Raw genomic sequence first — 42,377 nt, 5'->3', positions numbered from 1 at the left:
GCTAAATATAATCTTTTCAATTTTCCTAACTTGAAAAGATTTGATGCCTTTTCACAATTCATATAGGATTGCTATATAATATGAAGTTATAAAAATATGGAAAATATAGATATTAGTATGTAGTATCCAGTTATCGAATAAAAGCAAGTTGATAAGTCGCCCCCATTAACTTTTGAATAGTACCGATTCTCTCAAAATGATGAAGAAGGAAGAAGCAAGTTCGGCGACAAAGCCGTGTAGGGAATTTAACGGCTCGAAGTTGAGGGAAGAAAAAAGATTTTGTCAACTTTCCCCCTCTCCTACTCTTCTCCTCCCGCAGCAGCTATTCAACCCAACGCACCCGAACAAAATGAGCTTCGCGTCCCCAGAAGTCGTGACTTACAGTAATATCAACAACACTCAAATTAAACGGAATAGCAGTTGTGACGTAACGCTGAGCCAGAGCTCCCACATCAGGAGCTAACTGAGCCGCAGCAGCCGCCGCTGCACCCAAACCTAAAAGTTGCAGAATGGGCCCCCGAGGCAGGGCTAAATTGATGCCAACAGCAAGTCCAGCCGTTAGCAGCATTGCCACCGACAAATTCGTGCCACAGCGGGGATGTACAGCTAAATCCCACTCTCCGCTGGCAATCCGCTGCAAAGCCTCGCGTACTGCCTGATGCAACTGTACAATGTTAACGTGGCCATAAAGATAAAACCCTTGGTCTGTGGACATCCCGCCCAATAACTCATTATCGGTTCTTGCTGTCGTCGCACCAATCGATTGGCCAAGTACCCAAACCGTAGCGTGTTCCAAAGCATGAACTTGTCGCAAAGCCAATATTTCCTTCAAGCCGGGCACAAAATTGAGTTGTCGCAACAAATCAGCATCTTGAGTCCGCTGCGGGGCAAAGTCGAAGGGAAACTGGCCAGTGCGGCCGGAAGCAGAAGCAGTAGTTGTCATATTAAAACGCCTCCATTAACTCCATTAAGTGGATATTTAACATTAGCAATTCGGTTGAGAAAAAGCCGATCATAAATTATCAATAGTTGTGAGTTTAAAATTTAGCAATGGCAGGTTGTGTGCAAAAATTATTAGCCTTCAACCTGCCCTTACTAACAGATAGCACTTATTCCCAATTTATTGCTCTAGTCGCTGGCCCTCACGGAATACTCCCGGAAGTCGCCGACCTCTGGTATCGATAATTGTACCCTTGCCGTGAGGCAATCCCTTGCGTAACTCTCCCTCATAGCGGATACCGTTGGAGAACGAACAGTTACCCCTACCATCAAGTTCTTGAGTATAGAACTGTCCCGAACACCGACTGCCGTCAGCGCGGGTGAACGCTCCCGTACCTAAAGGCTTGCCCCCTAAAAATTGACCCACAAAGCGATCGCCATTAGCAAAAATGAATTGCCCTTGTCCCGTGGGCACGCCTACTTTTTGATCGAGAGAAAACGACCCTATATAGCGATCGCCATTAGTAAAAATAGCTGTCCCGGAACTAACTTTGCCATCTCGGAATATGCCCTCCACGCGGGCGTCGTCCTTAAATATAAATTGTCCTCGACCATTTGGTTTGCCCAGACGGAACTGCCCCTCATAGCGATCGCCGTTGGAATATACGTATACCCCAGTGCCACTGGGCAAACCGTTAACGAACTGTCCGATGTAGCTATCACCGCTGTCATAATCGCACCTAACTCTACCTGTAGCGATAGCTGGCACGCAGCGACCGGTTTTAGCTTCTGTTCCTTGTGCCATTGAGGGCAAGGGATAAGTCGCGTAACTACCAATTCCCAACACTGATGCAACTAATAAAGCAATTCCACTGATCCAAGAACGGGAAATCATCAATCAACTTTCTCCTATGCGCTGTTAGATATTATCTTCTTCTGTCCTTTGTCTTTTGTCCCATTTGTTGTCAAAAGTTGGCTTAAAACCTCAATCCTTTATCCTTTACGAAACTCCGGGCTTGCCGTTGCGAAATACCCCCGGAAAGCGCCTACCGCTAGCATCGATCATCGTCCCGACACCGTGAGGCACTCCCTTTCGCAATTCTCCTTCATAGCGCGTACCGTTGGGAAAAGTGCAGGAGACACTAGCGTCAAGTTCTTGATTGAAAAACCTCCCGGAACAGCGAGTGCCGTCTACCCGCACCAATATCCCCGGGCCAAAGGGCGAACCTGCAAAAAATTGTCCTTCGTAGCGATCGCCATTAGTATAAAAAAATTGACCCCGCCCTGAGGGTTGGCTGCTAATGGCATCAGTCTGAACGTTCCTGACGACTGCGAACTCTCCGACGTAGCGCTCGCCGTTGGCAAAAACGACCGTCCCAGATCTCATTGTGCCGTCTTGGAACACGCCTGTGTAGCGGGCATCATCTTTAAAAATGAATGTCCCTCTACCATTTGGCACTCCCTTCCGAAAATTTCCTTCGTAGCGATCGCCATTAGCGTACACGTAGACTCCGCTGCCATCGGGCAGGCCGTTGACGAAATTTCCCTCGTAGTTATCGCCTCCCTCGTAATTGCATTTTACTCTTCCCGTAGGAGGGTTGCCTTGGCAGAAGGGAGAGCGTTTTCCTTCTTCTGGTTTTGGTTGAGCCATTGATGGCTGCGGATTCAAGAGATTAGTGGCGCTGCCGATACAAGAAGCAACTAATATCGCCATCCCTAATTTTTGAATTGAACCGAGCATGATCAATCTCCTTTAACTTCAATTACTAATAGGGATTTTCTAGAAGCTAATACTCAATGAAAAGTCCTCTCTTTTTTAATCCCTGTACTAATTTTACCTTCAGGTTCGAGATCTGCCCTAAATGCAAAAAGGCAAAAATTAGAGTTTTTGCCTTTAGCATTTTTCCTGCTTTACTGTCAATTTTCAGCGTCGCGCTGAGCTATTCGGATTTGGGAGACGGCTAATAACTGCATTGGCTGGTTGTGATTGGCGATTTGCGGGTTTTTCGCCAACACCTTTGGCTACCTCAACGCCGTTTTCCTCCAGAATCACGATCGGATCAGCTCCTTGCTTGAGATCGACCCGCTTCACCAACACTTGCCCGTTAGACAGTCGCTGCCCGACTTTGACATATCGACTGGTTGGTTCATTCGGTACTTTGACAATCACTTGCGTCTCGTTGCCGACTTTTACCACCCCGCTGACTTCAGTGCCTGTAGCGATGTCAGTAGAAGGCGGTGGCGGCGGTGCCGGAACTACTGGGATCACGGGAGGAGGCGGGGGATTTGGGTCAACCCACTGGGGCGGGCGCTTGTCTACTGGCAGTTCCGGCAGATCCGGCACTCCTATAGGCCTAGCTGCTATTGGCTGGGGCGGGCGCGGGGGACCCGCACGGCGAGGCTGGCGAGGCTGCGGATTCGGCGCACCTTGGGGTCTAACTGCTATTGGCCCAGTTGCAGGAGGACGGGTGCCAGTAACTCTTCTTGCCCTGGCATTGGGGTCTCTCCATTGGGGCGGGCGCTTGTCTACTGGCAGTTCCGGCAGATCCGGCACTCCTATGGGTCTAGCTGCAATGGGTTCGAGTCCCGGCGGGGATGTACGAGTACGACCTAACTGAGGAGGAGCGAGCCCCGGAACTTGGGGCGGCAAGCCAATTTGTCCCCCGGTGCCTCCGGGTAAGGAACCATTTGTGCCACCGCCACCTAACCGAGGAGGAGCGAACCCCGGAACTTGGGGCGGCAAGCCAATTTGTCCCCCCGTGCCTCCGGGTAAGGAACCATTTCTGGCACCGCCACCTAACTGAGGAGGAGTTCCCCTTGGAACTATGGGACGCGAGTCAATTTGCGCCCCCTCACCTCCGGGAAGTAAATCTCCCGATCGTGGATTTCGTAGTTGCTGAGTGCCCCCTCGACCGGCTGTGGGTGGCCTGGGGATAGTAACCGTCTGATTAGGCCTGTTAAGTGGGGGGGGAGCCAATAACTCGGGAAGCTCGGGTAGCACGGCTACTTGTCGCTGTGGCAGTTTGGGGAGTTCTGAGCTAATCCCACCCGCTCCGTTAGCTCCTGCAGGGATTTGTAATGCGATCGGCGGCAGCGGCCCAAAGGGGTCTAACTGAGAGGGATTCGCTGTCACAGGGCCTTGGGCCACCGGCTGAAGCGGAAGCGTTGGATTCCTGTCCTTTTTGTCGCCGATATTTGTTTGAGCCTGTCTCGCTCGTTCCTCTGGGTTGGTCGATCGAATTAACCCGGGAGGCTGGGCGGCTACTATTGGAGACTGGAAAGTCTGAGCTGCTGGGGTGGGGCTGGCAGAGGCGGCCGGAGACGGAGAGGCTGCACTGGGGCTGGGGCTGGGGCTGGGTGTGTTGCTGGCCTCGTCGCCACCGCATCCTCCGATCGAGAAAGCTAGTAGTCCTATAGTCGCAAAATATAAAAGTTTGTGCATTGCCGATCGCCCCTAACTGCTTAATTTCAAGATCTCCAACAAGGCTCTGCAATTACAGCCTGTTGCCGTTTATAAGTTTATCTGTGTTCGATGTTATGCGATCGCTTGAAAATTGCCAAGTTTTCCTCATGATCTCATCGGGCTCTTCGGGCGCTGGGTTTTCAGGAGCAAGTTAGGATATCAATGGCGGTCGTTGTGGGAAATATTGAATCAATCAAGGTATTTAGATCATGGCAAAAGTGATTCTCAAGCGAATTTGGCGATCGGGCTTTGTTTTTGCGACCGTTTTGGTGGGTGTGGGATCGGTGGGGGGCGAGGTGCATTCTGATTCACATCAGCCAGAAACCCAGGTGATGACATTGGTGCCCGATGTGAGTTCCCAGCCGCTCGTGAAGCGGAGCTATCCCGAAGGGAATCGCACTATAACGGGATCGGGATTCACAACTGGCAAATTGTACTCTCAGTTTTGGAACCCATCCAATCCTGGTGCCAAACCCCCAGCCACTCAACCGGCTAAGCCACGGGGGAATCCACAGGTATTTCAAGCTAAAATCAAGCGTCGCGCAGGCGGGACGCCGGTGATTGATGTGGTATTTAACGGCAACAAGACTTTTGAGATGATTCTCGATACCGGGGCGAGCGGCACTTTGATTTCTCAGCGGATGGCTACTGCACTGGGAGTCAGGCCGGTGCGTACCGTGAGAGCGGGGATCGCTGACGGTAGCGTTGTCGAGTTCCCGATCGGTCTGGTGCGATCAATCCGGGTTGGGGGTGCTGTGATCCAAAATGTCGAAGTGGCGATCGCCAAACAAATGCCAATAGGTCTGCTCGGTCACGATTTCTTTGGCAATTACGATGTCAAAATTAAAAAAGATGTTGTAGAATTTTATGTCCGCTAAAAGTGAGCCGATTCGGAAACGGATTTTTGCTCAACTCGTTTAAAGTTATTCCCAGCCCAGTCAAAGCTATTTAATCTATTCCTTGAGGCAGTAGTAAAAGTCCGCCATCTGTGGTACTCTTCTTAGTGTTTCAATAGCAACCTACCGTTGAACAATTCGTGAAAATGCGGCGGCAAAAGCAGGGTCGCTGTTGGTGAGATCGGTAACAGTCTCCGACTGTGCATTCACAGTACAGGGCAAGGCAATCAATTAAACCATTCCCAAAGCAGGTCGAAATTAGTTCCAAAAATGCTGTGGTTAAGGGAATTTTGGTGGGCTGTGTTCAGCCGGAGCCTAGAAAATATGTAAACTGATGAGCGGAAGATGTTCCGCAAAATCGGAAATCATGAAAATCGAGAAATTAATTATTGTAAATAAGGTATTCGCATGGCACAAGCGTCTGTATCTCCTGTAGTGCTGATTATTCTAGACGGCTGGGGTTATCGTGAAGAAAAAGACGGAAATGCGATCGCCGCGGCAAAAACACCCGTGATGGACAGTCTCTGGGCCGCTTATCCCAGAACTCTGATTCACACCTCGGGTCGGGCGGTAGGGCTGCCAGACGGGCAAATGGGTAACTCAGAGGTTGGTCACTTGAATCTGGGCGCGGGCCGCGTGGTTCCTCAAGAGTTGGTGCGGATCTCGGATGCAGTGGAAGATGGTTCTTTGCTCAACAACCGGGCGCTGGTTGAGCTTTGCCAGAAAGTCCGCGCCACGGGCGGCAAGTTGCACCTGACTGGTCTTTGTTCTGAAGGTGGCGTTCATTCCCATCTCAGTCATATTAAGGGTTTGCTGCTATTAGCAAAAGCACAGGGAATTTCTGAGGTTTGCATTCACGCGATTACAGACGGTCGTGATACTACTCCGAAAGAGGGTGTCGAAGCTCTAGGCAAGATTGAAAGTTATATCGCAGAGGTAGGGGTCGGTCGGATTGCGACCATCAGCGGCCGCTACTACGCGATGGATAGGGACAAGCGCTGGGATCGGGTGCAGCGCGCTTACGAGGTGATGACGACTGAGGGTGCTCCTGACGGTAGATCGGCTGTGGATGTGTTGCAGGGCTCCTATGCTGAAGGAGTGACGGACGAGTTTGCTGTTCCGACTCGGATTTCTCCGGGGGCGGTGGCATCCGGGGATGGGGTAATTTTCTTTAATTTTCGCCCGGACAGGGCGAGAGAATTGACTCAGGCTTTTGTGGCACCGGATTTTAAGGGGTTTGAACGGAAGTTAATTGAGTCCCTGGCGTTTGCGACTTTTACTCAGTACGACCCGAAACTATCGGTAATGGTGGCTTTTGAACCGCAGAATTTGAACAATATTCTGGGCGAGGTGATTTCTAAGCACGGTTTGCAGCAGTTGCGGACGGCGGAAACTGAAAAGTACGCTCATGTGACTTATTTTTTTAATGGGGGTCTGGAAGAGCCTTTTATCGGGGAACACCGGGAGTTGGTGCAGAGCCCGATGGTGGGGACTTACGATGAGGCGCCCCAGATGTCGGCGGACTTGGTGACGGATGGAGTGGTGACGGCTTTGGAAAAAGGCATCTATTCGTTTATGGTGATTAACTACGCTAACCCGGATATGGTTGGTCATACGGGGATGATGGATGCGACGATAATTGCGTGCGAAACTGTGGATAAATGTTTGGGGCGGCTGTTGAGCGCCATTAGTAAAGCTGGGGGAACGGCAATTATTATTGCTGACCACGGAAATGCTGAACAGATGTTTGACGAGGACGGGAATCCCTGGACGGCTCACACTACTAACCCAGTGCCGTTTATTCTGGTAGAGGGTGAAGGTCGGAAGATTCCGGGTCACGGAACGGATGTTCCTCTCAGGACGGATGGTTGTTTGGCGGATATTGCGCCCACGATTCTGGAGCTGTTGAGGTTGCCTCAGCCCCCGGAGATGACGGGACGATCTATGATTCGATCGGCTGAGTTTGAAGTTCGTGCCAATCGCACTCCGGTGCGGGTCCGATTGTAGTAGGGACAAAGGCGCCGTGCATTGGTGTCAACTTAAGCTGTCATCCGCCCAGTCCTCCCGCCCATCCGGTAGTCAGCCAGGGAATGAATTCCCTGTCTAATAGCGAAAGTCCTCTCAAGAGGACTAATGAGTTTAAAAATTCGGCGTTGCTGAATTGGGGTAGGAAATTTGTAGGGGCAATCCCCCCGTGGTTGCCCCAGCGCTGACAGGGTAAGCACTTAGAATTACCCCATCAGGCAAAATCATACTTGGATTCAGCAGTAGCAAAAATTCTTCTTTTCAGTCCTCTTAAGAGGACTTTCGCTTTGAGGCAGGGAATTCATTCCCTGCCGGACTGCGGGTTGGACGTTAAGTTGACACCAATGGGCTCTTGGAGTGTCTCTGCATAAATTGTGTGCGATCGACCGAATTTGATACGATAATAAATTACCGATTACTAATTACCAATTACTCCTGATTATGAATATTGTTTCTGTGTTACAAGTTATCTGGTCTTTGTCTGCTTTAGGACTTGTGATTTTTGTGTTGCTGCACAGTCCTAAAGGCGATGGTATTGGAGGGATTGGCGGACAAGCTCAATTGTTTACCAGCGCCAAGAGTGCAGAAACGAGTCTGAACCGGATTACTTGGGGTCTGTCTATTGTTTTTATGGGTTTGACTGTGATTTTGAGTGCTGGTTGGTTGGCGCCTAAGTTATAAGATTTGGATTTTTAACCGCAGATAGCTCACGGGCGAGACGCCCGTGCCACATAAATAAATTATTGTGGGGTGGGCTTCTAGCCCGCCCTAAAAATGAAATTTAAGTGCAGTCAGAAAAATGCGGTTGTGGAAAGTGACAGTAAAACCTCGATTGCTGTCTGGTTTGGGATTGGCTTTATGTTGTTTTAGCTTCATAATTTTTACTCAGGTTAATACTCCGGCGGCGACTCTTTCTTCTCTCCCAAGTAGTTTGCCGAATCCACAGGTTCACCCTTTGCCGCCAACGCTAGCGAATTGGCAAGATTCCACAAATAGTGGTGATTATTTTGACCAGGTTAAGCCACCAAATTTCGGTCATTTGTTGTGGTCTAAGTTTCCGATTCAGGTTTATGTTGATCGTCCAGTTGATGCTAATAAGTCTGAAGAATGGGTGGCGACTGTGTTGGATGTGGTGCGGGAATGGGGGGTTTATTTGCCTTTGGAAGTGGTGGATAGTTCGGAGGTGGCTGATATTAGGATTTTACGTCGGGCTCCGCCTTTGCGTCAAGGGATTTTGCGATCGCGCTCTGGAGAGGCTACCTATGAATTGTACGCCCGTCGGGATGGGGATAAAACTGTGTTATCTCATCGGTTTTCGGTTTATTTGAATCCGAATCAAGTGGGTAAGTATATTCCGGCGACGGCGCGGCACGAGTTGGGCCACGCTTTGGGAATTTGGGGTCACAGTTTGATGGAAACTGATGTGCTTTATTTTTCTCAGGTGAGAAATCCTCCGCCTATTTCAGCCAGGGATGTTAATACTTTGAAGCGGGTTTACGAACAGCAGACTCGGTTAGGGTGGGAATTTCAGAGACTCGGCGATTGATATCATTTCCGGTTACACCGGAATGATGTTGACGGTTGACGGTTGACTGTTCACGGCGTCAACAGTCAACAGTCAACCGTCAACAGTGAACTCGAATTTACTATTCCGATGCTAACGGATTTGATATGAAACTGCATCTCTCCAAATTTAGTTCGCTTACGCGGACTAAAAAAACATAATAGTTAATAGGAAATATCAGAAAAATGAAAGATGAATGTTTTGGGATTGTGCCGATTTTTGGAAAAGAAGCTGATGCTTTGTTTTTGTTGATTCAACATCAAGCGGGACATTGGGCGTTTCCGAAAGGTCACGCGAACCCCGGGGAATCTCCTGCGGAAACTGCAAGGCGGGAATTTGAGGAGGAAACAGGTATATCGGATTTTGAAATGCTGGATGAGCCGAGTTTTACGGAACACTATTCTTTTGTGAAAGATGGGGAGCCGATTGAAAAAACTGTCACTTATTTTTTAGGTTTTGTCAATTCGATGGAAGTTGTTTTGCAAGAGGAGGAAGTTCAAAATTCTGCTTGGCTTTCTTTTGATGAAGCTGTTAAACGGATTACTTTTGATGCAAACCGCCTCATGTTTGGGGAAGTTAAGGCATATTTGGATGGCAGAAATTTAAGAGTCGGCGGTTGAAAGCGAGGCTATACAAAGGAAGTCACTCTGTAAGAGACTAAGAAAATTGAGGCAGGATTTGGTATAAGTCAATATGGTTCAGTTAAGCCCGATCCCCCCTAGCCCCCCTTAATAAGGGGGGGACAAGAAGTTACTCAAAGTCCCCCTTCTTAAGGGGGATTTAGGGGGATCTCCGGGGAATAAACAGTTTTAACCCAAGCGTATTGGGGTATAAGTTCTGATTGAAAAACCCGGTAACTTTTGCGATACCGGGTTTATTAAGTGTCAGATTCTGTGGGCGAATCCTGCCGCCAATCTGAGGTTATTTGTTCGTTTTCTGAGCTTCGGCGTGGTGTTGCAAGCGAGAAAAAACGTTGTAGGCGTCGGGGCCGGGAGTATCGTGTTCGCCAGAGCCGTCCATGGGGCCGTCAATGGCTTTCCAAGCAGGAATCCCGCCTTTTAGTTCGGCTACCTTTTGAAAGCCTGCTGCGCGGAGAAGATTGGCCGCTTCGGCGGTTTGTTGGTCGTTTTCGCCGTAGATGTAGATATCGCGGATGGGTTCTAAACTCGATTGTGCTCTAGCGACTAATTCGTCCATTGGCATCATTACGGCGCCGGTAATGTGGCTTTTGGTGAAGCTTTCAAAATCACGAGCGTCGATGATTGTGAGTCCGGGTTCGCCCCAATCTAAACGGGCTTTGAGGTCGTGGCTAGATGCTTGAGCTTTTAAACCAGGAGGGGTGGGAGTCAAATCGGGAAGTTTTTCTTTGATGTCAGAAATCTGGTCGGGAATATTTTTCATGGGTAAAAGGTTGTTCAATGTTTTGATTGCCATTGCAATGTAACAAGAGGTTTAGGTTGAATTCGTCTTTCTAAAGGCTGAACCTGGCATTGAACTAAAGTCGCATTTAAGCTGGGTTGCAGGTGGTTGACTAAGGTTGGGATCGCTAGATTTGTTGAGTTTGCTAGAGGAAAGCGGGCTGTGCTTCAGATTGTTCGATCGCATTTGCTGTGGAGAATTTGAAGTGCGATCGCTCGTTAGATTACGTATTCTATCAAACGATTTCCTTTTAGTCAATCACAATTATTTTGAAATGAAATTGGCCGAAGTTGCGTACAGCCTCGCGCGGGATTTTACGGAAAAGTGGAGAGGTTTGGCAGCAAGATTTATGATAAAATTTGATACTAAGAACAAGTATTTAAAGGTCTGAATATGTCTGAGAAAGATGAAATTTCGGTGTCTAACACTTTGACACCGGAAGAGCAAGCGGTGTGGGATGCAAAGGCAAAAGTTCGGGTACTGCTGAATTTGTGGGATTTGGGCGGCGGCAGGATGAAGGTGAAAAAGGGGGATTTGACTAAGCGGATTGTGCGGACTAATGAGACGAGTCAGAGATATGTGGAAGTGCTCGGCGAGTTGCAGGCGACTGGGGCGATCGAGTATTCGCTGGTAAATCGGGTGACGCTGGTGGAATTGAGCGCTAAGGGGAAAGAAGTTTTAGCGGAAGGCTTGAAAAGTAAGGATTCTTTGTTTGAGTTTGATGGTTCTCAAATTGGTACTCGGCTGGGAAATTCTTTGTTGAAGTGGATTCGGCATCAGGATGGTGCCGCGAGTGTTGCTGTTGATAAGGGGAAAGCGGATGTAGGGACGATCGCATCCTATGACGATTTTAAGGCTGTGGCATTGGATGTGTATGACAGCTTGAACCGGGATTATAACTTAGACGATTTAGTGCCGATTTATCGGATGCGACGGGCGATCGGGGAAATGGTAGGGCGATCGGAGTTCAATGAGTGGCTGTTGGAAATGCAGGCTAATGACATTTTTCAGCTAATGGCAGGAGAAACGCAAGACATCACCCCAGATAAACGTGAAGACTCAATCACCATGCCTGGTGGTGCATTGCGTTACTACGCCAAGCGTTTGAATTCATAAAATTGCCCTCAATCTTTTTGTAGTTCGTTAACCTCACACGCGATCGCTATGAACAATATAGAAGTTTCTCCGATAGAAGCCCTCAATGCTGCAATCCAAAATCACAATCCATTTAGCAAAGCTGGAATTGTCAAAGAACAAGATATTTGGGGAAAAGGGTTTCCCGATATTCCCACTCTAAATGCTCATGCTTCCGATGCCATTCTTCAGGCAGTTGAAAAAGTACAGACAAGTCAATCCACTCAAGAAAAGGTGACTTCACTGGTATTAACTGCTAACCAGGGAGTGGGGAAAAGCCACATTTTAAGTCGCATCCGCCGCAGACTAGAAATCAATGGTGGTGCTTTGTTCGTTTATGCCAGTGTTAATAATTACACCGACTTAAACTTGATAAAATACCAATTTCAGCAAACTTTAGCTAACAGTTTGAGCCATACAGGCAGCCAAAGTGTCATGCAATGGCAGGAAATAGCGGCAGCAATGGCCAACGAAGGTTTCCAAGCTATCAATTCTGCTTCACAGAATCTTTCTCCTCAAGAACTGATAGATCGATTTGACAGAGTATGTGCTAGTTGGGCCGCTAAAAATAAGAATTTCATGAACACCCTGACTAAGCAAGTTCTCAAAACAAAATTAAAGGCAGATCCTTATATTGTTCGAGCTGTTTTATGGACGTTATCAGAAGCGGAAACACCTTTTGCTATCAAATGGTTATCTGGTGAAGAGTTAGATAAATCTAAAGCTGAGGAACTAGGATTGCCGGCTAATTCCGGCAAGACTAATCAGGACAGAGAAGCAGAATCTCTGAATAATGTCCAGCAAATTTTAAATTTGGTGAGTTACTACAGTCCTGTAATCATTTGTTTTGATGAAATAGATGTAAATACAAATTGTAGAGATGATGGGTTGACAACACCGCAGGTAATTGCCGATCTAGTTAAGCGTTTGTACGATACTCTCGAACACTCAGAACTCGGTCAAGGTTTGGTTATTATCACAGTAATGATGCCATATACGTGGACAGACACAGTTAACGTAATGTCTGGCGGTATACCCGATCGACTTTCAACATACACGCAGAAAAAACCAATCGATTTAAAATACTTGAATGGTGATTCTTTAGTTGATGTAGTCGGACTATGGTTGCAAGATTTTTATCAAGTCAGGAATTTAAACCCCCCTCATCCGCTCTATCCATTTGAGGAAAGCCAACTGAGAGAATATGGCAGAGGTAAGCCCACGGTACGGGAAGCTTTGAAATGGTGTGCCGAGAATTTTCTAGTTTTCATGCCTCCAATGCCTGAACTTCCAGAAGAGCCTATTGAGCGGTTTGAGTTTGCTTTAAAGAAGGAACTTGAGGCAGATATGGGAGAGGATATCGAAAATGATTCCACAATTGCTAAGGCTATTTACTTTGGCTTTGAAACGTTGAAAGGTCAGACGGTAGATAATGTAACAATTGATGATGTTACCGCAGAAATCAAACCCAAAATACCAAATGCAAATTGGATTAAGTTCAAGATAATGGGCACTGAAAATGGTAGAGCTATCAAGATTGGGGTTGCAGTCATCCAATATTCTCAATCTGAGTTAGTTGCTGGATTGAAGCGCTTAACTGATTATCAAAAATTTGATTTAACACGCGGTTGTTTAGTCCGTTCCCAATCAAAAATAGATAAAATCAAGAAAAATTCTAAAGCCTATAAGCTTCTAGAAGAACTCGTGTCAGTTGAAAAAGGCGGTGAGGTAGTGTATTTAATTGAAGAGCAAATAAAGCCGCTGCTGGCTCTCCGTGCTGTTTGTCAAAAATGCCGAGATTACAATTTAACAGAAGACCAGATTTTTGATTTCATAGATCAGAAGCAGCTCACTTTTGAGAATCTTTTATTGCGGGAAATTTTGAGCGATCCCTCCGGTGAAATGCCTGCGGTTGATGATGAAGATGAAAGCCTACTTTTAGAAGACATTTTCAACCCTCCCACCAATGATGATACAGATGATGGGGATCTAAGTGACCTATTTAGTTAACCATGAGCAAATTAATTTTGCTTCAAACAGCTCTGGCTTTACCAAATCCAGATATTGAAGCTTTAATCGAAGGACGAATGATTGCAGCTATGCCTCGGATGTTTCTAAATCCGGGGCGTACATTTGCTTTGTATCCAGCCGATAATTCTAATATGCCCTTGATGAAACCTAAGCAAATGAGCTTGTTTTCAGAGTCAGGGCAATTAGAACTCCCCCTGGTACTTTTAGATAAAGTTTCGATCAAAGCTTGGGCTAGGTGCGAATTGTGCCAAATGGTGAATGAACCTGAATCCTTAGAGGCTTTGTCGCGGTTAACAGTCTGGAAAACAGAGGCATTACAGCAAATTCTCCAGCAGCGTCCGTTTATTTTTGTAGCTTACCTGCGGGTTTATTTGCTACCTCAGCCGCTGGAAATGTCTGTGCATCCCAGCGGCAATTTTGTACCTTTGCCAAAGTCTCTAAATGTTACTGATTCAACACCAGTGTTGAGCGAATCTATCTTTGCTAAACGCCGTCAAAAGCTGGAAAAACTAGAGCCTCCTGAACATCCAGAATTGGAAGAGTTGCAAAGTGCATTAGTGCATTTATCCACCACCAACCCGAAAGCCAAACAACTAGAAGCAGAAATCAAAATGTTTCTAGGTTGGAGTAGCGATAAGCCTGTAAAACCAATCAAACCGGATTTATCTTGGATAAATACCATAGCAGCTTTGGGAAATCGCACCAAAGAACTAGATACAAACAAAAGCAACTATCAAGCAGGAACAGACTTTGAAATTGTAGTGCGCGATAGCCTTGAGTTTTTGGGATTTACCATAGATTATGCTCACAAAGGTGGTGCTGGTGGCTTAGATTTATTATGCTCCAAACCTTACCCCTTAGTGGGCGAGTGCAAAGCCGGTAAAAAAATCCCTAACGATACAGCAGTTCAATTGCTGAATTTAGGAACGCTACGGCTCCAAGATAAAGAAACCCTCGCCAAAGCAACTAAGTTGATTATTGGTCCTGGCGTTCCAACTCCTCAACTTATGGATGCAGCAAAAGTACACGGTATGGCAATTATGAACCCTGAGACGCTTGAAAAACTGGTTAAACTTCAAAGCACCTATCCTAACTCGGTGGACTTATTTAAACTGAAAGAATACTTAAAACCGGGACAATCTGATGATGAAGTTGCTAAATATATTGAGCAAGTTGAGCAAGAAATTAAAGTGCGATCGCACGTTCTTTTTATTCTGAAAAAGTATCACGAAAATTCTGGTTCTGAACAAGCAAGTGTGGATGCTCTTAGCGGTGCGTATTCAATGTCTAACCCACCCAAGAAGTTGTCCCGCGAAGAGTTGCACGAAATGTTAGTAGAACTTTCTTCTCCGCTGACAGGTTATGCAGGGCGAATTAAAGGCGAGAGTTTAGGGCGCGATCGCTTTTATTTCCTGCGCGACTTGCCGCTAGATGATTGAGATAGGTCAAGGGCGATTCCCTACGGGATAGCTTCGCCGCGCGTACTCGATCCAATTTCCTACACAGCATCAGGATCTATGCCCAATTCCCGCAACCTCGCAGCCAATCTTTCAGCAGTTTGCTATTATACTCAATTGTAATTTTAACACTCAAGACATCGATTACGAAAAGATCGATCGCCCTTATTGACTCTCCAATAAGCACACCCCGCAATAGTTTTAATATTTTTCCAAACACAAATTAAATATTTGGTTCTGTTTACCATTTGGGCGATCGCCTCAACAAGGCTGTAGCTGCCTCACTGTCGAGAGGTTTAGAGAAAAAGTATCCCTGACCGTACTCGCAGCCGATCGCCCGCATTTGAGCCAATTGGGTGGCGGTTTCGACCCCTTCTGCTACTACCTCCATCCCCAAGCTGCGGGCTAGCATGACGATCGCCCGCACAATTTCCAAATTTTCGCCCCTTTCCCCGATGCGGGTAACAAAAGAGCGATCGACCTTCAAAATATTAATCGGGAACTTGTGCAAATAACTCAGAGACGAATAACCAGTGCCGAAATCATCAATACACAGCCCGATACCCAAGTCTCTCAAATGCGAAAGCATCGCCGCCGCCGCTTCTCCATCCTCCATCACCACACTCTCAGTAATCTCCAACTTCAAACAGCGAGCGTCAACACCTGTTTCCAGCAAAACTTGCTTAATTTGCTCGATCGACTCGGGTTCCGCAAACTGCCTTCCGGAAAGATTTACTGCGACTGTCAGCGGCGAATTTCCCACAGATAAATTCAAACTTTGCCACTTAATAATTTGGCGACAGCTTTCGTTCAAAACCCACAAACCCAAAGGCGTAATTAACCCTGTTTCCTCCGCCATCGCAATAAATTCCATCGGGGAAACTAAACCCCTTTCCGGGTGCAGCCAGCGCACCAGTGCCTCAAATCCGATAACCGATCCGCTTTTTAAACAAACGATCGGCTGATAATAAACAGTAAAAGGACATTCCAATTTTAAAGTAGTCAATTGCGACTTAGGACGATCCAATCTGCGATCGATTTCACTCATCGGCGAGTTTTCCGCCACCGTCCCACAGGCGAAATTTACTATGGGATATTTGAAATTTAGTTCTTCAACCGACTCGCGCAAATCGTGTTCCAAGTGCATCAAAGCCACAGCCCGAGTGTGCATCGCACTGGTAAAAACTTCGTAGCGAGCTTTACCGAGAGCTTTAGCCCGGTACATCGCAATATCAGCATCGCGCAAAATATCTCCCGGCCACTGATATTTGTCGGTACTTAAGGCAATGCCGATGCTAGCAGTAATTAAAACTTTATTACCTTCCAAATAAAGCGGTCGTTCGATCGTTTTGAGAATTTCCTTTGCTTGGGCGATCGCCTCATCAACACCGTGAATTTCATCCAGCAAAATCACAAACTCATCTCCCCCCAGACGAGCCACCGTATCGCCCGGCCGCAAACAAGTCAAGAGACGGCGAGCCACAGCCACCAACAGCCGATCGCCCGTGCGGTGTCCCTGACTGTCATTAATCACCTTAAACCTGTCCAAATCCAGAAACAGCACCGCAAACTGATAGCTCGGATGCCGTTGGGCGCGGGCAAAAGCTTGCCCCAACCTGTCAGTCAACAAAGCACGGTTCGGCAACTCTGTCAGCGCATCGTGCAAAGCATCGTGCAACAATTGTTCTTCAGCCATCTTGCGCTCAGTCACGTCGTGACAGTTGACCACAATTCCCCGCACGGAAGGTTCGTTGAGCAAATTCGTCGCCACCGCTTCCAACACGCACCAGGAACCGTCCTTGTGCTGCACTCGGTATTCCGCCATTCCCTGGCTAACTCTCGGCATTTGCATGACACCTTTGAACACTTGATCCACTATCAGCAATTCGTCAGGGTGAATCAAGTCAAATATAGATCGGCCCAAGACTTCCGCCGTCGGGTAGCCCAAAATCCGCTCTAGGGAAGGAGATACATAGCGGCAAAAGCCTTTCTCGTCGAGAATCACAATAATGTCTCTAGCATTTTCAATCAACGATCGAAAGCGCTTCTCGCTTTGCCGCAGCTCTTGTTCGGTGCGCTTTTGGTCGGTAATATCGGTATTCATGTAAATCAGACCGACAATTTTCCCCGTGCGGTCTTTAATAGCATCGGCCCGCAGCAACACTTGCAAAGTTTTACCGCTTTTAGTGCGCTTGGTAATTTCACCAAACCAAGAATAACCCTGGGCGATCGTGTCGAGTACCTCCCGGGCGACTGCAGAGTCAGCAAAAACTGCCGATATACCTCCGGCTAGTTTACATTCCTCTGCGGTGTCCCATTCAAATAGCTGAGAAAACGCTTGATTTTGATAAATGTGAGTGCCGTTGGCATCGCTGATGCCGATCGCGTCACTCGAACTTTCCACCGCCTTGCGAGTCAGCACCAGAGCTTCTTCTGCCCGCTTGCGCTCGGTAATGTCAATCCCTACCAGACAAGCTGCTTTGCCGCGATCGTACTTTTGAGCCACAATCAAATAGTATCCCTCGGACTCTCCCCCGTCGGTTTGTAGCTTAACGTTGAGTTCTTTAACCGCTTCCGTAGCGTCGCCGGCAAAAAACTCCACGACAAAAGAGTTAAAATCCGAGCTAGCGCCCAGAAAACCAATATCTTGACCGACAAAAGCCGACGGCCGCAAACCATGCAGTTTGGCTAAGTGCTGGTTAACCCCCAAATATCGCAAATCCGAGCTAATCCAAGATACTGTTCCCGGAACTGCTTCCAAAATCGTTTGCAGTTGGTCGTTAGCTTGCTGCAATGCTTGCTGCACTTCACAGAGTGGTTCCGACAAGTCAGATTGAACTCCTACGAAGTGAGTCAAATTAGCGTTGTCGTCTCGCACGGGAGATAGCGATAATTTTGCCCAAAATGGAGTGCCGTCTTTGCGGTAATTTTTGATTGGTGTCTGGATTTCTAGACCTTGGCGCAAGGCGTCGCGGATCTTAGCTACAGTAGTTCGATCGGTATCCGGGCCTTGCAAAAATCGGCAATTACGCCCCAAGATTTCACGGGCGCAGTAACCCGTCATCCGTTCAAAGGCCGGATTGCAATAAATTATCGGACAGTCGGGTGCCTTGGCGTCAGCAATCACAATGCCGCTGCTAGTAGCAGCCAAGGCTCGATCGCGCAGCCACAGGGCTTCTGACGCAGTATGGCGATCGCCTACACCCCCCACTCCACCTAAATTAGAAATTGACTGGTTCTCCCGATCTCCCATCAGCCGAACTTTCAAGCAAACCTTTACAATTTCCGAATTGTTTCTTACTCTAACGTTTTTCACGACTCGCGCAACGTAAATTGTATCTCCGCATTTAAGTAAGCGGGATTTCACCTTAGTGGTTAGTTGTATTTTCTACCCTTGCTGTTGGGCATTTAAAAAAGCACGTCTTCACTTCCGCAGTGCAAAACCCTCAATTCTTCTCCCCCTCAATTCTTCTCCCCCTCAGACTCTCTCCCCCTCCGACTCTCTCCCCACGCCCTGGCAATCACGATCTGCAGCAGCTTATTTAGCAGGAGTTGCGGCTTGAGAACTCGGCGGCGCAATATTAATTAATGGCAAAGTTCCGCCTCCTCCCATTACTGTCGGAAACTGGCCGTCCCATTTTTCAATTGCTTGCTGCTGCAAAATTTCGGCTGTTAAAGTTTGTCGCTGCAAGCGTTGAGCTTCTGCTTGACCTTTAGCGCGGTTTATTTGGGCTTGAGCGTCTTGGGTTGCTTTTTTAACTGTAAATTCTGCCTGTTTAGCTTCTTGTTCTGCTATTTGTTTGGCTTCGATGGCTTTGCTAAATTCTGGAGAAAAGCCAAAATTTATTAACGAAACATCTCTGACAATGACCCCGTAAGGTTCCAAGCGCTTTTTAAGGCTGTTGTCTATTTCGTTTTTTAGTTCCGTGCGCTTAGTAATAATTTCTTCTGCGGTTTTTTTAGAAGTTGCTGCTTTGAGAACTTCAGAAATTGCGGGGCTCAGAATGCTGGTAACAATTTGTTCTTCGTCTCCCACTTGTTGGAAAACTTGATTTACTTTTGCAGGGTCAACATTCCAGTTGACTGCCAAATCTGTAGTAATGCTTTGCAAATCTTTGGATGCTGCATCTGCTTTTAAATCTGTTTTTTGTACCCGCACGCTGATAGTTTTTACAGAGGTGACGATCGGTAAAACCGGGTGGATGCCTTCATCTAAGATCGCGTCTTGAACTTTGCCGAAGCGCATCATGACGCCGCGTTCCCCTGCGCCGACGAGGGCAAAAGGTCTTAAAATTAAGGCGGCGATGATGAAGACGATGCCACCGACGATGTAGAGAGCTAGGTTGTACTGAACACTTTGCATGGTTTTCATATGTTGATTCACCTATGTTGTGTTACTTGATGTTAGTTTTCTATTCGATCTTATCTAAGATTATAACTTCATGTTAAGGGTGCAACAACTCATAAATTCATTGATTATTTTTCATAAAAGTCATATAGTTGCGAGGGTCTGGGAACCTCTTAGCTCGATGAGCGGGGATGAACAATGGCACTTGTATAGCAATCCTTGCAGGAGTCGTAAATTTTTACCCCACCCCAACCCTCCCCTTGGTAAGGGGAGGGAGTAAGAAATACACAAATGATGCGAGGATTGCTATAGCTGGGTGAGATTATTGATGAATAAATGTTTCAATCATCTTGACAAAGAGGATTTTTTTAGATAAAGCAGAAGTAAATAGATAGCTCGATCGCTCTGCGACAAGGGATAAAATGGCGATCGGAAAGAGAAAGCTTTCTAGAAAGCTAGAAAATCAGGATCGAATAGGTATTTTTTATAAATTTTGAGTAGAAGATTGGAGGTGCTTGCCACTAAAACCTTTGGGGGTTGGTTCAAGCACAAGCGAAAGATAGAATTTTACTCTCCGACCTACAGACTCTATTTGTAGAATTGGCATCGGCCCGCCTTGCTCAACCCACCTGAGTAGAAAAAAAGACTTCTTGGGCAAGCTAGGAATTTATAGCTACAAACGATAAAAATCTGAGTTTAAAAATGGCCGAAAATAAGTTAAGCTTAGATGAGAACGGTTGAAGAAAAATCAAAATGTTGCAGCGACACCCTTGGCCGCAGACAGTTGAAGAGGCGATCGCCATTCAAGAACAGCTTCGGTCAGAGGTAATTACCGCCAATCAACTGGAGACAGTTCGCTACGTCGCCGGTGTAGATGTCGGCTACGACAGTGTAAACGATGTATCGCGGGCCGCTGTAACAGTTCTGAGCTTTCCCGACTTACAGTTGCAGCAGCAAGCTGTGGTTCGCAGTCCTACAACTTTTCCTTATATTCCGGGTTTCCTGTCTTTTCGAGAAGTGCCGGCAGTTCTCGAAGCTTTGGAAAATATCAGTTTGAGACCAGACTTGATATTGTGCGACGGTCAAGGACTAGCCCACCCCCGCAGGTTCGGTCTTGCCTGCCATTTGGGGGTTTTGACAGGGATTGCCACGATCGGCGTTGCCAAAAATCGATTTATTGGAGAACATTCAGAAGTCGGACTCGACCGGGGCAGTTGGGAACCCTTGGTGCTGGAGGGATCGACGGTAGGAGCAGCGCTGAGGACGCAAACAGGGGTAAAACCGATTTATGTTTCGATAGGTCATAAGGTAAACTTGATAAGTGCGATCGAGTACGTCCTGCGCTGCGCCCCAAAATATCGCTTACCAGAAACAACTCGATCGGCAGACCAACTAACATCGGGATAAGTGGCAAGGGCCGAAGGCATCAAAAAAAAAGTAAAAAGACCAAAAAAGCATCCGTCTTTGGACTTTTAATTTTTGAGGTGGCGCCGCCCGATTCAAAAAATCCTCTGAGTCTACTGCCAATCAGCTTTCGCTTCCATCCTTCCAGCGAACTAAAGAATGACTATACCTGAGAAAGAGGTATAAAAGTTGGGGAGGTTTATAGAATGATTGAAAGACAGTAACCAGCTTAAAACATTGGCGGCTCTAACTATAGTGCCCGGGCGTGAACTATTTTTAGTTCACATTTGTAAATTATGAAAGAGTCATCCTGCGAGTTCAACCAAAAGCTTAGATTCGTCTGATGAGGTTTCATAATTTACCGTCGGATATCTCACCACTGACTGGGAGTAACCACGACAGTGGGAGGCGAAGGCGCGATCGAGCTAAAAAATCAGAAACAAACAAGGAGACAGTCATGGCTGAGAAAAGCAAACGCGGATTCGCTTCTATGGATGCAGAAAAACAGCGCGCAATTGCTAGCAAGGGCGGAAAAGCTGCACACGAGAAAGGAACTGCACACGAATTCACCCCTGAAGAAGCCAGACAAGCTGGTCAAAAAGGTGGGGAAGCTGTCAGCAGAAATCGCGAACACATGGCTCAAATTGGTCGCGAAGGCGGTCGGAAAAGCCGCAAGAGCGAAGCTTAAGTCTCTCAAGGCTGGCCCTGTAATGAAAGATTGCACAGTTGCAGCGTGAGAGATAGCACTAGGACAGTGAACGTTTGAGGAGGTGGGGCGATCGAAGTTACCAAGGTAGTTCGATCGCCCAACCTCCAAAATTTGTAACTAGCGCCCCCCAGCTTTGCAAATTTGAAAACCCCACAGCAATTAGTTTTTAGCAATCGCTGGCAAATCTTTAACGGCAATTTTTTAACAAAGCTGCACAGGGGTCAATAATTTTGCGGGAAAGAAAAGCTGGCAAGCGCGATTCAGTCTCTCAAAAAAAGCCAATACGAACACTAAAAGCCCCGAACTCAGGGCTTTTTTGTTTAGCGGCAGATAATATTTTCAGAACTTCGATCGAGTCGGCGTCAATAATTCTAATTAAGTTTTTTGGTGAGGAAGTCCGTCCTCAAAATAAATCAGCTAATATTTTTTTATATTTTTGAGTTAACTATAAAATCATGACAAACCAGCTAACTTTAGCATGGACAGAAGCTGGGGTGCGTCAAACTCAGACAATTGAAAACGGACAGCCGAGCAAAAGTCCGGGAACCGTGAGACTAGGGCGCGATCCGGCGAAGTGCGATATAGTATTTTCGCATCCCAGCGTATCGGGGCTGCACGTTGAAATATTTTTTAATCAGGAATTGCAGGAGTATGCAGTGCGGAATTTGCGGGAAAGCAATCCGCCGCTGGTAGACGGACAAATTCTCGTCCGAGGCGAAGCAAAATTGAACTCGGGAAGTCACATCCATTTAGGGCAAGTGCAAATCGAGGTGGTGAATGTGACGGAGGTGCAGGTAGCCGCGCCCCAGACAGTTTTGCTGTCTGGGCCTCCCGCACCTGGTAACTTTCAGCCGACGGGGCCTTCAAAATACGGTTTGCAGTGTCCCAAATGCAGCCGAATTTCGCCTTACGCGCAGTTGAATGCGGGGTGTCCGTGGTGCGGTACTTCTTTGGCGGCGGCGGCGAGTGTGATGATCTCTCCGTGAGAGTTTGAAAAAGGGAAAATCGGGCTATGCGCTAAACACTCTCAACTTCAAAAATCTTTTTTTGCAGAAAGCTCAAAGCCGACGGCTGATGTTTAAAAAATCATGAATTCTCAACCCTTGCGCCTGCGACTGACTTGGACAGATACAGCTACGGGGGATTGTCGATCCCCGATACTCGACTTACCCATCGCTTTGGGACGAATTTTTGAAGCTATGCCCGCCACAATCAACGGGAAACGAGTTTCTCGAATTGCCCTCAGCAGCAGTCAAGTTTCTCGCTTTCATGCAGTGATTGGCACCGAAGGCAACAGTATTTTACTTACTGACACGGGCAGCCGCAACGGTACTTTTGTCAACGGCGTTCGCCAAACCCGTTGCGTGCTGGCAAACGGGGATATGCTGCAAGTTGGGCCCTACGCGATCGGCATTTCTTTTGCTGTGAATTCCCCTGAAATGCCGTCGGTCAATTTTCACATTTTCTTTAACCCGCAGACCAATGGGCCAGATCCCGCGTTGGGGCAGCCAGTAATGTTGCAGCTTCCTCAAACAGGTAGTAGGGGAGAATTTCCGCCGATCGAATTTTTGCAAGCTTCTCAAGTGTCAATGCGATCGCTCGAATCTAGGAGACTCCCTGTGGCAGAAGTTGATTGGGCTGCTGTTGGCGGCGGTTTGGGAAGCTTTATTTGGGTGGATTTGCTGAGAATTTGCGGCGTGAAAACAGAGCGAATTGCGGTTTTGGGCATGGAAAAGCAGCCTTACGCCCGCTATCTGCGTCTGTGCCTGAATTCTCAAATTCCGCTGCGGGAACGCCTAAGATCGAATTCTGACTCTTGTCCAGACAACATTTGGGGGTGGCCTCCCTATGCTTTGCGGGAAGCTTGGCAGGAATTGCTCAAAGGGCGTTTGGGGATGTCGTTGAAGTTGATGTGGCAGGTGTTTGCTGAACCGACTTTTGCCGAAACTTATACGCCTCGCGCGGGTAATGTGTTTGATTCTATTGACAGGGAAGCCGATCGAATTGGGTGGAATCAGATGTTTCGCTACGGTAGAGTGCGGGGAATTCGCAAAACAGATGACGGCAGGTACGCGATCGCTTATTCTCGATCGGATGCGGATCACCGCGAGCACGCTTTTTTAATCGCCAAATACGTACACTTAGCCACCGGCTATCCCGCCATTCAATTTCTGCCCGACTTGCAAGCTTATCGCGAAAAAACCCAGGATTTTGAGTCGGTTGTCAACGCTTACGAAAGCCACGACGGCGTTTACGAAAAATTGGAGGCCAGCGGCGGCAGCGTGTTAATTAGAGGCCGGGGAATTGTGGCTTCGCGGGTGGTGCAGCGAATTTACGAAGCGCGACAGCGGAACCGCAACATTCAAGTATTGCATTTGATGCGATCGCCCAAACCTCAAGGTAACAAATTTAAACTCGCTCAGCGAAGAGTCGAAAATCACTACGAATTTCAACCTTTCAACTGGCCAAAAGCTTGCTGGGGCGGGGAACTCCGCGTACTTTTGGAACAAGCCGCCCCCCAATTGCGGCCGCAGTTGCTCACCGACTGGGGTGGAACTACTACAGCCCAGCGCAGCGACTGGCGGCGGATTGTCAAAGAAGGTTTAAGTCAAGGATGGTATCAAATTACCTTCGGTGAAGTCGAGCGAGTCGAGCGCGACAGTCAAAACCGCACGGTGACGTACATTCAGGAGAAGGAACTCAAGGGGCAAATTAAGTTAGAAGCTGATTTTATTATTGATGCTACGGGTTTGGACGCTAAGGTAAAAACCAGTCCCCTGTTAAACGATTTGGTAGTTCAATACAATCTTCCCCTCAACGGTTTGGGCCGGCTGAGTGTTAACAACGATTTTGAAGTACCAGAATTGCGGAATTCTTCTGGTAGCAACACAGAAGGCCGGGTATACGCAGCAGGCGCGATTACTTTGGGGGGGCCTTACGCGCCGGTAGACAGTTTTTTGGGCTTGCAATATGCCGCCTTGCGTTCGGTTGAAAGTCTGGCCGCCAACCGAGTTGCTGGTGTGCGGAAATTGAGCGTTTGGCGATCGTTTGTGCAGTGGTTGAAGTGGATTTTCAATAAATCTCCAGATTGATTAGAAACAAAACCGTTTCGCATTCAATCTAAAATCCAAAATCTAAAATCCAAAATCGAATGACTCCCACCTTATTTGGCCGATGGCAAACTCGAATATTATTATTTGCAACTGTAGGCGTTTTAGTAACACTGCCATTTTTTCTAGGTTTAATCGCTGGTAAATCAGGCTCGATCTTTTTCTGGATTTTAGGGTATGTAGCGATTTTTGGCATCGGCTGGGATGCCTTATATATCTACATCCAGCAGTACCGCTGGGATCGAGATTGGCCCGGCGCATTTCAATTGCTCGCCGGGATTTGGGAAGCAATTTTTGTGTTATTTTTGATAGAAATAGTTGGTTTGCCCGGAATACCCAAGCCAGAGTTTGATTTGGGAGCATTTGCCCTACATTACAGTTTAGTATGGTTGGCGATTTATCTGGGAGCGCAAACACTAATGCGGATTTTATTTCCCTACTGGCGTTTTCGAGGCGGTCAATGGTGGTAACAATAGTTGCGTTCAGGGACCGAGCGGGCAAATCTATCTTATAATCCACATCAAGCACCTTGCCAAAACTATCCCTGGGGCTTTCCTGATTATCTTCCTCTCTGGAATTTAGCCAACACGCTCTTGAAATTGGCGATCGAAAAAACCAGAAACCACACCACAACACCCGCACCGATGCTAATCAAAAGCAGCATTAGCTGATGGGTGTATAATGGAGAAGTCACCACTCGCTGGAGAAACTAATGGAATGGAAACTTAAAACTATTCCAAAAGGCGGTACAAATGTTAGGAATATTTGATTAGTAAATTTAACTCAAAGCAATGCAAATTCATATTTATGCCGAACAAGGAGATATTGCAGGTGTAGCACAGCAAATTGCTAGTGGAGTCGATATTGATAGTACAGATAAATTTTACTCACTGACACCCTTGATGTGTGCGATATCTAGCTCAAATGCAGGGCTCGATATGGTTAAGTTTCTTTTAGACAATGGAGCTGATATTGAAGTGATTTGTGGAGAGCATGAAAATAATGTACTCAGCTTAGCCGTGCAGTCAGGGAGTCTCGATAAAGTTCGACTGATTTTGGATGCTGGAGCCAACATAAACTATCAGAGACCAAATGGCTATCATGTTTTAATCGATGCCATAGATGGATGCGCTATCTCAAAAGATCGAGAGTTATTACCAATTTTAAGTTTGCTGATCGAAAGAGGTGCAGAACTTAGTAATGTCAGTATCTACAGCGAGTCCGCCCTGAGGTTCGCCTCAAGAGTGGAAAGTTTTGATGCTGTCAAATTATTGCTAGAGGCAGGTGCGGATGCTAGTGACCTGCAATGGACGGGACTAATGCAAGCGATCGTCTGTGACGATCTCGAAAATGTAAAGGTATTACTCGCTCAAAATCCCGATCTTTCTGCGCGCGACTGCTGGAGTCGAACTCCTTGGCTGTTTAGTTTGGAAGTCGGTAAGCTTGAAACAGCCAAATTATTACTGTCAGCAGGAGCAGATCGCAGCGATCGCGGACACTGTGGCAATACTCCATTGATGTATCCTATCGAAAACGGTCAAATCGAAGTTTTAGAATGGTTGATTGAGCAGGGATTTGATATCGAAGCTACTGATGATTTTAATAACACTCCTTTAATTTTAGCGGCAGAATGCGGCGCGACTGATTGCGTGCGTATTCTCTTAGAGAATGGAGCAAATCCTAGTCGAATCAATAATTGCTCTAATAAGGCTATTAACTTGGCAAGTAATCTACAAATTGTCCGAATGCTTGTTGATGTGGGCGAAGATCTAAGCGATATCAGCGATGATATGAGGCAATATCTAACTGGAGTGGGTAATTACGATCTCGAAGTAACGCGAGAACAATATTTGTCTGGCAGAGAGCGTCGATTTGGGAAAACTAATCCAGAAGTAATGGAAGTGGACTTTTGGAAGGCAATGATTCTGAGTGGTAGTGGGCATTGGGATGCGATCTCAATGTTTAGCGGGGATAACTACGATAGACCTGCTGTATGGTGCTATCAAAGATTTGGGAGAACAATTACAGAATTGCCAGATGGAAGAATCATTGAAATTGCTGGCGAACACGAAGATCACTACGATCCAGACTTTTGTATCTATAACGATGTGGTTGTTTACGACGGACATGGCAAGTTTAAGATTTTAGGCTATCCCAAAGAGGTTTTCCCTCCCACTGATTTTCATTCTGCAACCTTAGTTGGAGAGTATATCTACATTATTGGCAATTTAGGCTATCTTAAGGACAGAAACTATAATGAAACGCCAGTTTATCGACTTCACCTCGACACGTTCAAAATAGAAAACCTGACAACTACAGGAGATAAGCCTCAGTTGATTTGTTGTCACAAGGCGCATTACAAAGAGCCATCAAAAATATTAATTACTGGTGGAAAAGTTGCAGAGAAATACGTCGATAACTCAATCGATTATATTTTGGATTTAACAAGTTTAATTTGGAGTCAAGCGAATACGCATGAATAAAATGAGTTCCATTAAGTTAATCTTTTCTGTTTCCCAATTTCCAATTCCCCATTCCCCATGCCCAATCCCCAATGCCCAATCCCCTGTATATTTTCTTTTTTTTCAGGTTCAGGCTTCCTCGATTTGGGCTTTGAGTCGATCGGCTTTAATGTAGCGTATGTCAATGAAATTTTCCCACCTTTCATGCAAGCATACCGCTATTCTCGGCAGTGCCTGAATTTGCCGCTACCAGAATACGGATATTGCGAAGGAGAGGAAGCAGATGTAACTCGACTTCTAGGGGGAGAACCAGCTTTTCGCCTGCGGGAACTGATGCAGGATGCGCGCAAGCATCACGATATAGTGGGGTTTATCGCGGGGCCGCCTTGTCCTGACTTTTCTATTGGTGGCAAAAACCGAGGTGGGGAAGGAGATAAAGGCAAACTTTCAGCTTCCTACATTGAATTGATTTGTCAGCAGCAGCCAGATTTCTTTTTGTTTGAAAACGTCAAAGGTTTGTGGAGAACCAAACAACATAAAATTTTTTATGACGCACTCAAAAACCAGTTGGCGGATTCGGGATACGTTTTTGCGGAACGTTTAATTAATGCGATAGAATACGGTGTCCCGCAAGATAGGGAGAGAATTATTTTGATTGGATTTAGAAAAAACCTTGTCAAAAATCTGGGCATTTCCCTAGAGGAAAAAAGCCCAATGTTAGCCGAAAGTTTATTTCCTTGGCAAAGTCAGGTATTATATCCCAAATCAGAATTTTTTTCTCATCCTTGGCCTGAGAGAACAGCCTTTGCAGATGATGGTTTCGTGCCTTGTCCTGATGGCATTCCCCAAGATTTAACGGTAGAATTTTGGTTCCAAAAAAATGACGTTCTCAACCATCCCAATGCCAAACACTATTTCCAACCCAAAGCAGGCCTTAAGCGGTTTGCTTCCGTTGATGAAGGAGATGATTCAAAAAAATCTTTCAAGCGATTGCACCGATGGCGTTATTCGCCAACAGCTTGTTACGGCAATAACGAAGTTCACTTGCACCCTTACAAACTTCGCCGGCTTTCTGTTGCAGAAACACTGGCTATTCAGTCACTGCCAAAAGATTTTGCACTGCCGGCTAAGATGACATTGACTAATATGTTTAAAACTGTGGGCAATGGGGTTCCTTATTTGGCGGCACAAGGTATTGCCAAAACAATTTTACAGTTTTTATATCACTAAAAAAACAGAATAGCCAGATACCCGACTTCGCAGATTTTGTCGGTATCTAAAACTATTTGTAGAGATAAGGGGCGCATTGCACACCCTATAATTATTAAAATTCCCAATTCCCAGACGTATGTCGTTTAACAGAGAAGTGTTATAATAAAGTGTTAAGGTTGAAAACCTATATTTTTTATTTGCCTGCAATTCGCCATGACCGTTAAACCCCGCCGCTATCACATCACTACTTTCGGATGCCAGATGAATAAAGCCGACTCGGAACGGATGGCCGGCATTCTGGAAAATATGGGCTTTGAGTTCTCGGAAGACCCGAACGAAGCTAGCTTGATTCTCTACAATACTTGCACAATTCGCGACAATGCCGAACAAAGAGTTTATTCTAACCTCGGAAGGCAAGCTCATCGCAAGCGCCAAGAACCGGGTTTAACTTTAATTGTAGCTGGATGCGTGGCGCAGCAGGAAGGTGAAGCGCTGCTGCGGAGAGTGCCGGAATTAGACTTAGTAATGGGGCCGCAACACGCTAACCGACTTGAAGATTTGCTGGAACAAGTTTTTGAGGGCAATCAAGTTGTGGCGACTGAAGCTGTTGAGATTATGGAGGATATTACTAAGCCGCGCCGCGACAGCAAGGTGACTGCTTGGGTGAATGTAATTTACGGCTGCAATGAACGCTGCACTTATTGTGTTGTCCCCAATGTTCGCGGGGTTGAACAGTCGCGAATGCCGGAGGCAATTCGGGCAGAAATGGAGGATTTGGGCCGTCAAGGTTACAAGGAAGTAACTTTGTTGGGGCAAAATATTGATGCTTACGGACGCGATTTGCCGGGGACAAAACCGGACGGCAGCAACCAGCATACTTTGACGGATTTGCTTTATTTTGTGCAGGATGTGCCGGGAGTCGATCGCCTCAGATTTGCTACTAGCCACCCGCGCTATTTTACGGAAAGATTGATTAAGGCTTGTGCTGAGTTACCGCAGGTTTGCGAACATTTTCATATTCCTTTTCAGTCCGGGGATAATGATATTTTGAAAGCGATGTCGCGGGGTTATACTCAGGAGAAATACCGCCGGATTATTGATACAATTCGCCATTATATGCCGGATGCTTCGATTACTGCGGATGCGATTGTCGGTTTTCCTGGGGAGACGGAAGCGCAGTTTGAGAAGACTTTGAAGTTGATCGAAGATGTTGGTTTCGATTTGGTGAATACTGCGGCTTATTCGCCTCGCCCTGGGACGCCGGCCGCTTTGTGGGAAAATCAGTTGAGTGAGGAGGTGAAAGCCGATCGCCTGCAACGAATCAATCATGTAGTCACAACAACGGCGATGGAACGATCGCAGCGCTATTTCGGACGCACTGAAGAGGTTTTGGTGGAAGTCCAGAATCTCAAAGATTCAACTCAGGTGATGGGACGCACTCGCGGCAATCGTCTGACATTTTTTAAGGGCGATATTGCTGAATTGGCTGGTAAAATTGTGCGGGTTAAAATTACAGATATTCGCGCTTTTAGTTTGACGGGAGAAATGGTGGAATAGTTTTGAGTTTTGGGTTTTGGGTTGAACCAAAAATAATGTTTGCCAACTCAATACTCAAAACATAAAGTGTAGGGTGTTAAATCGCAACTAGATTTGTGGGAAGAAGTAATTTAACATCAGCAGCAAATTATGCTGAAAGTAATTCGCATTTTGCCGCCCACAACTCTTCTTAAAAATAAGCATGACTGGAGTATTGAGCTCCGGGAATATCTAAGTGCGCGAAAAGACGAGGAAGGAAATAAACTGTTTCAAGCCAGGGCAAGAAACCGGAATCGAATGCGGAGGGAAATGATGCAATTTTCGATTAAATGTGGCTGTTTGCTGTGGATTCTGGGGACGGTTTAACTGAAAATGGCCGGGGGGGTAATTGAGGCTTTTCACAGGGGGGAGGGGGATTTTAACCGCAGAGAGCGCAGAGGAGAGAGAGGAAGAGTGGAATAGAGGAGATAAATAGTCTTAAAGCGGTTCGTCTCTGCGTTAGCTGCGCTAACTGCGTGTATATTTGTCGAAAAGTCCTAGGAGTGGTGAAAAATGACAACGATGCGGATCGGGCTATTGTTCGGGGGGCGATCGGGCGAACACGAAGTCTCAATTAGTTCAGCGCGGGCGATCGCCCGTGCCCTCGCTGCTGACGAAAATGCCTCTAAATACGAAGTTCTGCCCTTTTACATCCAAAAAAACGGCCACTGGCTGTCGGGAACATTACCTCAACAAGTCTTAGCCAGCGGAAAACCTCTGGAAATAGAGCAAGAACCAGGACAAAACGACTCTCCCGCTGGACAGTTTCCTAATTTTAATGCCGTAGATGTTTGGTTCCCTGTTTTGCACGGGCCAAACGGCGAAGATGGTACGGTGCAAGGATTGCTGAAATTAATGCAAGTTCCTTTTGTCGGTTCCGGGGTTTTAGGTTCGGCGCTGGGAATGGATAAAATTGCGATGAAAATGGCTTTTGCTCAGGCTGGTTTGCCACAGGTAAAATACATCGCTGTCAACCGTTCAGAAATCTGGTCTAATCCTTGCGTTTTCCCCAAACTGTGCGACAAAATTGAAGCTGATTTGGGCTATCCTTGCTTTGTAAAACCCGCTAATTTGGGATCGTCAGTGGGAATTTCTAAAGCTCGATCGCGCGCTGAATTAGAAGCAGCTCTCGACAGCGCCGCCAGCTACGACAGGCGGATAATTGTCGAAGCGGGTGTGGTTGCTAGAGAATTAGAATGTGCAGTTTTGGGCAACGACAACCCCCAAGCTTCAACGGTGGGAGAAATTACTTTTCAAAGCGACTTCTACGACTACGAAACTAAATATACCCAGGGACAAGCCGACTGCTCAATCCCGGCAAAAGTCAGCGGTGCGATCGTCTCCCAAATCCAAGAAATGGCAGTGCAAGCATTTTTGGCTATAGACGCGGCAGGTTTAGCGCGAGTAGACTTTTTCTACATTGAATCCACCGGAGAAGTTTTGATTAACGAAATCAACACTTTTCCCGGCTTTACAGCTACCAGTATGTATCCGCAAATGTGGGCAGCGGACGGCATTTCTTTCCCGGAATTAGTAGACCGTTTAATTCAATTAGCTCTTGAACGGCACGGGGAAAAAGGTTGAATCGTGCGCTGCAAACTGCTGCCTTGCCAACAGCAACAAATATTTTTTTCGCGGGTGATATATCCATACCAGCGGAAACGATATAACATGGTTGTGGCAGGCACTGCCTGCCAGCAACCAAATTTTCGCTGCTGGTCGATCGACTGGGAATCTTCAGCAGTGGGGTATAAATTAAATGCACCATAAAATGTTTAAGCGAGAACGGCGAATAGCAGCGTCAATCTCACATCTTTCATCTCCAATTTTAACTCGGTTAACTTAGATGAGACGTTTCACTCAACTGCCGCAGTGGTGGACTTACGGACTGGTATTTCCCCTAGCGGTACTCAACTGCTGGTTAGCCCTCCTAGTCTTTGAATATTTTCGCGCCCTGATTACAGTTTTGGTAGTGGCTACAGTGCTGTCTTTTTTGCTAGATTATCCAGTGCGCTTTCTGCACAGATACGGCTTGAAGCGCGATCGAGCAGTTTTGTCGGTATTGTTTTTGACTTTATTGCTATTGGTGGTTTTAGGTCTGACTCTAGCCCCCATTCTGCTAAACCAAATTACTGAACTTGCCACCCGACTGCCGACTTGGATAGTTTCAGGCACAGAACAGATTGAAGCGTTCAACAAGTGGGCGGAAAATCGCAATCTCCGCATTGATGTTAGCGGTTTGACTACCAAATTGAGCGATCGACTTTCAGCTCAGTTGCAGTCTCTCACTGGCGAAATTCTCAAATTTGGCTTGGGTGCGGCAGACAGTCTGTTGAATTTCCTGCTCACAATAGTCGTGACATTCTACTTGCTCTTGCACGGCGATCGCGTCTGGGAAGGCTTGTTTAAATGGTTTCCCTCCAAGCTGAGCCTTCAATTGCGAGAGTTGCTGGCGCGAAGCTTCCACAACTATTTCGTCGGCCAAGCAACTTTGGCGGGTTTGATGGGACTGTCTATCACTGTTACTTTTTTAATTTTGCGAGTTCCCTTCGGACTTCTGTTCGGTTTGGGCGTGGGTGTAATGACTATGATTCCCTTCGGGGCACCTTTCAGTATTTGCATTGTCAGTTTGCTGATCACATTAAACAACTTTTGGCTCGGCGTCACAGTTTTAGCTGTCGCTACAGTAATTGAGCAAATAATTGAAAGCGGGGTTGCTCCTCGGTTATTAGGCGGTTTTATCGGGCTCAATCCTGTGTGGATTTTAGTGGCGCTGCTGGTGGGGGTTAAGGTGGCAGGAGTAGCAGGTTTGTTAGTTGCTGTGCCCATGGCTGGTTTTATTAAGAATACTGTTGATGTTTTGGAAATTTCGAGGAACAAGTCGAGGGAAATCGATTCGGTTAATTCCATTGAACCTATGGAGCAATAAAATTCCTCCATAGGTTCAAATTTTAGATTAGAAGAGAGTTTTTGCCGGCTATTTTGACTTAGGTTTAGTTGGTACTTTAGCTTGAGGCTTTAGAGGTTTTTTACTTCCTGCTTTAGGGTGAGGCTTTCCGGTGCTTTAGCTGCTATCCTTCCTGGATGCAGGCGGGATTAAAAACCCCGTTTCTAGGTTAACGTCGATCGCTCACAACGAAGATTTTGCGTAGAAACCTGGCTTTTTTGAGTGCAGGATTGTTGTTGACTTCGGATATCAATCCTGTGAAAAGTTTGCGGGAAATACGGAATATGCGACCTGGCTAGCGTAGTTTGTATTATCGCGCTCAGACAGCAATTCGCCAGTGCCGACCCAGTTCGATCGCACTCAAAAGCTCGATTTCACAAACAATTTGCCAGCGACTGTCTGGTTTCTACCCCAGCTTGTAGGGTAAACCCCACCAGTCAAGCAGAGCTCATCAATGCTTGAATTAAAATTAAAGAACCTTTAGTTCTAATTTAATTACAGTAGGTGCTAAAAATGCAAAATCCTAATTATAACTCTGGCTCTAACTCTCACCAAATCAATACTATGTCAACCAAAAATATGCCGGCTACAACTGTGCGTTCTCGCCGTTTTTATTTGCCGAAAAAACTTGCTTTTTTATCCCTCATTTTGCTCGGCTCCACCGCAACTGTTGGGTGCAACGCCATAACTTCTCAAGTTCCTGGAAGTTCTAACGCCATTCAAGCTGAACCTTCAACTACAGCGCCAATCTCAGCATTGCCCGCGAATATACTGCCCTCTCAAGACTCTAATTTTGTCACTAAAGTTGTGCAGGAAGTCGGCCCGGCGGTGGTGCGGATCAATTCTTCTCGCACGGTGACGAACCAAGTTCCAGATGAGATACCCGAGCAATTCCGGCGCTTCTTCGGTTCGGAATCTCCCATTCAACCGGGAAATCGAGTAGAACGGGGTTCTGGTTCGGGTTTTATTTTTGGTTCTGACGGTCGCATTTTGACTAACGCTCACGTCGTTGACCGCGCAGATACGGTGACGGTAAAACTGAAGGATGGCCGCGAATTTGTCGGCAAAGTTTTAGGCGTAGATACAGTTACTGATGTGGCTGTTGTTAAAATTGAAGCTACCAATTTGCCTGTGGTGAGTTTGGGCAAATCTGAAGAATTAGAGCCGGGAGAATGGGCGATCGCGATCGGCAATCCCCTCGGTTTGGACAATACTGTGACTGTGGGCATTATTAGCGCTACAGGCCGTTCTAGCGCCGATGTCGGCGTTCCCGACAAGCGCGTCAGCTTTATTCAAACCGACGCTGCGATCAATCCTGGCAATTCTGGTGGCCCGCTGCTGAACCAGCGCGGTCAAGTTATCGGCATGAATACGGCGATTATTCAAGGCGCTCAAGGATTGGGTTTTGCTATTCCGATCGATCGAGCACAACAAATTGCCGACCAATTAGTAACAGCAGGAAAAGCCGAACATCCTTATCTCGGCGTTCGGATGTTGAGCATTACTCCCGAAATCAAGAGAGAATTTAATCAAAATCCCAACACCAAATTGAGGCTGACTGAAGATAAAGGCGTGTTAGTTTTGGGAGTTGCGAAAAATTCTCCAGCGGCACAAGCTGGAGTTCGCCTTGCCGATGTCATCAAGAAAATCAACGGTAAAGAAGTCAGCGATGCTGGCAGCGTACAAGAAATTGTTGAGAAAAGTACCGTGGGCAGCGATCTGCAGCTTGAATTAAGCCGCGGCGGACAACCTGTCACTGTGGCGGTGAAAGCGGGTGCTTTTCCAGCGGAGCAGCAGCAGTAGAATAGTTGATTGAAACTTGTCTCTTGCACCATTGTCAATAATCCTTTTATGAACAGGCAAGATGCCTGTTCCACAAGAAAATTAATCTCTTGTGGAACGGGCATCTTGCCCGTTATTGAAAATGGTGCAAGAGGTGAGTTTTAATCGGCTTGGTCTGTGAGACGGGCCTTTAAACCTCCCGCCGGATGTCGGGGGTAGCCGTTAGAGTAAGTTACGATAATTTATATGGGTTATTAAGAGGTAGAAAAATGGCTAACATTAATCGGAGGCGTACTGAAAATATTAACGGTAATTTTTATGTAGACAGTACCTGCATTGACTGTGATACTTGTCGGTGGATGGCACCTGAAGTATTTACTCAAGAGGGAGAACAGTCTGCGGTTTACCACCAGCCAACTAATGAAACTGAAGAAATGCGATCGCTCGCGGCTCTTTTGTCTTGTCCCACAAGTTCGATCGGCACTGTTGAAAAACCCACAAGAATCAAAGAAGTTCAGAAAAATTTGCCCGCACTCGTAGCAGAAAATGTCTATCACTGTGGCTACCACTCAGAGAAATCCTACGCCGCAGCCAGCTATTTAATTGTCCGCCCAGAAGGAAACATTTTAGTTGATTCTCCCCGTTTTGTGCCGCCGCTAGTTAAAAATATCGAAGCAATGGGTGGCATTCGCTATCTGTACTTGACTCACCGCGACGATGTGGCAGATCATGAACAATACCACCATCATTTTGGGTGCGATCGCATCCTTCATGCTGACGAAATTAACGCAGGTACTCGCAGTGTAGAAATTCAATTATCGGGCAGTGAACCGCATCAAATCGCAGATGATTTGTTGATTATACCTGTTCCCGGTCACACGAAAGGTCACACAGTTTTGCTTTACAATAAAAAGTTTTTATTTAGTGGCGATCATCTTGCTTGGTCGGAAAGTTTGCAGCAGCTAGTTGGCTTTCGCGACGCCTGTTGGTATTCTTGGCCAGAACAAATCAAATCTATGCAGAATTTGGCTAATTATGACTTTGAATGGGTGTTGCCGGGACACAGCCGCAGGTATCAAGCCGATCGAAAAACAATGAGGAATCAAATGCAACAGTGTGTTGCTTGGATGCTCAGCGCTTAATACCGCAGATTTCAACTGAGTGAAGTACATTCACCCCAGCCACCCTATCGGGTACCCTCCCCTTAATAAGGGGAGAGTTGGGGAGGGGTATACTCGATTTAGATGCAAAGCGCTGTAGTTGAAAACCCATTTTATTCTCCCCCGTTGAAACAGCTATTAGATAAACAAAGTCCGAGCAGAGGGGGACTAAGAATAAGAGGGGATATTTAAGCCGGATTGGGTATTAAGCCTTTGGAATAGCCACCACAGTCATAGAATTAGCCGGGTAAGTTGCCTGAAATCCAGTATCACTGACACCTAAATCGCTCTGACGGAGGATCGCCCCCAAATTCGCATCGCTATAACTGTAAACTTGAGCTTTGGCGGCTGGGTTAAATCCTTTCAAACTCAAGTTGCTGGTCAAATTTTGGCTGGTTTTATTAATAATTACCAGGGTCAGAGTACCATCACTGGTACGATCGGCTCCGTAGATTGACAAAAGTCCTTGATCTGTGCTAGGGGATCGCACCCAAGTATCGCCATACTTACCGCCTTTTCCGTCGTAATTCATGTACATTCGGAAAGCATAAGCCCCCGGTTCCGAGGACTTAGGAGGCCCCCATAGCGTCGCTAAATCAAGTTGTTCTCGCCCAAAAATCCCCAGTACATCGGCTTGGGCTAATGCCCCGTTAATTGACTCTAAACCGCCCCAATTGTATTCAGTAATTGCAATTTTTGTACCTGGATAATCCTGTTTTACCCACTCTCGAAACCGGGGAAGGATTGTTAATGGCGGATTGTATTTTCCTATCCAGCTTTCATCAATATAGGTAGCATCCCAGAGAGAACGAGTCGATCGCAGTCGTAGCGCTTGGGTTTTGGCATCGCCGGCGGGACAATTGGCCAAACAGGTATTGTCCGCCGCAGGATAGTAGTGTTCGTCGAAATAGTCTAGAATCCGAACACCTTTTTGCTGTTCATAAGCGCGCATTTGTTGCAAGTACCACCGCGCAAACCAGACACCGCCGTGTTTTTCACGATCGCCCTTAACCCCCGAATCCACATAGACAGGCCAGCCAAAATCCGACGGGCCGAGTACCTTAGCAGTGGGATCGGTAGCTTTTACCATTGACGCATATTGATAAGTGCGATCGCGCAATTCATCGTAACTTGTCGGTTCTGGATGAACATCGCGGTGAGTATTTCCCCAACCGCTTGGTTCGTTGTCCATTTGGTAAATTTGCACACCGCCGTTAGCAGCAGTACCGTGGGTTTTAATTAAGTGTTGAACCCAAGGTTTCTGGAAAGCTGCATCGCTAACAATGCTGACATCAAGGCGATTATTATCACTTATCAAAGTGCCATCGGGACGCTTACCATTGCCGCATTTATCACCTTCTGGAAAAATGTAGGGGTTTGTTTTTTCTTGCGGGCCGTATTTGGATACTCTAAAGCCACAGTTCCAAGTGCTAAATTTATTTACATAGCCAATCATCGGAATAGTAACAATACTTTTGCTGCCGTTTTGGCGGTTAGTTTTGACAATTTTATCTATAGACTCGCCGGGAACAGGATTTTTATTGTCGCCGCCACCCACGAAAAAGAAGTCATCGCCACTGTTGGAAGAATCGACAAGCCAATTGTAGCGACTGGTGTGATTAGCCCCCCAACGTTCCACTGGAATTCGCAACTCTTGGGCGAGGGCCCTATCGATCGCGAAATCATTCATACCATAGATATCGGGACTTATGGAATGTCGATCGGCTGTAACGTCTACAGACAAAGCCGGGCCGATAGTTTGGGCGATCGCCATTTTGATGTAAGCTGCTGTTGCTACCACCCCCAAAGCAGCCAAAAGACCTAACAATAATAGGATAATCCAACGCGATTTATTTTGGGGAGCCAACCACAAAAATCGTCTATTCATTTTTTATTTTACCTGGGGATGTTTGGATTCTTGTATTACATTGTTTTCGGCGCGTTGATCTAGCTTTATAAGCTATTATACCTTTAAAGTTTATTTTTTTGGCGGGCTAGAGGCACCCCACAAGAGTATATGTGTAAGGTGCCCATTGCCCACCCGGAGAGACTTATTTAACCTTGACTGTAAGCCTCCATTGGCAAACAAGAACAAACAAAATTGCGATCGCCAAACGCATTATCTATCCGCCCCACCGCCGGCCAAAACTTATGTTCGCGAGTCCAAGGGGCCGGATAAGCCGCTTGCGCGCGAGTATAAGGACGATTCCACTCATCAACCATCAGAGATTCTGCGGTATGCGGCGCATTTTTCAATACGTTATTTTGCGCGTCAACATTACCTTTTTCAATTTCCGCAATTTCAGCTCGAATTGCAATCATTGCATCGCAAAAACGGTCTAATTCCTGCTTCGATTCGCTTTCCGTCGGTTCCACCATTACAGTACCAGCAACTGGCCAAGAAACCGTCGGCGCGTGATAGCCGTAATCCATCAACCGTTTAGCGATATCTTCAACTTCAATAGCCGCAGATTTTTTGAGCGATCGCAAATCTAGAATACACTCGTGCGCCACTAAACCCGCTTTCCCTTTGTACAAAACCGGATAATAAGATTCTAAGCGTGTGGCCATGTAATTAGCATTAAGAATTGCTACTTTTGTTGCCTCAGTTAAACCCACTCCTCCCATCATGCGAATGTACATCCAAGAAATAGGCAAAATGCTAGCACTTCCCCAAGGCGCTGCGGAAACAGCACCAACTGATGTTTGTTGACTGTTGGCTGTTGACTGTTGACTGTTAAGAATAGAATGACTGGGCAAAAATTCTGCTAAATGAGACATTACCCCAATCGGCCCCATTCCCGGCCCGCCGCCGCCGTGGGGAATACAGAAAGTTTTGTGCAGATTCAAGTGACAAACATCAGCACCAAAATCACCGGGGCGGCACAAACCAACTTGAGCATTCATATTTGCGCCGTCCATATAAACTTGTCCGCCGCAGTTGTGGACAATCTCGCAAATCTCTTTAATTTCTTCCTCAAAAACGCCGTGCGTTGATGGATATGTCACCATCAAAGCCGCCAGTTCATTTTTGTGTTTTTCTGCTTTTTTATGTAAGTCAGCAACATCAATATTGCCCTGAGAATCGCACTCTACTGGAACTACTTTCATCCCCGCCATCACCGCGCTAGCCGGATTTGTACCGTGGGCTGACTGGGGAATCAAACAGATATTTCGGTGAGATTCGCCTTGGTGTTCGTGGTATTGACGAATAACTAACAAACCCGCGTATTCCCCTTGGGAACCGGCGTTTGGCTGCAAAGAAATTCCCGCAAAACCTGTGATTTCGGCCAGCCACTGTTCTAGTTGCACGAACATCATTTGATAGCCGCGAGTTTGATCGCGGGGTGCAAAGGGATGTATCTTGCCAAATTCCGCCCAAGTCACCGGCATCATCTCTGCTGTTGCATTCAATTTCATTGTGCAAGAACCCAAGGGGATCATCGAGGTGTTCAGCGATAAATCCTTGGCTTCTAAACGGTGCAAATAGCGCAAAAGTTCAGTTTCTGAATGGTAGCTGTTGAAAACTGGATGGGCGAGATAGCTGCTGGTGCGATCGCAAAAATCTGGTAAGGTCAAATATGAACTTAATGCCTCTGCATCCAGCGCAATGTGGAGAGAATTCTGCCCGTCAGCCCTCATATAATCCTTATCCTGAGCAAAAATTTTCCACAACTCTTGCACATCTTCAGCGGTTACAGTTTCATCTAAACTAATTCCTACTGTCGAGTTATCGAAAACTCGGAGATTTATTTTCCGAACTTTAGCAGCTTCTAGAATTTCTGACAGCGGTTTGTCTCCCAATTCTACCCGCAAAGTATCGAAGAAATGTTGAGAACAAATTTTGTATCCGAAACTTCTTAAACCGGATGCCAAAAGGGCAGTTAAATTCCATACTTTCTCAGCAATGTCATTCAGTCCAGATGGGCCGTGATAAACAGCATACATACTCGCCATCACTGCCAGTAAAACTTGAGCAGTACAAATATTGCTAGTTGCTTTTTCGCGGCGGATGTGCTGTTCGCGAGTTTGCAAGGCCAAGCGCAAAGCAGATTTGCCGTTAGCATCTTTAGAAACGCCGACAATTCGCCCCGGAACTTGCCGTTTAAACTCTTCTCGCGTGGCGAAATAGGCTGCGTGGGGCCCTCCGAATCCCATCGGCACTCCGAAGCGCTGAGTGCTTCCTACGGCTATATCGGCGCCGAATTCGCCGGGGGGTTTGAGCAAGCAAAGGCTCAAAATGTCGGCAGCTACTGTGACTAATGCGCCGACTTCGTGTGCCGATCGAATAAAATCCGTATAGTCGTAAATTGCGCCGTCTGTGGCTGGGTATTGCAGGAGAGCGCCGAAGATTGTACGATCGAACTCAAAGCTGTGATGGTCGCCGACAATTACCTCAATTCCCAGGGGGTAAGCGCGAGTTTGCACCACTTCAATAGTTTGAGGGTGGCAATCTTGGGAAACAAAAAACGCTTTTGCCTTATTTTTGCTGGCGCCGTAACTCACCGCCATCGCTTCCGCCGCCGCAGTCCCTTCATCTAGCAAAGAAGCGTTGGCAATTTCCAAACCCGTAAGGTCAATTATCATGGTTTGGAAGTTCAGCAAAGCTTCCAATCGCCCTTGAGCAATTTCGGCTTGGTAGGGAGTGTAAGCTGTATACCAGCCGGGATTTTCTAGGATATTCCGCTGGATGACGGGGGGAGTTATGCAGTCGTGATATCCAGTGCCGATGTACGATCGAAATACCTGATTTTTTGCAGCAATTTCTTTCAATTCTGCCAAAGCGCTGTACTCGCTTTGCGCTGCTGGAAGTTGTAGGGGTGCAGAAATGCGAATCGCCGCAGGAACCGTTTTGTCAATCAAGTCATCGAGGCCCGAAAGGCCCAAAACATCCAGCATTTGCTGGATTTCGCTGGGTGTCGGGCCAATGTGCCGGCCCGCAAAACCATCAATGGATGAAAGGTCTTGCTGCTGGTTGGGTTCAAGTTGAGGGCTGTAGAGTACCAAGGCGGATTCTCCTGAATTGACTTTTCTTCTTTGTTTGTAACATTTTGCTAAGAAAACAAGGAAGATTTTCTGCGTCTATCAAAGTCCGTCAGGGGTTGAAATCCCTGTCTCACAGCTAAACTCGTCGGTCGCAGACTGTAGATTAAGGCGCACTTATCGCAACTCCCCGCGCAACTGCTTAGTATTTCCGTCGTCTTGAGACGACTTGTGCTATTAGCCAGGGGTTTCAACCCCTGGCGGATTGTGGAGGAATCTACGATCCCCATGCCCTATGCCCTATGCCCTATGCCCTATTCCCCTTCCACCATTTTGCGATACTCCGGGGCCGAGAAAGCGTCATCTGCATCGCTGGTGTTGTCAACGCGCACTTTCAGCAGCCACCCAGCGCCATAGGGGTCTTCGGCCAAATTTTCGGGAGACTCTATAATGTCATCATTGCGTTCTACGACTGTACCGGTAACTGGTGCTTTCAAGTCTTCAACCGCTTTCACTGACTCGACTGTACCGAAAGCTTCGCCCTTTTCCAACCCTGCACCCACTTCGGGCAAATCTAGAAACACGATATCGCCGAGTTGGTCAACTGCAAAAGCACTAATGCCGATCGTGGCTATTTCGCCTTCGAGTCGAATGTATTCGTGGGTGTCTAGGTATTTCAAGTCATCGGGGTATGTTAGTGCCATGTCTTTTCTCGCAATAAAAAAGTATTAGTTAAATCTTATTCAACTATGAGCCTTTAGTGATGGCTAACTGGAACAGAAAAAATATTAAACGCTTGCTTTTCGGAGAATTTTCTGTCAAACGACTTATGCGCTCTATAATTTTTATTTACGCATTTCTGTGTTTTTACAGTTTCTTTTTTTCAGAACGGCTAATTTTTCAACCTCCCCCATCTAGTCAGAGTGAGAGCAGGGAAGTTATCAAAGTTAGCTCAGCTAATGGCGTGAAAATTTCTGCTGTTCATTTTCCTAACCCGCAAGCTAAATATACCATACTTTACAGTCACGGGAATGCAGAAAACTTGGACGGGATTTTGTGGCTACTCAGAGAGATTCGAGATAGCGGGTTTGCTGTGTTTGCCTATGATTATCAAGGTTACGGCACGAGCCAGGGAAAGCCTTCTGAGTATAATACTTATCGTGATATTGATGCTGCTTACAATTATTTAACGCAACGGTTGGGAGTATCTGCAAACCAAATTATTCTTTATGGCCGTTCTGTGGGCGGTGGGCCGGCAATTGATTTGGCTTCGCGACAAAAAGTCGGCGGTTTGGTGGTTGAAAGTTCCTTTGTTTCGGCTTTTCGGGTGTTGACGCGGATGCCGATTTTACCCTTTGATAAGTTTGTGAATATTGATAAGATTGGCAAAGTTCGATCGCCTGTTTTGGTGATTCATGGTAAGGCTGATGAGGTGGTTCATTTTTGGCATGGAGAGCAGTTGTTTGCCACCGCCAACGAGCCGAAATTGAATTTTTGGGTTGATGGGGCCGGTCATAATGATTTGATAGATGTGGCGGGCGATCGTTATGCTGCAACTTTGCGAACATTTGCTAAGCTCGTAGATAAGTCTTCTTGACCAAGATGAGCAACGGGCTAGAAGCCCGTTCCACAACAACACATACACTTATACTTTATTGTGAACCGTTGCTATGAGCAACGGGGAGCGTGTCACTTTTGCGATGAGTATTTATACTAAAGTATTTCTTCGCTTACCAATTAAGTCATTTAAGTAAGCA

At 46.6% G+C, this 42,377-nt stretch carries 31 protein-coding genes; 21 read left to right on the top strand and 10 right to left on the bottom strand.

All coding sequences use genetic code 11. From position 1 onward, the window contains the following. Positions 1-322: 322 nt before the first annotated feature. The 4 genes from QUA62_RS24385 to QUA62_RS24370 form a co-directional block, all read right to left on the bottom strand. Positions 323-943, bottom strand: coding sequence for a DUF6391 domain-containing protein (locus tag QUA62_RS24385; protein ID WP_333217796.1), 621 nt, complete (start codon positions 941-943; stop codon positions 323-325). Between the two features lie 177 nt (positions 944-1,120). After that, positions 1,121-1,834 (bottom strand): MORN motif-containing protein, encoded by a 714-nt coding sequence (locus tag QUA62_RS24380; RefSeq protein ID WP_190659507.1) that lies wholly within the window; start codon positions 1,832-1,834, stop codon positions 1,121-1,123. Between the two features lie 105 nt (positions 1,835-1,939). Continuing rightward, on the bottom strand, positions 1,940-2,680 hold the full coding sequence (locus QUA62_RS24375) for an MORN motif-containing protein (protein ID WP_190739072.1): 741 nt from the start codon (positions 2,678-2,680) through the stop codon (positions 1,940-1,942). Positions 2,681-2,863: 183 nt separating this feature from the next. Beyond that, complete coding sequence (locus tag QUA62_RS24370) at positions 2,864-4,381, bottom strand: hypothetical protein (RefSeq protein WP_333407325.1); 1,518 nt, start codon at positions 4,379-4,381, stop codon at positions 2,864-2,866. Positions 4,382-4,611: 230 nt separating this feature from the next. Between QUA62_RS24370 and QUA62_RS24365 the strand changes: the two genes are divergently transcribed. The 5 genes from QUA62_RS24365 (at position 4,612) to QUA62_RS24345 (ending at position 9,507) form a co-directional block, all read left to right on the top strand. Then, complete coding sequence (locus QUA62_RS24365; protein WP_333407324.1) at positions 4,612-5,280, top strand: retropepsin-like aspartic protease; 669 nt, start codon at positions 4,612-4,614, stop codon at positions 5,278-5,280. Between the two features lie 426 nt (positions 5,281-5,706). Beyond that, a complete protein-coding gene (gpmI, locus tag QUA62_RS24360) occupies positions 5,707-7,305 on the top strand; it encodes a 2,3-bisphosphoglycerate-independent phosphoglycerate mutase (RefSeq protein WP_333407323.1) in 1,599 nt (532 codons plus the stop codon). A 459-nt stretch (positions 7,306-7,764) separates the two neighbouring features. Continuing rightward, on the top strand, positions 7,765-8,004 hold the full coding sequence (gene secG, locus QUA62_RS24355; RefSeq protein WP_190659521.1) for a preprotein translocase subunit SecG: 240 nt from the start codon (positions 7,765-7,767) through the stop codon (positions 8,002-8,004). A 118-nt stretch (positions 8,005-8,122) separates the two neighbouring features. Further along, a complete protein-coding gene (locus tag QUA62_RS24350) occupies positions 8,123-8,869 on the top strand; it encodes a peptidase (RefSeq protein ID WP_333407322.1) in 747 nt (248 codons plus the stop codon). Positions 8,870-9,072: 203 nt separating this feature from the next. Continuing rightward, positions 9,073-9,507, top strand: a complete 435-nt coding sequence (locus QUA62_RS24345; RefSeq protein ID WP_333285141.1) for an NUDIX domain-containing protein — start codon at positions 9,073-9,075, stop codon at positions 9,505-9,507. Between the two features lie 301 nt (positions 9,508-9,808). Here QUA62_RS24345 and QUA62_RS24340 read toward each other — a convergent pair whose 3' ends face one another. Next, positions 9,809-10,321 (bottom strand): rhodanese-like domain-containing protein, encoded by a 513-nt coding sequence (locus QUA62_RS24340; RefSeq protein WP_333407321.1) that lies wholly within the window; start codon positions 10,319-10,321, stop codon positions 9,809-9,811. A gap of 378 nt (positions 10,322-10,699) precedes the next feature. On the opposite strand from QUA62_RS24340, the gene QUA62_RS24335 reads away from it, so the two are divergent. From QUA62_RS24335 to QUA62_RS24325, 3 genes are read left to right on the top strand one after another with little or no spacing between them, the layout of a single operon-like run. Beyond that, positions 10,700-11,422: a hypothetical protein gene (locus QUA62_RS24335; RefSeq protein WP_333407320.1), complete on the top strand. Its 723-nt coding sequence runs from the start codon at positions 10,700-10,702 to the stop codon at positions 11,420-11,422. A 48-nt stretch (positions 11,423-11,470) separates the two neighbouring features. Continuing rightward, positions 11,471-13,450, top strand: a complete 1,980-nt coding sequence (locus QUA62_RS24330) for an ATP-binding protein (protein WP_333407319.1) — start codon at positions 11,471-11,473, stop codon at positions 13,448-13,450. A gap of 2 nt (positions 13,451-13,452) precedes the next feature. Further along, on the top strand, positions 13,453-14,910 hold the full coding sequence (locus QUA62_RS24325) for a DUF1802 family protein (RefSeq protein ID WP_333407318.1): 1,458 nt from the start codon (positions 13,453-13,455) through the stop codon (positions 14,908-14,910). Positions 14,911-15,169: 259 nt separating this feature from the next. Here the strand turns inward: QUA62_RS24325 and QUA62_RS24320 are convergent, their stop codons facing one another. Together QUA62_RS24320 and QUA62_RS24315 are read right to left on the bottom strand one after the other, a co-directional pair. After that, the gene (locus QUA62_RS24320) at positions 15,170-18,181 is read right to left on the bottom strand and encodes an EAL domain-containing protein (RefSeq protein WP_333407317.1); all 3,012 of its coding nucleotides are present in this window, start codon (positions 18,179-18,181) and stop codon (positions 15,170-15,172) included. Between the two features lie 285 nt (positions 18,182-18,466). After that, a complete protein-coding gene (locus QUA62_RS24315; protein ID WP_333407316.1) occupies positions 18,467-19,300 on the bottom strand; it encodes a prohibitin family protein in 834 nt (277 codons plus the stop codon). Between the two features lie 729 nt (positions 19,301-20,029). On the opposite strand from QUA62_RS24315, the gene nfi reads away from it, so the two are divergent. The 12 genes from nfi (at position 20,030) to QUA62_RS24255 (ending at position 35,619) form a co-directional block, all read left to right on the top strand. Continuing rightward, positions 20,030-20,683, top strand: coding sequence for a deoxyribonuclease V (gene nfi / locus QUA62_RS24310; protein WP_333407315.1), 654 nt, complete (start codon positions 20,030-20,032; stop codon positions 20,681-20,683). Between the two features lie 454 nt (positions 20,684-21,137). Then, entirely contained in the window at positions 21,138-21,368 is a 231-nt protein-coding gene (locus QUA62_RS24305; protein WP_006631632.1) for a KGG domain-containing protein, read from the top strand. A 476-nt stretch (positions 21,369-21,844) separates the two neighbouring features. Next, positions 21,845-22,375 (top strand): FHA domain-containing protein, encoded by a 531-nt coding sequence (locus tag QUA62_RS24300; protein WP_333285125.1) that lies wholly within the window; start codon positions 21,845-21,847, stop codon positions 22,373-22,375. Between the two features lie 102 nt (positions 22,376-22,477). Then, entirely contained in the window at positions 22,478-24,481 is a 2,004-nt protein-coding gene (locus tag QUA62_RS24295; RefSeq protein WP_333407314.1) for an FHA domain-containing protein, read from the top strand. A 59-nt stretch (positions 24,482-24,540) separates the two neighbouring features. Further along, positions 24,541-24,969, top strand: coding sequence for a hypothetical protein (locus tag QUA62_RS24290; RefSeq protein ID WP_333407313.1), 429 nt, complete (start codon positions 24,541-24,543; stop codon positions 24,967-24,969). A gap of 321 nt (positions 24,970-25,290) precedes the next feature. Beyond that, on the top strand, positions 25,291-26,982 hold the full coding sequence (locus QUA62_RS24285) for an ankyrin repeat domain-containing protein (protein ID WP_333407312.1): 1,692 nt from the start codon (positions 25,291-25,293) through the stop codon (positions 26,980-26,982). A 57-nt stretch (positions 26,983-27,039) separates the two neighbouring features. Beyond that, complete coding sequence (locus QUA62_RS24280; RefSeq protein ID WP_333407311.1) at positions 27,040-28,191, top strand: DNA cytosine methyltransferase; 1,152 nt, start codon at positions 27,040-27,042, stop codon at positions 28,189-28,191. A gap of 195 nt (positions 28,192-28,386) precedes the next feature. Beyond that, positions 28,387-29,730, top strand: a complete 1,344-nt coding sequence (gene miaB, locus QUA62_RS24275; RefSeq protein WP_333407310.1) for a tRNA (N6-isopentenyl adenosine(37)-C2)-methylthiotransferase MiaB — start codon at positions 28,387-28,389, stop codon at positions 29,728-29,730. Between the two features lie 531 nt (positions 29,731-30,261). Continuing rightward, positions 30,262-31,332 (top strand): D-alanine--D-alanine ligase family protein, encoded by a 1,071-nt coding sequence (locus tag QUA62_RS24270; protein ID WP_006631625.1) that lies wholly within the window; start codon positions 30,262-30,264, stop codon positions 31,330-31,332. Positions 31,333-31,594: 262 nt separating this feature from the next. Further along, positions 31,595-32,677, top strand: a complete 1,083-nt coding sequence (locus tag QUA62_RS24265; protein ID WP_333407309.1) for an AI-2E family transporter — start codon at positions 31,595-31,597, stop codon at positions 32,675-32,677. Positions 32,678-33,259: 582 nt separating this feature from the next. After that, positions 33,260-34,498, top strand: a complete 1,239-nt coding sequence (locus QUA62_RS24260) for an HhoA/HhoB/HtrA family serine endopeptidase (RefSeq protein ID WP_445301712.1) — start codon at positions 33,260-33,262, stop codon at positions 34,496-34,498. A gap of 248 nt (positions 34,499-34,746) precedes the next feature. Continuing rightward, positions 34,747-35,619, top strand: a complete 873-nt coding sequence (locus tag QUA62_RS24255; protein ID WP_333407307.1) for an MBL fold metallo-hydrolase — start codon at positions 34,747-34,749, stop codon at positions 35,617-35,619. A gap of 223 nt (positions 35,620-35,842) precedes the next feature. Here QUA62_RS24255 and QUA62_RS24250 read toward each other — a convergent pair whose 3' ends face one another. The 3 genes from QUA62_RS24250 to gcvH all read right to left on the bottom strand — a co-directional run bounded on the left by QUA62_RS24250 (position 35,843) and on the right by gcvH (position 41,324). Beyond that, positions 35,843-37,525, bottom strand: a complete 1,683-nt coding sequence (locus QUA62_RS24250; RefSeq protein ID WP_333407306.1) for a glycoside hydrolase family 44 protein — start codon at positions 37,523-37,525, stop codon at positions 35,843-35,845. A gap of 167 nt (positions 37,526-37,692) precedes the next feature. After that, the gene (gene gcvP, locus QUA62_RS24245) at positions 37,693-40,644 is read right to left on the bottom strand and encodes an aminomethyl-transferring glycine dehydrogenase (RefSeq protein ID WP_333407305.1); all 2,952 of its coding nucleotides are present in this window, start codon (positions 40,642-40,644) and stop codon (positions 37,693-37,695) included. Positions 40,645-40,934: 290 nt separating this feature from the next. Continuing rightward, positions 40,935-41,324, bottom strand: a complete 390-nt coding sequence (gene gcvH / locus QUA62_RS24240; RefSeq protein WP_333163397.1) for a glycine cleavage system protein GcvH — start codon at positions 41,322-41,324, stop codon at positions 40,935-40,937. Positions 41,325-41,383: 59 nt separating this feature from the next. Between gcvH and QUA62_RS24235 the strand changes: the two genes are divergently transcribed. Then, the gene (locus QUA62_RS24235) at positions 41,384-42,217 is read left to right on the top strand and encodes an alpha/beta hydrolase (protein ID WP_333407304.1); all 834 of its coding nucleotides are present in this window, start codon (positions 41,384-41,386) and stop codon (positions 42,215-42,217) included. Positions 42,218-42,377 lie beyond the last annotated feature (160 nt).

It is taken from the genome of Microcoleus sp. MON1_C1, from assembly GCF_036701945.1.
Lineage (GTDB): Bacteria > Cyanobacteriota > Cyanobacteriia > Cyanobacteriales > Microcoleaceae > Microcoleus.
This window is presented reverse-complemented; position numbering and strand designations above follow the sequence as displayed.

Bases quoted from the DNA above. Each gene is read 5' to 3' on its own strand.
- QUA62_RS24385 (WP_333217796.1), bottom strand. From the start codon at position 943: ATGACAACTACTGCTTCTGCTTCCGGCCGCACTGGCCAGTTTCCCTTC.
- QUA62_RS24380 (WP_190659507.1), bottom strand. From the start codon at position 1,834: ATGATTTCCCGTTCTTGGATCAGTGGAATTGCTTTATTAGTTGCATCA.
- QUA62_RS24375 (WP_190739072.1), bottom strand. From the start codon at position 2,680: ATGCTCGGTTCAATTCAAAAATTAGGGATGGCGATATTAGTTGCTTCT.
- QUA62_RS24370 (WP_333407325.1), bottom strand. From the start codon at position 4,381: ATGCACAAACTTTTATATTTTGCGACTATAGGACTACTAGCTTTCTCG.
- QUA62_RS24365 (WP_333407324.1), top strand. From the start codon at position 4,612: ATGGCAAAAGTGATTCTCAAGCGAATTTGGCGATCGGGCTTTGTTTTT.
- gpmI (WP_333407323.1), top strand. From the start codon at position 5,707: ATGGCACAAGCGTCTGTATCTCCTGTAGTGCTGATTATTCTAGACGGC.
- secG (WP_190659521.1), top strand. From the start codon at position 7,765: ATGAATATTGTTTCTGTGTTACAAGTTATCTGGTCTTTGTCTGCTTTA.
- QUA62_RS24350 (WP_333407322.1), top strand. From the start codon at position 8,123: ATGCGGTTGTGGAAAGTGACAGTAAAACCTCGATTGCTGTCTGGTTTG.
- QUA62_RS24345 (WP_333285141.1), top strand. From the start codon at position 9,073: ATGAAAGATGAATGTTTTGGGATTGTGCCGATTTTTGGAAAAGAAGCT.
- QUA62_RS24340 (WP_333407321.1), bottom strand. From the start codon at position 10,321: ATGGCAATCAAAACATTGAACAACCTTTTACCCATGAAAAATATTCCC.
- QUA62_RS24335 (WP_333407320.1), top strand. From the start codon at position 10,700: ATGTCTGAGAAAGATGAAATTTCGGTGTCTAACACTTTGACACCGGAA.
- QUA62_RS24330 (WP_333407319.1), top strand. From the start codon at position 11,471: ATGAACAATATAGAAGTTTCTCCGATAGAAGCCCTCAATGCTGCAATC.
- QUA62_RS24325 (WP_333407318.1), top strand. From the start codon at position 13,453: ATGAGCAAATTAATTTTGCTTCAAACAGCTCTGGCTTTACCAAATCCA.
- QUA62_RS24320 (WP_333407317.1), bottom strand. From the start codon at position 18,181: ATGGGAGATCGGGAGAACCAGTCAATTTCTAATTTAGGTGGAGTGGGG.
- QUA62_RS24315 (WP_333407316.1), bottom strand. From the start codon at position 19,300: ATGAAAACCATGCAAAGTGTTCAGTACAACCTAGCTCTCTACATCGTC.
- nfi (WP_333407315.1), top strand. From the start codon at position 20,030: ATGTTGCAGCGACACCCTTGGCCGCAGACAGTTGAAGAGGCGATCGCC.
- QUA62_RS24305 (WP_006631632.1), top strand. From the start codon at position 21,138: ATGGCTGAGAAAAGCAAACGCGGATTCGCTTCTATGGATGCAGAAAAA.
- QUA62_RS24300 (WP_333285125.1), top strand. From the start codon at position 21,845: ATGACAAACCAGCTAACTTTAGCATGGACAGAAGCTGGGGTGCGTCAA.
- QUA62_RS24295 (WP_333407314.1), top strand. From the start codon at position 22,478: ATGAATTCTCAACCCTTGCGCCTGCGACTGACTTGGACAGATACAGCT.
- QUA62_RS24290 (WP_333407313.1), top strand. From the start codon at position 24,541: ATGACTCCCACCTTATTTGGCCGATGGCAAACTCGAATATTATTATTT.
- QUA62_RS24285 (WP_333407312.1), top strand. From the start codon at position 25,291: ATGCAAATTCATATTTATGCCGAACAAGGAGATATTGCAGGTGTAGCA.
- QUA62_RS24280 (WP_333407311.1), top strand. From the start codon at position 27,040: ATGCCCAATCCCCAATGCCCAATCCCCTGTATATTTTCTTTTTTTTCA.
- miaB (WP_333407310.1), top strand. From the start codon at position 28,387: ATGACCGTTAAACCCCGCCGCTATCACATCACTACTTTCGGATGCCAG.
- QUA62_RS24270 (WP_006631625.1), top strand. From the start codon at position 30,262: ATGACAACGATGCGGATCGGGCTATTGTTCGGGGGGCGATCGGGCGAA.
- QUA62_RS24265 (WP_333407309.1), top strand. From the start codon at position 31,595: ATGAGACGTTTCACTCAACTGCCGCAGTGGTGGACTTACGGACTGGTA.
- QUA62_RS24260 (WP_445301712.1), top strand. From the start codon at position 33,260: ATGTCAACCAAAAATATGCCGGCTACAACTGTGCGTTCTCGCCGTTTT.
- QUA62_RS24255 (WP_333407307.1), top strand. From the start codon at position 34,747: ATGGCTAACATTAATCGGAGGCGTACTGAAAATATTAACGGTAATTTT.
- QUA62_RS24250 (WP_333407306.1), bottom strand. From the start codon at position 37,525: ATGAATAGACGATTTTTGTGGTTGGCTCCCCAAAATAAATCGCGTTGG.
- gcvH (WP_333163397.1), bottom strand. From the start codon at position 41,324: ATGGCACTAACATACCCCGATGACTTGAAATACCTAGACACCCACGAA.
- QUA62_RS24235 (WP_333407304.1), top strand. From the start codon at position 41,384: ATGGCTAACTGGAACAGAAAAAATATTAAACGCTTGCTTTTCGGAGAA.